Annotated in this window: 55 protein-coding genes (2 of these 55 cut by a window edge); 30 read left to right on the top strand and 25 right to left on the bottom strand. The window is 44.2% G+C overall.

From position 1 onward, the window contains the following. A protein-coding gene (locus OV592_RS14665) for an oxidoreductase family protein (protein WP_406609096.1) crosses the window boundary here: on the bottom strand, positions 1–657 show its 5' portion. The gene continues 342 nt to the left of window position 1, outside the view; the window shows 657 of its 999 coding nt (coding positions 1–657); its start codon is at positions 655–657; the stop codon falls past the left edge of the window. A 272-nt stretch (positions 658–929) separates the two neighbouring features. On the opposite strand from OV592_RS14665, the gene OV592_RS14660 reads away from it, so the two are divergent. Both OV592_RS14660 and OV592_RS14655 read left to right on the top strand, forming a co-directional pair. Beyond that, positions 930–4130, top strand: coding sequence for a diguanylate cyclase (locus tag OV592_RS14660; RefSeq protein WP_406609095.1), 3201 nt, complete (start codon positions 930–932; stop codon positions 4128–4130). 288 nt (positions 4131–4418) lie between these two features. Further along, complete coding sequence (locus tag OV592_RS14655) at positions 4419–5429, top strand: MBL fold metallo-hydrolase (protein ID WP_406609094.1); 1011 nt, start codon at positions 4419–4421, stop codon at positions 5427–5429. A gap of 34 nt (positions 5430–5463) precedes the next feature. On the opposite strand, the gene OV592_RS14650 is transcribed toward OV592_RS14655, so the two are convergent. After that, positions 5464–6843, bottom strand: a complete 1380-nt coding sequence (locus tag OV592_RS14650; protein WP_406609093.1) for a glycosyl hydrolase family 8 — start codon at positions 6841–6843, stop codon at positions 5464–5466. A gap of 395 nt (positions 6844–7238) precedes the next feature. Here OV592_RS14650 and OV592_RS14645 point away from each other — a divergent pair, with 395 nt between their 5' ends. The 3 genes from OV592_RS14645 to OV592_RS14635 all read left to right on the top strand — a co-directional run bounded on the left by OV592_RS14645 (position 7239) and on the right by OV592_RS14635 (position 9153). Then, on the top strand, positions 7239–8114 hold the full coding sequence (locus tag OV592_RS14645; protein WP_406609092.1) for a WYL domain-containing protein: 876 nt from the start codon (positions 7239–7241) through the stop codon (positions 8112–8114). Between the two features lie 8 nt (positions 8115–8122). Continuing rightward, on the top strand, positions 8123–8341 hold the full coding sequence (locus tag OV592_RS14640) for a DUF6500 family protein (RefSeq protein ID WP_016402758.1): 219 nt from the start codon (positions 8123–8125) through the stop codon (positions 8339–8341). Positions 8342–8490: 149 nt separating this feature from the next. After that, positions 8491–9153, top strand: a complete 663-nt coding sequence (locus OV592_RS14635) for a cation transporter (protein ID WP_406609091.1) — start codon at positions 8491–8493, stop codon at positions 9151–9153. Between the two features lie 78 nt (positions 9154–9231). Here the strand turns inward: OV592_RS14635 and OV592_RS14630 are convergent, their stop codons facing one another. Both OV592_RS14630 and OV592_RS14625 read right to left on the bottom strand, forming a co-directional pair. After that, complete coding sequence (locus OV592_RS14630; RefSeq protein WP_016402760.1) at positions 9232–9609, bottom strand: hypothetical protein; 378 nt, start codon at positions 9607–9609, stop codon at positions 9232–9234. Positions 9610–10069: 460 nt separating this feature from the next. Continuing rightward, positions 10070–10957, bottom strand: a complete 888-nt coding sequence (locus OV592_RS14625; RefSeq protein WP_406609090.1) for an NAD(P)-dependent oxidoreductase — start codon at positions 10955–10957, stop codon at positions 10070–10072. Between the two features lie 282 nt (positions 10958–11239). Here OV592_RS14625 and OV592_RS14620 point away from each other — a divergent pair, with 282 nt between their 5' ends. Then, on the top strand, positions 11240–12607 hold the full coding sequence (locus OV592_RS14620; protein WP_406609089.1) for a PLP-dependent aminotransferase family protein: 1368 nt from the start codon (positions 11240–11242) through the stop codon (positions 12605–12607). Position 12608: 1 nt separating this feature from the next. Here OV592_RS14620 and OV592_RS14615 read toward each other — a convergent pair whose 3' ends face one another. Further along, entirely contained in the window at positions 12609–12977 is a 369-nt protein-coding gene (locus tag OV592_RS14615) for a helix-turn-helix domain-containing protein (protein WP_016402764.1), read from the bottom strand. Between the two features lie 157 nt (positions 12978–13134). Here OV592_RS14615 and OV592_RS14610 point away from each other — a divergent pair, with 157 nt between their 5' ends. The 3 genes from OV592_RS14610 to OV592_RS14600 all read left to right on the top strand — a co-directional run bounded on the left by OV592_RS14610 (position 13135) and on the right by OV592_RS14600 (position 15660). Then, positions 13135–13806, top strand: coding sequence for a glutathione S-transferase family protein (locus tag OV592_RS14610; protein WP_406609088.1), 672 nt, complete (start codon positions 13135–13137; stop codon positions 13804–13806). 50 nt (positions 13807–13856) lie between these two features. Beyond that, positions 13857–14945, top strand: coding sequence for an alkene reductase (locus tag OV592_RS14605; protein WP_406609087.1), 1089 nt, complete (start codon positions 13857–13859; stop codon positions 14943–14945). Positions 14946–15117: 172 nt separating this feature from the next. Beyond that, positions 15118–15660 carry an NUDIX hydrolase gene (locus tag OV592_RS14600; RefSeq protein WP_406609086.1) on the top strand — a complete coding sequence of 181 codons (543 nt, stop codon included), beginning with the start codon at positions 15118–15120 and terminating at the stop codon, positions 15658–15660. Here OV592_RS14600 and OV592_RS14595 read toward each other — a convergent pair. Beyond that, complete coding sequence (locus OV592_RS14595; protein WP_406609085.1) at positions 15657–16271, bottom strand: class I SAM-dependent methyltransferase; 615 nt, start codon at positions 16269–16271, stop codon at positions 15657–15659. The genes OV592_RS14600 and OV592_RS14595 overlap by 4 nt on opposite strands. A gap of 106 nt (positions 16272–16377) precedes the next feature. Between OV592_RS14595 and OV592_RS14590 the strand changes: the two genes are divergently transcribed. Further along, complete coding sequence (locus OV592_RS14590) at positions 16378–17262, top strand: LysR family transcriptional regulator (RefSeq protein WP_338621787.1); 885 nt, start codon at positions 16378–16380, stop codon at positions 17260–17262. Here OV592_RS14590 and OV592_RS14585 read toward each other — a convergent pair. The 7 genes from OV592_RS14585 to OV592_RS14555 all read right to left on the bottom strand — a co-directional run bounded on the left by OV592_RS14585 (position 17254) and on the right by OV592_RS14555 (position 22603). Then, positions 17254–17745, bottom strand: coding sequence for an ureidoglycolate lyase (locus OV592_RS14585; RefSeq protein ID WP_406609084.1), 492 nt, complete (start codon positions 17743–17745; stop codon positions 17254–17256). The genes OV592_RS14590 and OV592_RS14585 overlap by 9 nt on opposite strands. A 9-nt stretch (positions 17746–17754) precedes the next feature. Continuing rightward, entirely contained in the window at positions 17755–18762 is a 1008-nt protein-coding gene (gene alc, locus OV592_RS14580; RefSeq protein ID WP_406609083.1) for an allantoicase, read from the bottom strand. Between the two features lie 126 nt (positions 18763–18888). Further along, a complete protein-coding gene (locus tag OV592_RS14575; protein ID WP_016402772.1) occupies positions 18889–19716 on the bottom strand; it encodes a MurR/RpiR family transcriptional regulator in 828 nt (275 codons plus the stop codon). 40 nt (positions 19717–19756) lie between these two features. Beyond that, positions 19757–20485: an amino acid ABC transporter ATP-binding protein gene (locus tag OV592_RS14570; protein ID WP_406609082.1), complete on the bottom strand. Its 729-nt coding sequence runs from the start codon at positions 20483–20485 to the stop codon at positions 19757–19759. Then, complete coding sequence (locus tag OV592_RS14565) at positions 20472–21122, bottom strand: amino acid ABC transporter permease (RefSeq protein WP_221076555.1); 651 nt, start codon at positions 21120–21122, stop codon at positions 20472–20474. The genes OV592_RS14570 and OV592_RS14565 overlap by 14 nt, the downstream gene beginning before the upstream one ends. Before the next feature lie 12 nt (positions 21123–21134). Continuing rightward, the gene (locus tag OV592_RS14560) at positions 21135–21803 is read right to left on the bottom strand and encodes an amino acid ABC transporter permease (RefSeq protein ID WP_016402775.1); all 669 of its coding nucleotides are present in this window, start codon (positions 21801–21803) and stop codon (positions 21135–21137) included. 11 nt (positions 21804–21814) lie between these two features. Beyond that, the gene (locus OV592_RS14555) at positions 21815–22603 is read right to left on the bottom strand and encodes a transporter substrate-binding domain-containing protein (protein ID WP_016402776.1); all 789 of its coding nucleotides are present in this window, start codon (positions 22601–22603) and stop codon (positions 21815–21817) included. Between the two features lie 437 nt (positions 22604–23040). Between OV592_RS14555 and OV592_RS14550 the strand changes: the two genes are divergently transcribed. The 6 genes from OV592_RS14550 (at position 23041) to OV592_RS14525 (ending at position 28371) form a co-directional block, all read left to right on the top strand. Next, complete coding sequence (locus OV592_RS14550) at positions 23041–23739, top strand: spondin domain-containing protein (RefSeq protein WP_152779472.1); 699 nt, start codon at positions 23041–23043, stop codon at positions 23737–23739. Positions 23740–23752: 13 nt separating this feature from the next. Next, positions 23753–24460, top strand: a complete 708-nt coding sequence (locus OV592_RS14545) for a spondin domain-containing protein (protein WP_406609081.1) — start codon at positions 23753–23755, stop codon at positions 24458–24460. Positions 24461–24542: 82 nt separating this feature from the next. Then, the gene (locus OV592_RS14540) at positions 24543–25244 is read left to right on the top strand and encodes a response regulator transcription factor (protein WP_016402779.1); all 702 of its coding nucleotides are present in this window, start codon (positions 24543–24545) and stop codon (positions 25242–25244) included. Beyond that, complete coding sequence (locus OV592_RS14535) at positions 25234–26727, top strand: ATP-binding protein (RefSeq protein ID WP_406609080.1); 1494 nt, start codon at positions 25234–25236, stop codon at positions 26725–26727. The genes OV592_RS14540 and OV592_RS14535 overlap by 11 nt, the downstream gene beginning before the upstream one ends. 236 nt (positions 26728–26963) lie before the next feature. Then, positions 26964–27149 (top strand): hypothetical protein, encoded by a 186-nt coding sequence (locus OV592_RS14530; protein WP_406609079.1) that lies wholly within the window; start codon positions 26964–26966, stop codon positions 27147–27149. 13 nt (positions 27150–27162) lie between these two features. After that, positions 27163–28371, top strand: coding sequence for an MFS transporter (locus OV592_RS14525; RefSeq protein WP_406609078.1), 1209 nt, complete (start codon positions 27163–27165; stop codon positions 28369–28371). 152 nt (positions 28372–28523) lie between these two features. Here the strand turns inward: OV592_RS14525 and OV592_RS14520 are convergent, their stop codons facing one another. After that, entirely contained in the window at positions 28524–29357 is an 834-nt protein-coding gene (locus tag OV592_RS14520; protein ID WP_406609077.1) for a DUF2971 domain-containing protein, read from the bottom strand. 330 nt (positions 29358–29687) lie between these two features. Between OV592_RS14520 and OV592_RS14515 the strand changes: the two genes are divergently transcribed. Continuing rightward, a complete protein-coding gene (locus OV592_RS14515) occupies positions 29688–30215 on the top strand; it encodes a hypothetical protein (protein WP_406609076.1) in 528 nt (175 codons plus the stop codon). Between the two features lie 486 nt (positions 30216–30701). Here OV592_RS14515 and OV592_RS14510 read toward each other — a convergent pair whose 3' ends face one another. Next, entirely contained in the window at positions 30702–32162 is a 1461-nt protein-coding gene (locus OV592_RS14510; RefSeq protein WP_406609075.1) for a polysaccharide lyase family 7 protein, read from the bottom strand. 578 nt (positions 32163–32740) lie between these two features. Here OV592_RS14510 and OV592_RS14505 point away from each other — a divergent pair. From OV592_RS14505 to OV592_RS14495, 3 genes are read left to right on the top strand one after another with little or no spacing between them, the layout of a single operon-like run. Beyond that, a complete protein-coding gene (locus OV592_RS14505; protein WP_338621771.1) occupies positions 32741–33403 on the top strand; it encodes a hypothetical protein in 663 nt (220 codons plus the stop codon). Further along, positions 33375–34115, top strand: coding sequence for a hypothetical protein (locus tag OV592_RS14500; protein WP_338621770.1), 741 nt, complete (start codon positions 33375–33377; stop codon positions 34113–34115). The genes OV592_RS14505 and OV592_RS14500 overlap by 29 nt, the downstream gene beginning before the upstream one ends. 33 nt (positions 34116–34148) lie before the next feature. Then, positions 34149–36098 carry an ATP-dependent DNA helicase RecQ gene (locus tag OV592_RS14495; protein ID WP_406609074.1) on the top strand — a complete coding sequence of 650 codons (1950 nt, stop codon included), beginning with the start codon at positions 34149–34151 and terminating at the stop codon, positions 36096–36098. Between the two features lie 63 nt (positions 36099–36161). On the opposite strand, the gene OV592_RS14490 is transcribed toward OV592_RS14495, so the two are convergent. The 3 genes from OV592_RS14490 to yiaY all read right to left on the bottom strand — a co-directional run bounded on the left by OV592_RS14490 (position 36162) and on the right by yiaY (position 38851). Beyond that, positions 36162–36521 (bottom strand): nuclear transport factor 2 family protein, encoded by a 360-nt coding sequence (locus tag OV592_RS14490; protein ID WP_406609073.1) that lies wholly within the window; start codon positions 36519–36521, stop codon positions 36162–36164. Positions 36522–36653: 132 nt separating this feature from the next. Beyond that, the gene (locus tag OV592_RS14485; protein WP_406609072.1) at positions 36654–37511 is read right to left on the bottom strand and encodes a helix-turn-helix transcriptional regulator; all 858 of its coding nucleotides are present in this window, start codon (positions 37509–37511) and stop codon (positions 36654–36656) included. 191 nt (positions 37512–37702) lie between these two features. Further along, a complete protein-coding gene (gene yiaY, locus OV592_RS14480; RefSeq protein WP_406609071.1) occupies positions 37703–38851 on the bottom strand; it encodes an L-threonine dehydrogenase in 1149 nt (382 codons plus the stop codon). 598 nt (positions 38852–39449) lie between these two features. Here yiaY and OV592_RS14475 point away from each other — a divergent pair. Next, positions 39450–42428 (top strand): carbohydrate-binding protein, encoded by a 2979-nt coding sequence (locus OV592_RS14475; RefSeq protein WP_406609070.1) that lies wholly within the window; start codon positions 39450–39452, stop codon positions 42426–42428. Positions 42429–42481: 53 nt separating this feature from the next. Here the strand turns inward: OV592_RS14475 and OV592_RS14470 are convergent, their stop codons facing one another. After that, on the bottom strand, positions 42482–42892 hold the full coding sequence (locus OV592_RS14470; RefSeq protein WP_246612317.1) for a ribosome recycling factor family protein: 411 nt from the start codon (positions 42890–42892) through the stop codon (positions 42482–42484). Between the two features lie 130 nt (positions 42893–43022). On the opposite strand from OV592_RS14470, the gene OV592_RS14465 reads away from it, so the two are divergent. Further along, complete coding sequence (locus tag OV592_RS14465; RefSeq protein ID WP_152779438.1) at positions 43023–43403, top strand: STAS/SEC14 domain-containing protein; 381 nt, start codon at positions 43023–43025, stop codon at positions 43401–43403. A gap of 59 nt (positions 43404–43462) precedes the next feature. On the opposite strand, the gene OV592_RS14460 is transcribed toward OV592_RS14465, so the two are convergent. The 5 genes from OV592_RS14460 to OV592_RS14440 form a co-directional block, all read right to left on the bottom strand. Then, positions 43463–45460, bottom strand: a complete 1998-nt coding sequence (locus OV592_RS14460; RefSeq protein ID WP_016402799.1) for a BCCT family transporter — start codon at positions 45458–45460, stop codon at positions 43463–43465. Positions 45461–45727: 267 nt separating this feature from the next. Beyond that, complete coding sequence (locus OV592_RS14455; protein ID WP_016402800.1) at positions 45728–46030, bottom strand: AzlD domain-containing protein; 303 nt, start codon at positions 46028–46030, stop codon at positions 45728–45730. Further along, a complete protein-coding gene (locus OV592_RS14450) occupies positions 46027–46749 on the bottom strand; it encodes an AzlC family ABC transporter permease (protein ID WP_338621763.1) in 723 nt (240 codons plus the stop codon). Before OV592_RS14450 ends, OV592_RS14455 begins: the two co-directional genes overlap by 4 nt. Positions 46750–46782: 33 nt before the next feature. Then, entirely contained in the window at positions 46783–47607 is an 825-nt protein-coding gene (locus OV592_RS14445; RefSeq protein WP_406609069.1) for an AraC family transcriptional regulator, read from the bottom strand. A 493-nt stretch (positions 47608–48100) separates the two neighbouring features. After that, a complete protein-coding gene (locus OV592_RS14440; RefSeq protein WP_406609068.1) occupies positions 48101–50506 on the bottom strand; it encodes a M48 family metallopeptidase in 2406 nt (801 codons plus the stop codon). A 250-nt stretch (positions 50507–50756) separates the two neighbouring features. On the opposite strand from OV592_RS14440, the gene OV592_RS14435 reads away from it, so the two are divergent. The 3 genes from OV592_RS14435 to OV592_RS14425 all read left to right on the top strand — a co-directional run bounded on the left by OV592_RS14435 (position 50757) and on the right by OV592_RS14425 (position 52494). Beyond that, positions 50757–51140 carry a VOC family protein gene (locus OV592_RS14435; RefSeq protein WP_016402805.1) on the top strand — a complete coding sequence of 128 codons (384 nt, stop codon included), beginning with the start codon at positions 50757–50759 and terminating at the stop codon, positions 51138–51140. A gap of 87 nt (positions 51141–51227) precedes the next feature. Then, positions 51228–51908 carry a helix-turn-helix transcriptional regulator gene (locus OV592_RS14430; protein WP_406609067.1) on the top strand — a complete coding sequence of 227 codons (681 nt, stop codon included), beginning with the start codon at positions 51228–51230 and terminating at the stop codon, positions 51906–51908. Between the two features lie 160 nt (positions 51909–52068). Further along, the gene (locus tag OV592_RS14425; RefSeq protein ID WP_406609066.1) at positions 52069–52494 is read left to right on the top strand and encodes an N-acetyltransferase; all 426 of its coding nucleotides are present in this window, start codon (positions 52069–52071) and stop codon (positions 52492–52494) included. An 82-nt stretch (positions 52495–52576) separates the two neighbouring features. Here OV592_RS14425 and OV592_RS14420 read toward each other — a convergent pair whose 3' ends face one another. Continuing rightward, on the bottom strand, positions 52577–53146 hold the full coding sequence (locus OV592_RS14420) for a YSC84-related protein (RefSeq protein ID WP_016402808.1): 570 nt from the start codon (positions 53144–53146) through the stop codon (positions 52577–52579). Positions 53147–53312: 166 nt separating this feature from the next. On the opposite strand from OV592_RS14420, the gene OV592_RS14415 reads away from it, so the two are divergent. From OV592_RS14415 to OV592_RS14395, 5 genes are all read left to right on the top strand, one after another. Next, a complete protein-coding gene (locus OV592_RS14415) occupies positions 53313–54308 on the top strand; it encodes an AraC family transcriptional regulator ligand-binding domain-containing protein (protein ID WP_406609065.1) in 996 nt (331 codons plus the stop codon). Positions 54309–54519: 211 nt separating this feature from the next. Continuing rightward, a complete protein-coding gene (locus tag OV592_RS14410; protein WP_016402810.1) occupies positions 54520–55167 on the top strand; it encodes a tetratricopeptide repeat protein in 648 nt (215 codons plus the stop codon). A gap of 185 nt (positions 55168–55352) precedes the next feature. Next, positions 55353–56525 (top strand): glycerophosphodiester phosphodiesterase family protein, encoded by a 1173-nt coding sequence (locus OV592_RS14405; protein WP_406609064.1) that lies wholly within the window; start codon positions 55353–55355, stop codon positions 56523–56525. 201 nt (positions 56526–56726) lie between these two features. After that, complete coding sequence (locus tag OV592_RS14400; RefSeq protein ID WP_406609063.1) at positions 56727–57407, top strand: tetratricopeptide repeat protein; 681 nt, start codon at positions 56727–56729, stop codon at positions 57405–57407. Positions 57408–57567: 160 nt separating this feature from the next. Then, positions 57568–57671: the 5' end (the start) of an alpha/beta fold hydrolase gene (locus OV592_RS14395; protein ID WP_406609062.1), read on the top strand. The gene runs 832 nt beyond the window's last position; the window shows 104 of its 936 coding nt (coding positions 1–104); it begins with the start codon at positions 57568–57570; the stop codon falls past the right edge of the window.

The following is a 57671-nucleotide window of genomic DNA, read 5'->3' as shown; positions in this document are numbered from 1 at the left end:
TTGGGTTAGTGTTTGATTAAAGCAAAAGTTGGCAAGCTTGGCATCGCCATGAATAAGGCAAAAGTAATCGCTTGATTGCAGATGTTGGTCTATTGCCGATGCTGCTTGTTTAAGGGGGGACTCGGCCATAGCGGCGAGTTCGTCGGGGCGAGTCGCTAAGTGCCAATAGCCGCCTTGAGGCCAAAGTGAAGAGGCTGAGCGTTGCATAAAACGGGCATGAAAATAGGCTAACCAACGAATGCAAACTAAAGCTTGCTTGAAGTCTACTTGTTGCCTTACTTCGCTGTAACCCAAGGTATGTAGGTCTTCCAATACAATGCTTTGATGGTCATCATGCTGGCTTGAATCGATAAGTTGGGGCATATAACAGTGCTGGTCACAATCTTGGGCGAACTGTTGGTACCATGCCAATTCAACTTGGTATGAATGAATTTTGCGTTGGTGTGAGAGAGCGGTATTCCATCCTCGCGGATGTTTCGTTTGCTCTGGAAAAGCTATGTTTTTCACTACCAAGCTTGGGCGAATACCATGCTTAAACTTCACTCTAAGTAGTTCGCCATAGCCTCCCCAGAGGGATTGAATAGTTGTTACCTCAGAAATGCTGCCAGCTTGATTTAGTTGCTTAAGTTTTGCTTGTTGTCGTTCAGATAAAGACATTAAAATAGCGCTGTTTGGTATGAATGGTCATGGTACGACAAGCGAGTTGACGTATCGAGTTTTTCACTAAGATTTTTGAGCGAGATAATCTTGCCTAATTACGCTTTGTTAGTATTTATAGTATAAGAATATTGACCAACTTATCAGATTTTGCCTTATCCCTGTTTATTAACAATTTTCCAGCCATTTTATGTGACCATCTTGGCATCGAAATCTAGGCAAATAAATTAGTATATTAGCGGTAAATTTAGCCTAGGAGGGCGATTTCAACCATGCCCCAAATGGACAGTTTTGCGAAGCGTTTGTCGATTGATTGGCAGCGTACTTTAGGGGGAGCAACCAGCTTTAGTTTTTTTCAAAGCTCGGATCCCGACAATTTGGCCCGTTGCACCTCTGATTTTGCAGAACAACAGGGCGCTCCTTTATACATGATAAGCCTCAATAATTTGAGTGCTTACTCCCCTTATAGCTCGCTATTTGCTTTGCTTATCCGCCGTTTTGAGCAATCCAACTTAAGTGCAGAAGAGCTTGCGGCCAGCGTGACCGACTTTGTACCGCTGCAGCAAAATTTATGCGCAATGCTTAAAGGCGAACGTTTTGAACGCAGTGAGCTGGTGTTGGTTGATGATCTTTATTTCGAGCAACAGTCTATTGAAAAAGCGATTATTGCTTTAGTTGCTAAGTTATTTGTAGAGCCCGCTATTGTGGTGGTAAGTGGTTGGCACTTTGCCTCTGCTTCGGCGATTAAAATGCTACAAGCCTTGGTTTCTAGTGAACTTAGTATTCCTGTTTTAGTGCTTACTTCTGTTGATACCCAATATGCTCTGGCTAATCGCCAAGATGATGAAGCCTGGGAAGGCTTCTTAGATTGGCTCGATGACACCACTTTGTTGCATAACGTGCCTACTAGCCAATCACCATTAAAAGTACATTGGCAATATCGAGACTGTGTAAAAAGTGCAGAGTTGTTAGTTGCTGAAAACATAGCATTTATGGCGTGGCCAGAGGCCGAAGTTGCCGCCCGTTTAATGCTAGAAACCACAGATTTAGAAAGCAGTTTAAAAGTAAGGCTACAGTTATTCTTGGCAGAAGCGCTGTTGTATCAAGGCGAATTAAATACGGCGGTAACCGAATTAGAACTTCTTCAAGTTTTCCAAGAGTCTTTAAACAATACTTACGACAAGGTGCGCTTGTTAAATTTGCTCAGCGTTACCTTGGTGCAACAGCAAAGTTTTGAAGAAGCAATGCAATGCTCAGAAGCGGCCTTAGAGCTCGCTGGACAAGCCACTAATGGTCATTTGGTGGCGCAATCCTTGTTCGTAAACTTTTATGCTCACGATAAATCGTCTACACCGCTAAAATTGGCTGAATTTGCCCATTTAGACAGTGAGCTGCAGCAATACAACATGGACTGCTCACGGCTTTATGCCTTGCGTAACTATTACACCTATTTGCGTTTTTACGAAGATTTAGATTCAAGCATTGCTTTAGACTTTACTCAAAAAGCGGTGAAGCTTGCGCGCAGAATTGGTCATCGACAAGGTATTGCAGCTAGTTATCATAGCAAGGGCATTATTTATTCTTATATTAGCCGTTACCACGCCACCTTCCGCTGTTTTGGCATTAGCTCTCGTATTCGAGAAGAGCTTGGTGAAGCCAGTGAGCGGGTACGAATGTATAACGGTACCGGCTACTTTAATACTCTCTTAGAGAAATACCCAGAAGCCCAAGAGCAGTACTTGGCTGCTTACGATATTGCTCGGCATACTGGTGATTACTCAGAGCTGGTTGTGACCTTATATAACTTTGCTTGGTTATATTTTTGCACCCGCGATTACCAACAAGCCTGTGATGTATTGGAGCAATTGGTAAGAATTTGTCGAATTAGACAAATGACTCACTTCCCCTTTAGAAACCTCTACGACGTATTTAGCTTAAAAGGCTTTTGTCATTCTAAACTCGGCGAGCGTGCTCGCGCCCAGCAATGTTTAGAGCGTATGCAAGGTTTGCCTTTTAAGCCCTCTGGTACCGGCGCATTTTTAAAAGCCTTGTTGCAAGGTGCGCTTGAGGTAGTAGATGGTCGCTTAAATAAAGCTGAAGAGATATTTGAAGCAGCGCCAGCTTTACTTGGTGAAGTGGTCGACATGGACAGCCGTTTGTTGCCGCAGTGCAGCACCGAGTTATTAGAAGTGTATAGCCGCCGCGGTAAATGGGAAGCCTGTGATAGCTTGCTAAACCACAGCTTAGCCATGTGTGAAGTGCTTATTTTGCCGCGATTCACCGAGATATTTAATAGTATTAAAAGCATCATTGATAAGCGCCAAATATTTTACGCTAAAGATATTGATAGTTATAAGCTTGCGCCAATTCACCTTAATCTTGATGATTTAGTGCGCAGTGCCAAACAAGACACTCAGCTTCGCCAAGTTCAGCAGCGCTTGCGTGAAATGCAATTGATTAGTCGTATGCAATCGTTGCCTGAGCGATTTGATAGTACCGTAGATTTAGCTGTGGAAAGCTTAAAGTTGGTTTGTGGTAACTTCACTGTACAAGTAGGGATGGTTCACCACTTAGTTAGTGACGAATGGGAAGAATGGGCGCATGTAGGTAAATTGCTAAGCAAAGAGCAAGTTGATCAATACCTAGCGCATGTTAAAGATAACCAGAGTACTTGGATAAACAATAGCTTTAGTTCAAAAGGTGAAGATGGCAAACGCGCCACCTATAACTCGGTTGCCTGCTTACCAATATTTGTAGATGAACATTTATATGGCGCCTTAACCCTTTGTAACTTTAATAGTAATCGTTATTTTGATCGTCAAGACCAAGACACACTTAATTTGATTAGTCGCCAGTTAGGTAGCCAGTTACAGCAGCTTAAGCACCGAGAAAACTTGCTTAAGATGTCTACCACCGACTCGCTTACTGGGCTGCTAAATAGACAAGCATTGTTAGCGCGTTTAGAGCAAGAGCTGGTGATGTTTGAGCAACAAGCCGGCACTTATCACTGTTCCTTGGCCTATATCGATTTAGATAACTTTAAAATTGTAAACGATTTGCTAGGCCATGATGTTGGTGACAAAGTGCTTTCGGCTTTCTCTGCTTTATTAGTGGACACCATGCGCGCTGGCGATATTGTTGCTCGTTGGGGCGGTGATGAGTTTGTCGTGGTTTTCCCCAGTGCCAAACACGACCAAGCAAAGCTCACTGCTGAACGCTTGTTGGCTAATCTACACAAGAAAAATTATTTTAAAGAGCAGTTACGTGCTTGGGCAGAAAAACCAGAGTTGGTGGACAACTTACCCGATCTTAGTTGCTCAATCGGTATTACCGATTGCGGTGGTGTAGAGCACAATGATTTAAACGAGGATTGGTTACTTAAACAAGCTGACCGAGCCCTATATCGCGCGAAAGCAGAGGGCAAAGGGCGGGTGAGTGTTATGAGTTTAAGCAAAGAGTTTGAGCTGGACTAAATAAAACAGTATTGCGAGAAAGCGCTGGTAAACCCCAGCGCTTTTTTATTGCCTAATACCACTCACACCAAATAAGTGGTCAGAAATAACGCAGGAAAAATACTCGAGAATAAGGCAGAGTTTATCGATAAGTAGTTATTCTACAATCAAAAATTTTAACGAAATTATCGAGTATTCTAACCGGATAGAATGAACAGTTACTTGCTACGATTGGTATAACGACTTGCCAAAGCTTGTTGCTAGACACTAGAGTGGACTTTCTTGGAAAAGATTTAAGGGATGTAAAGCGTGAAGTTAATTGTAAAGCTGTTGATTTTGGCCGCTGTGGGCTTAGTCATCGCCTGTAGTTCATCAGATAAAGAATACCAAAATAACCATCTTGAGCCGATCGCTAAAAACCCTTTTAAGTTTCTTTATGTTCGATTTTTTGGTGATACTCGTTGGTCTGATCAAGCGGCCGAAGCTTACCGCGTACCACGCCAAGATGTTGATCTAGAGCTACTTAAAGATGAGCACGCTGGTACAAAGGTGACTTGGTTAGGTCATTCTAGTTTCTTAGTACAACTGCCAGAGTTGACCTTTCTTACAGATCCGGTTTTTAGTGAACGGGTATCGCCTGTGAGTTTTGCCGGGCCAAAACGCTTAGTTCCACTTACCTTTAAACCAGAAGACCTACCCAGTGTCGATTTTGTAGTGATTTCTCATAATCACTATGATCACTTGGATAAAAAAGCCATTGAGCACTTTGGTAATTCAACCCATTACTTTGTGCCAGAAGGATTAGGTGCTTGGTTTGAAAAAATGGATATTAAACCAAGCAATATTACTGAACTGCCTTGGTGGGGCTCGCAGCAAAAAGGCGAGGCCTTAATCACTGCTACGCCTAGCCAACATTGGTCGGCACGTGGCTTGTTTGATCGCAATAAGAGCCACTGGGCGAGTTGGTTGATTGAGTTTAAAGGTAAGCGTTATTGGTTTGCGGGTGATACGGGTTATAACCCCTATGACTTTAAAGAAATAGGTGAGCGAGCGGAAGAAATCGATTTAGCCTTTATTCCTATAGGTGCTTATTCACCTCGTGGCTTCATGAAAGATCAACACGTTAACGTGCCTGAGGCGCTTAAAGTTCACCAAGATGTAAAAGCCAAACTGTCGATTGGTATGCACTGGGGAACTTATCCGCTTACAGCGGAGCCGGTTATGGAGCCTGCCGAGTTGTTAGAAGATTTAACTGCCAAACAAGCCATAACGGCACCGTTTATTACCATGAAAATGGGTGAGACCTTATTATTGGATTAGGGTTATACCGCTAAACTAACCCTAGTACTTAAGCCTAATTTAACGCTGGTTTATAGGTGTTTCCGGTTAGAGTTAGCGCGTATAGAGCCGAAAGTGCCATCCCGTAGTAATCGTTATTGGCATTTTCATAACCGTTAGCCCCAATGTTCCAAGGCAGGCTGCCATTTAAGGTTTCATCAACCCAATGCTCGGTGTAATTGTTAGCATTGTCTGGATACCAGTTATAGAGCATTGCCGCTACTGCAAATCCTCCAGAGAAAGAACGGCCGTTGTAACCAGCAGAGTCACCGGTCGATTGGGAAATATCTGCGTTAATATCGGTAATGTCGCCATTATTGGAGTTGTTTACCAAGTCGTTGATTAAACGACGAGTCCAGTTTTGCGATTCACTGGTTCCATACCAGGCATAGTCCATGGTTACTCGCCAAGGAATGCGAGAGGCATCTGAGCCATAGTTAGTGCTTCTGCCAGTTACCGCGCTTCCATCTAACTTCATCCAATCGGGAACAAAGGTTTTATCACCATTTGGGCCTGCTTTTTGTTTGTCGAGTAACTTGCTGTAAAGATCTCGTGCGGCCGAATTCCAGCGGTCATTGGCATTTTTTACCGAGCTGTCTACCGAAGCCACTTCAGCAAAGTAGCGGAAAAAAGCTGGTATAGAATAAGAAGCATCGATTTCATCTTTACACGGGTCGAAATTTGATTTCTGATAAGGTTTTACCACCCACGTGCCGCCGTCATCGGCGCACCAATGTAACCAGTTATCGTGCAGCTCATTAACTATGTGAATTGCCTCTGCGCGATAATCAATATCTGGGTTGTCCCATTTATCAGCGGCGACAAACAGTGCCATGGCGATATCAATATCACCATCAGTTGCTGGGCCACCACCACCCGCACCAAAACAGGTTTGGTTTTGGCCAACAATGCCATAACAAATTTGGTTGGTTACTGGAGAGGCATTACCCCAAACTAACCAAGGCATTAAATCAGCATTGTTATCATCCAAGGCTTTTCGATAAAATCGGAACAGTTTGTCGAAACGAGTTTTGTCGTCACCGTAGGCCGTAACTAGCATACCGTAACCCATTCCTTCAGAGGCTGTTGCGTAAGCATCTTTACTTACATTGCCGCTACCATCGCGCAGTGCTCCTCCCGAACCCCATTTTACTCGCGCCATATTGGTGCCGGCATCTACGATGTAGTTATCTACAAAGCGGTTATATATGGTGTTTAGCTCTGATGCGTTAATTGCTGTGTTGTTGGGGAGCAAGATACCGCCCCAATATCCAGAGTTCGCTAAATTCTGTTTAGTTAATGCCGCACTGGCCGAAAAACTGGCGCAACTTAACATTAAAGCCGAACTGATTAATGCGCAGCTGAGCAGGGGGCGCGTAGTTGAAAAAACTGTCATTGTTCATCCTTACAATTGATCATTATTATTTTTGTTAGCGCTAACAGTCATAGTTTATATTTTGTGCTGATCAAAAAGTGTTCAGAATGCGCTTTGGTCTTAGTGAATGTGATCTAGATGTGTGACATTGGTTGATAGTAATTTGTTAAGTTGTTGATAAAAAAGGATTGATTTATTTCATGGCGTTTGCTGCTTTTGAGAGGCTGGAAGCTATTTGCTAAAAAATAGCTACTTAGCTTGTGAAAAAAAATAATTGTTCGTTTCGTCTTATAAGGGATTTTTTACTTAAAAATCGGTTTATATCACAGCCATCTTTATACCTAATCATAATGATTGCCTATACCTGAAGTGCTTGTTAGTATTTGTTTTTCAAGATGAACAGAGCGAAGTGAAAAATGGATTTGAACGAACTAAACCATGGACAAAGAAGCCGACTAGCTTTTATTGATTTTAGTCTAGAGTACTTTGGCGAAGTGAGCCGTGCCGACTTAATTAGTAGATTTAAAACAGGCCTTGCGGCTGCAACTCGTGATTTAGCCAGCTATAAGCAACTTGCACCTAACAATGCTTTTTTAGACCATAAGGCGCGCAGGTATTTACGCAGAGATAAATTCTCTCCTTTGTTTTCTCATAATCCAGAAGCGATCTTAACGGGGCTGTCTCATGGCTTTGGTGATGGCTTGTCGTTTCCTCTAGAGCCTAGCGATACCTGCTTTGATGCGGTGAGGTTGGTGCACCCAAAGGCCGATTATATTGCCTCGATTATGCGCGCTATTCATCACCGCGTGCCGCTTAAATGCAGCTACCTGTCTATATCGTCTGGCGAAAGCAGCCGAGAAATAGTGCCTCACAGTTTAGTGAACAATGGTCACCGTTGGCATGTTAGAGCTTTTGACAGGGTAAGTGGGAGCTTTAGAGATTTTGTATGTACTCGCTTTACCCAACTCGAAGTACTCGATCAGTCAATTGCTACCCTAGAAGCTCGTGATTATGACAAACAGTGGAATCACATTGTGGAATTGGAGCTGGTGGCTCATCCAAGTTTGCAGTACCCCCAGGCTATTGAACTTGATTATGCGATGCATGAAGGGGCACTTAAACTTGAAGTACGCGCCGCGCTGGCGGGGTATTTGTTACGCCAATGGAATGTTGATTGTTCAAAACAACACAGTTTGAGTGGTGGTGAATATCAATTAGCCTTAAAAGACAGCAAGGTATTGGCAAATGTACCTGGCTTAAGTATTGCGCCAGGTTGGCAGTCAGAGGATTAACAAGAACGATGAGAGCAAGCTTACGCAGCCATGTTATTAAGATTTGCCAAAGTAAAATTGACGCTAAGGGCAGTAATGTAGGTTTGTCTTTCTATGCGTTTTTTGCCAATAAAAATGATAATCCCGAGCTGCTAATGGAAGCTGCCAGGTGGTGGATTGAAACTCATCAGCTCGATCATTTCGAAAAAGCGCATAAAATTAAAGCTTTAGTTGAGTCTGAGAATTAACGCTCACTTGTAGGCTTGTATTTCGGCTCTCTACTGCTGATTTCGCAGTGGAGACTTCGGCTTGAACGTGGATTATTTAACCACTACAATAGCGAACTTTTATTGTTTGATAGAAGGTTGTGATGCCAAAAGGCGTCATAAGTAGTTAAATGTTTCGCTCCGCTGTGACAGAAAAAACGCTGTTAAGTTTTTCTAGTTTTTCCTCCTTTTTGTTCGCTTTACTCGGTATCAGCCTTGGTTTATGGGCTGGTTCTTTAGTGATTGTATTTGATGGTGCCTATTCATTGGTGAGCCTAGCCTTAACGCTAGTTTCGCTGGGCTCCCTAGCGCTTAGAAAACACCCTGTATTTGAAGAGCAGCCCAATAAAGCATTAATGATAGAGCCGGCGGTTGTAGCCTTCAAAGGCTTGGCTATTAGTGCTATGTGTTTGTTTTCATTTGGGTCTGCGGTTTTAGCTATAGTGAATGGGGGGCGCGATGTGGACACCGGTTTAGCTTTGGTGTTTGGGCTGCTTAATGTTGTTGGTTGTGTCGCGACTTACCTGATACTAACAAAAGCCAGTAAACAGTCTTTGCTATTGGATGCAGAGGCGAAACAATGGTTAATGGACAGTGTGATAAGTGGGGCGGTATTGGTCGGTTTTGTGGTGGCTATGTTATTAAGCAAAAGCGCCTATGCTGCATTTGCTGTTTATGCTGATCCGGCAATGGTGATTATTGCCTCAGCATATTTCGTTTGGGTTCCGCTTAAAATGACCTTACGAGCGCTAAATCAGTTAAACAGTATTAGAAAGCTTGAATTTAGTTATTAGCTGGAAGCGAGCTGTTAATATTTGGCGAACCGAGAGCAAAAAGGCGTAAAGTAAAAACTTACGCCTTTTTTGTTTGGCTTAGTTGCTGTAGCAGCTATCCCAATCGCCGTAGTTCGCGTCACCAGCAAGAACTTGCAACTCAACGTCACCTAGTACTTTAACAATGGCGGCATTGGCCAGCTCAATCACAGCATCTAACTCTGCCTGTTCAGTGAAAAAGTTAATCGCTACATGGTACTGTTCGTTAAAGTAGGCGATAAACAGCTCCCAGCCTTGCTGTTGTTGGGTATTGGCTAGCTCAGCATCTACTTCATCAAATTTTTCAATGTCTGCTACAAAACGGATTTCGGCACAGGTTTGTGCGAAAGGCCCAATCGCCATCTTTTTTAGGTGGCGGGCTTTATGGTGGCTTTTAACTTGTGGTTTGGCTAAATCAGGAACAGAGATAACAGTCATTTTAAGTACCTAGTGGAAATAGTAATTGGATTCAGCTAGGCAACATTTTTATGCCAAGCTGTTTGAGCGCGAGCTTAGTCTAGCTGCCGCATAGGCGCAAGCTAAAGCTGAGAGTCTAGCTATTTTTGTACTAGCATAAATCACTGTACATCAAAGCTTACAGTCAAGTTTTGCCAATTGAGCTTGCTTTGCCTGAGATGGGTTAATATTAGACGGTGCTAGCGAAAAAGTTGTCAGTTTGAGCCGCTGCGCTAGGCAAGACAGATGCAAGCATACTGGTAGCTACCAAACATACTTTTTGGTGTTGTTGCGGGTATGAGTTGTCGCGCTCTTTTTCGTTTTTTTTAACTTCTATTGTTTTTAAGTATTCACGTTCTCGCGTGACTCCCACCTAAGGCCACTGGCCTTAGGTTTTTTTTGTCTGCAGTTTGCTGCTTGATAATAAGCAGCGAAGGGGCAACTAGCGCTGCTCATCATCGAATTGTTTGAACAGTACTGACGTATCGGCGCGAGAATAGCCACGTTGTTGTAACTTGGCGTATTCATTATCAACTTGTTTGGCTAATGGTAAGGCTACGCCCAGTTTGTCGGCTTCATCAAAGCATATTGCTAAGTCTTTTCTCATCCAATCAATGGCAAAACCAAAGTCAAACTTATTGGCGGTCATGCTGCTGGCTCGATTACTCAGTTGCCAGCTTCCTGCTGCGCCATGCTGCAGCACTTCCACTACTTTGTTTATATCTAGCTTAGCGGCTTCTGCCAGTTTTAAGGCCTCGGATAAACCTTGCAAGATTCCAGTGATACAAAGTTGATTAACCATTTTGCAGCGCTGGCCATAGCCTACCGGCCCGATTAAATTAACGGCCTTGGCATAGCAATCAAAAACAGCTGCTACTTTGCTTAAAGTGGATTGCTCTCCGCCTACCATTACTGTTAGGCAGCCGTTAACGGCGCCGGCCTCACCACCAGATACTGGTGCATCAAGAAATTCAAGTTGATGGGCTTTGGCTGCACTCTCTAGCTCACTGGCAATTTCTGCCGAGGCAGTGGTATGGTCAACTAAAATGCTGCCTGGTTTTGCAGCGCCAATAATGCCCTGTTCACCAAGATAAACCTGCTGCAGATCTTGATCGTTGCCTACACAGCTTAAAATAACATCTGCTTGGCTAGCGGCTTCTGCCGGGGTAAATGCTTGTTTACCTTGGTACTTGGCTAGCCACTTTTTTGCGGTGGCATCGGTGCGGTTATAAACCACCACTTGGTAGCCTTGCTGGCTTAAATGACCAGCCATAGGAAAGCCCATTGTTCCTAAGCCTATAAACGCAACGGTAATTGAAGATGATGTCATAACGGTTGTCCTTAACAAGTCAAACTAAGTGCAGCACCCGTGCTGATTCATTAACGATAGTTGCATTGAACTAGTTCATTGGCAAATACTTGAGTGTATATTTAACCACTACCCAATAATTGACTTGTTTTGCTAGTTCAATTGGTTTGCTTAGCTGCTAAAACCGCATGAGGCAGTAAATCATCTAGTTATTCGGTGATACCATTTTGAAAAGTGCTTGTTCTATAAATATCATGCAGATAGCTTATTCTGATAATCGTAAACAAGTGAGAGAGCGTCGATTTGCTAGACACATTACTGCTAGGTTTTAACCCAAAATCTCGACCTCTATATCTTGAGATTGCTCGATGCATCGAGAACGCTATCTTGAAGGGGCAGATAGCCTATCAAGATAAACTGCCATCGCATCGAACCCTCGCCAGCGAAATTGGCAGTAGTGCCGTAACGGTGCGTCAGGCTTACCAAGAATTAGAAAACAAAGCTTTGTTAAGTTCTGGGGTGGGCAAAGGCACCTTTGTTTCTTTTAATGTAAACCTTAGTGCTGGCATTAAAGGGCGTACTCAAAACGAGCTTAACCTTTCCTTGGTAGCGCCATTAAATGGCCCCTTACTTAAACCTTTAAGCGTTCAGCTAAGCGCGCTTGCCAATGCTGATTTAAGTGCCTATTGCGATTATGAGGCAGATGCCGGTAACCCAGAGCAGTTGGCCGTTCTGCATCAATGGCTGAAAACTCAAGGCGTTGATTGCGAACAGAGCCAGGTTATTGTCTGTCATGGTGCGCAGCATGCTTTATTGGTTGCAGTATTGGCATGCACTCAAGTCGGGGATAGGGTTGCAGTAGAAAGCTTGTGTTACCCGGGGATCCTCTCGGTGCTCCGCCAAACTGGCAGAATACCTGTGCCAGTGGCGCTTGATGAACAGGGTTTAGTGCCCAATTCTTTAGAGCGGCTGCATGAGCAACAAACTATAAGGGCGTTAATGCTGGTGGCTTCGTGTCAAAACCCAACTGGAACGGTAATGCCGAATCAGCGACGAGAGCAACTGGCTAAGGTGGTTAAGCGCTGCGCTATTCAAGTGATTGATGACGATATTTATGGCTTTTTGGCTGCAGAAGAGATCAAACCCTTTTATCATTTTTCCCCGCAGCAAAGCATTTATCTAACGAGTTTGTCTAAGTGTGTATCGCCGAGTTTGCGATTAGGGCTGTTGGTGGTGCCCAAATGTAGTCGTGACGATTATATAAATTTGGTGAGAACAACTGTTTGGTTGCCATCGCCCTTACTTATGCAACTAGCTTGTCAGTTAATTAGCAGTGGAGCTGTAGCCAAAATAACCCAATGGCAGAAGCGTCAAGCATTGGCGCGACAGAATTTGGCAAAAACAATGCTCAATGAATTGGAGTTTGTTAATCTGCATTTGGTTGAACATAGTGCTTACCACCTGTGGTTATATCTGCCACAGGGCTGGACCAGCCAAGCCTTTGTAGAGGTAATGCTCGGCCATCATATCCATGTAAGTGGTGAGCAGCATTTTAGCTTCGAGGGTAAACAGCGACCGGCAGTGCGCATTAGCCTCATGGCCACGCAAAGTTTATCCGATCTAAAATATGCGTTGGGTTTAATTCGTGATGTTTTGCTACGGCGAATTTAAGCTACTCGTGGGCCTTTTGATAGGCTTTTCCCCAGTCACAAAGCAAATCTAAGGCCGGATTTAATTGTTCGGCTAAAGCGGTTGGGGTGTACTCAACCCTTGGTGGCACTTCGGCAAATACTTTACGTTCTATTAGCTTATCTTTTTCTAAATCACGCAATTGTTGGGTTAAGGTTTTTTGAGTGATTTTGGGGATCTCTCGTTTTAGTTCACCAAAACGTAGCGTTTTACCACGCAGTTGATACAAGATAATCACCTTCCATTTACCACCAATTACTTCAATGGCGGTCGAAACAGGGCATTCATGCTTTTGCTCTGTCAAAGAAACTTCACAATTTTTTTCTGGGCTAGAAGCCGCTGAATCCAACATTAGGCACCTCGAGGAAACTAAATATCTAATTAGTGCGTACTTGTAGTTCGCTAAAAGCGTTCTTATAGTTACCAAAAGATACTATGTTTCGTTTGGATACAAAAGTTATATCGATTGGCCAAGCGCATATTTGTTAATTTATACAAGGAATCACTCGATGTCAGCCATTTATAAGCCGAACCAAACCATTGAACTGATAAGTTTCAAGCTTTGCCCCTTTGTGCAACGCTCGGTGATTACTTTATTACACAAAGGTATCGAGTTTGAGATTAAGTACATTGATTTGGCGAACAAACCAGACTGGTTTTTGGCGCTATCTCCTTTAGGCAAAGTGCCGGTGCTTAAGTACGGCGACGATGTCTTGTTTGAGTCTGCGGTGATAAACGAATTCTTGGATGAAATTACTGAAGGTTCTTTAATGCCAAGTGACCCTCTACAAAAAGCTAAAGATCGCGCATGGATAGAGTTTTCAAGCCAAGTATTAATGGCGCAGTATCAAACCTCATTAGCCAAAAATCAGGATGACTTTGCTCAAGCAGAAGCCGGGCTAAACGACAAGCTCTCGCGTCTAGAAGCTTTAACCAGTGATAAGGGCTTTTTTAATGGCGAAGACTTAACCTTAATCGACACCGCATTAGCGCCATTGTTTACCCGTTTTGCGGCGATAGAAAGCTTGTTTGAACACGACTTACTTGCAAACTTTCCCAAGCTAAAGGCGCTAGGGCAACGCTTGCTAGCCTTGCCGGAAGTATCGGGCTCGGTAGTTGAGAACTTTAACTCACTGTTTGCCGATTACTTAGGTAATGCCGAGAGTTGGCTTACTAAGTAGCTCGCTAAAACGTTTGTTTATTACTTTTAATGATCTTAAAGGATAAAGATATGTCTCTAAGCCAACTGTTTACACCAATCAAACTGGGCGATATAGAACTGAAACATCGTGTTGTTATGGCGCCGCTTACCCGTTCTCGTTCTGCCCAACCCGGCGACTACCCTCATGAGCTTAACGTGGAATACTATTCACAGCGAGCGAGTGCTGCTCTTATTATTAGTGAAGCTACGCAAGTGTCACCTCAGGCCAAGGGTTATGCTTTTACGCCAGGTATTCATAGCGAGCAACAAATTGCCGGTTGGAAAGCAATTACTGACGCTGTGCACGCTAAGGGCGGAAAAATTGTGCTGCAACTTTGGCATGTTGGCCGTATTTCTCATTCGGTTATCCAAAAAAATGGTGAATTGCCGGTTGCGCCGTCGGCGATAGCCGCAGAAGGACAAGCCTTTACCGAACAAGGATTTTTAGATTTTGAAACGCCACGAGCGCTTGAAGCAGAAGAAATAGCGTCAATAGTTGAGCAGTTTAAACAAGGTGCTATTAACGCTAAAAAGGCCGGATTTGATGGGGTAGAAATTCACGCTGCCAATGGCTATTTACTGGATCAGTTTCTCAAAGACGGAGCCAACCAGCGTGACGACATCTATGGTGGTTCAATAGAAAATCGAGCGCGCTTAAGCTTAGAAGTAACCCAAGCTGTGACCGAAGTATGGGGAGCGGGTAGAGTGGGGATTAGGATCTCGCCAACCGGCACCTTTAACTCGATGTCTGATAGTAATCCTCAAGCTTTGTTCAACTACTTGGTTGAGCAGCTTAGCCCCATGAAGCTTGCTTACCTCCACGTAGTAGAGAATTTTGCTGGAGCAAGCAGCGAAGGTTTCGACTTCACTCAGTTACGCAGCCGCTTTGCGGGTGCATACATGGCAAATGGTGGTTATAGCGCGAACAGTGCTGAACAAGCCATTGAAGAAGACAGTGCAGACCTCGTGTCGTTTGGCTCTCCGTTTATTGCTAACCCTGACTTACCCGAGCGCTTTAAACAAGGTGCCGAGTTGAATGAGTTGGACCAAGACACTTTATATGGTGGTGGAGCGAAAGGTTATACCGATTACCCCTTTCTAATGAGTGTAAGCTCTTAAGTTTTCATTTCTTTGCGAAAAAGCTGAAGCAAGAAATGTTTGTGCAAGTCCACAATTCCCTGTGGTGTTTGGCCTCGCGTGCGAGGCCTTTTTTTATTTATATCTGTAACTCAGTTGCTTGTAACCTGCTTTGTTGCTAAATTCGCCAGCCAATTTTCTACCGTTTGGTGCTATGCGTATATTAAAGTCTACTGTTCACCCTGATCTTGGATCTCTTGATGGCGAGCCTTTAGAGCGGATTGCTGCCAGAGCGATCGTTTTAAAAGGTGACGAGATTTTGCTGATGTATACCGAGCGTTATCATGATTACACCTTGCCTGGCGGCGGTGTTGACCAAGGCGAAAACCTGATTGAAGGCTTAAAGCGGGAGCTGAGTGAAGAAACTGGTGCACAAAATGTGCGCGATATTCAGCCCTTTGGCTGCTATGAAGAATATCGCCCCTGGTATAAAGATGATGCTGATTACATGCATATGCTGTCCTACTGCTATTTGTGCAAAATTGATGATGAACTTGCCGAAAATGCCTTAGAAGACTACGAAATCAGCAATGGAATGAAGCCCGTCTGGTTGAACATTCATAGCGCTATCGCCCATAACCTAGAGACTATCGCCAGTAATCCTAAAGCGGGTATGTCGGTTGAGCGCGAGACCTTTTTACTGCAAAAAGTGGTGGCAGAATGTTTGATAAACTCGCCACTTAAACAGGCGGTTTAAACTCGCGCCACCAAAAATACTGATAGGGCTTTCTCTGGTCGCCACTTGGTGTCGATGCTAAAGCCTTGCTGTTGAATGCTATCCAGCAGCTCTTGCTCGGTAAACACTCTTACTAGAGGCATCAGGCCTAGTGCTTTACCAATTGGGCCAATTAGCTTAAAAAATTTCATTCTGTCGCCTAAACAAGGGGTGCTACTAATTAGTACTCCACCTGGTTTTAGCCAACTTTTTATGGTCGCTATAGCGGTTTCTTTGTCTTCCAATAAGTGAATTAGGTTAAGTGCAAAGACGATGTCTACCGGTTCATCTACCACTAATTCTTCGACCGTTGCTTGCTGAAAACGTAGATTGTCTATTTGCTGTTCTTGGCGTTTTCGCTCTGCAATACCTAACATTGCGGCTGAGATATCGGTGGCTAGAATATGCTTTAGATAAGGGGCGTGTAGTAATGCGGTTGAGCCAGTACCACAGCCTACTTCAATGGCCGTAGCATCTTTAGAAAAGTACTCGCGGCTAAGTGCTAGTTTTTTCTCATAGCTGGGGATATCTGAAATAGCGCGCTTAGCGTAAGAGCTAGCATGTTTGTCCCAAAACTTATTGCGAGTATCCATCAACATTTTCCCTAATGAGTTGCGTTTAGCGCTGATTGAGTGAATAGTAATCATGCTTAAAACAGGTAGCAATAATCAATAATGCATCTTAGGTATACGTATTTGTATGGATAGGCGTTCTATAAATTTTGATTGGAATAGGGCTCGGGCTTTTTTGGTCACCGCTGAAGAAGGCTCTTTATCCGCTGCTGCGCGAGCATTAGCGATGACCCAGCCTACTTTAAGTCGCCAAGTGGCGGCCTTAGAGCAAGAGCTAGGGGTTTCCTTGTTCGAGCGAGTAGGAGGCAGGCTAAGCCTAACCACCAGTGGCGTAGAGTTATTGGCACATGTTCAAGCCATGGGCCAAGCGGCTAATAACTTGTCTTTATCCGCTTCTGGTAGGGCTGAAGCCATTGAAGGTGATGTATGCATTTCGGCTTCGGAGGCCGTGGCAGCTTTTGTTCTGCCGAGTATTGTTGAGAAACTACGATTACACGCCCCGGGTGTGCGGGTAGAGATTATTGCCAGCAATGACTCTAGCGACTTGTTACGCCGAGAGGCAGATATTGCCATTCGGGCATATCAGCCTACCGAATTGGAGTTAATCGCTCGCCGTGTTGCAGATATTGATGTGCATTTATATGCGGCTAAAAGCTACCTAGCAAAGTGGCCACAGCCTCGCACGATTCAAAGTCTTGCTGATGCAAAATTTCTCGCATTTGATAAAAACGATGAGTTGATTAATGAGCTGGCTAAGCTAGGTTTCTCGCTTAAACAAAGTAACTTTCCGGCGGTAGTGAGCAACCATTTAGTGCAGTGGGAGCTGGTGAAACAGGGCGTTGGTATTGGCTTTATGTTAGAGCAAGTAGGTGACAGCGAGCCCTTGGTCGAGCGCGCCTTTCCTTCTCTAGCTGCAATCCCTACACAATCTTGGCTGGTGGTTCATCGAGAGCTAAATACCAGCCGACGACTGCGTATGGTGTATGACTTTTTGGCCGAGCAGCTAAGCTAGCTGTAACTGTATACTTTCACTTAGTTGCTGTTCTACACAATTGGCTTCTTCGCCGCTTCGGTCAATCACCAAAAAGTCACTAGTTTGCTGCAAGCTAATTAAGGGGTGATGCCATACCCCGCTGTGGTAGTTAACACCTTGGTCAGGCTGTGCCCAAAAGGCGCAAATGCTATCCTCATCTAGCTCACCAGGTTTTGCCACCACTACCACGTAGGGGCGTTGGGACAAGGGCATAAATAGCTGGCTGCCATAAGGATGGTGTTCCAGCATATCTATGGCTAATGGCAGCTGAAAGGCTTGACCGCGAAATATCGAGACAATCAGCTTGGCTTGGCTGCCACTGGCTTGTAATTCGGCCAAGTCGTGGAAGCGACTGGTGGTTCCTCCATTGATTGCAAAAGGCGAGACTCTGTCGCAGGCCACCACATCTCCAAAGGGCGCAAAGGCCGCTTGAGTAAGCGGCTGTAAGCTGAGATTTTTCATTGCCATTCCTTAAGCTGATTTACCCCATAAGCGCAGGCGACTGATGCCGCCATCGGGATAAATATTCACTCGAATATGAGTGATGGTGCCAAGCGAGTTTAGCTCGTTAAAGTGATGGTCATTGTCGGCGCTAAGTGACTTAGCGGGCAATAACTCCTGCCAAAACATACTTTGGCTAATCAAACTTAAATCGTTAGGATCTTGAATATTGGCTGCCTGTATCGACAGTTTGTCGGGGAAGTTACCTTTAAAGTGAGTGGTGGCCACTTCAATTTTATCAACCTCGCCAGCTTGGCCCAAAGCAATAATGCACCAATCGTTACCCGGCTCTCGGCGGCGGCGGGTTTCCCAACCATCGCCCATGTTAACGCCTGTGCCTGGCGCAAGCAGATTGCTGGGTGTACCGTAATGCGCATCATTGTATCCAATGACTCTGCCGCCATTTTTAAGGGCAACTAGATCAATGCTTTGCTCACTTGAGTGTTGTGGGATGGGGTGGCCAAATACCCGTAAACGGGCAATGCCACCATCGGGGAAAATATTAATTTTTAGATGACTAATCGGCTGCTCAGTGTCTACTGCAAAAAAGTGGTGGTTATCGGCACTTAAAGCACTGGCAGATAGAATACTGTGCCATTGGGTATCACTTGGTGGTGTATCTTGCTCACAGTAGCAAGCTTCAACACTGGCCGCTGGGGCAAAATTACCGGTAAAAAAGCTTGTGTCTAGTTGCAGTCCTTTAACCTTACCTGCAACCCCTAGTTTTACGATGCACCAGTCGTGGCCTGCATCACGACGGCGGCGGCTTTCCCACCCGTCCATCCATTTGCCGTTATCATCATATTTGTCTGGGTAAAACAGAGCGGGCAAGTGGTTGAGCATGCGCTCGGCTTTGGCAAAAAAATCGTCACTCACAGCGATGATTTGGCTACCTAAACGGTTGTCGGCTAAGTTTACACACTGCTGGCTAAAGGCTGGCGCATCGGTGGCGGCTGGGGCAGTTATAGCTTGGCTCATAGTTATCCTTAAATTTGTTGAGAGAATGCGCTAATTGGCTCATCATCTACTTGTTTGGTTCAATTGTTTCACTGCTGCTTAGTTATTTCCCTTGTTGGGTTCTGTAAGTAACAGTGAGGTAAATGTTTAGTGGTGAGCTTCTAGCTCATCAAGTAATTGATAATTATTGCTGACTTGGTTGCTATGGGTTTGGGCTGAATGCGCTAAGTAATCGTAGACCTTGTTGCTTAAATGGGCGAGCAAGCTCATCGGTGCGGCATAGCTGTCTAAGGCAGAGTGATTGCTCATCGGGCAGACCAATAATTGGCTCACTTGAGTGCGATAGCACTGGCCACTTTGGTCGGTAATTAGCAGGCAATTAAGGTTTTGTAACTGCTCTATAAGTGCCGTAAACAATTTGGGTCTGCGGCGGATACCTATCACTATCACTAAGTCTTTATCGCCAAGTTGCGCGAGTTCTTCACCAATGCTTTGACCCGGAACCGGCAGCAAATACACTTGTTTACGACATTGCATTAATTGCTGGCGAAAGTGCAAAGCCAGTGGATAGCTGTTGCGATAGCCAATAATGGTTATCCGTTTGGCTTGGCTAATTTGCTTCACTAAAGCCTCGCAATCAATCTGTTCTAGCTGCTTAAATACCTGGCTAATTGCTGCTAAATCGCTGTGTTCACTAGTATCGCTCGCTTCACTGGTTAACAGCGGCTGTCCCCATTCGCGCTCTTGGCGAAGCTCGTCACAGACTTGTTGATGATCTTGGTAGCCCAGTTGACGGAAAAAACGGCTCACACTGGCTTTGGAAACTTGGCAAGCGCTAGCGATTTCGGCGGTTGATTGAATCAATACTTTATCGGGATGATGCTGCAAGTAATCTGCAACTACCCGTGCTTTGGCCGAAAGCTGCGGATAGTGTTCAACAATACGTTGGTTAAATGCACAGGCCGATTTTGTCATGATTACTTAAGGTCCTTTTAATTTCATTATTGCTTACAGCTTATAACACTGCAGAAATAAAGCTTTGTAACTCGGTGGTTTGTGGCTGAGCAAACACTTGTTTGCTGTCGCCGGTTTCCCACACCTTTCCTTGGTGCATAAAGACCACTCTATCACCAACGTCACGAGCAAAGTTCATTTCGTGGGTGACTAAAACTAGCGTCATGCCTTCGGCGGCCAGTTGTTCAAGTACTTTGAGTACTTCGCCTACCAGCTCAGGGTCGAGGGCCGAGGTGATTTCGTCACACAGCAATACTTTAGGCGACATAGCCAAAGAGCGAGCAATCGCCACGCGTTGCTGCTGGCCGCCCGACATGCTGGTTGGGTATTGATCAAACTTGTCGGCTAAACCCACTTTTTCCAGCACTTCTTTTGCTAGCTCGCGACATTCTTGCTGGTTTTTACCCAGTACTAACTTGGGCGCTAACATAATGTTTTCGCCAGCGGTCATATGGGGGAAGAGGTTAAAGTTTTGAAACACCATGCCTACACTACGGCTAAGTAGCCTAAGCTGTTTTTCGTCTTCGCTTACCGCTTGTTTATCTACAATAATGGCACCACTTTGAAAGGGTTCTAAACCATTAATGCAACGCAATAGAGTGCTTTTTCCAGAGCCGCTGCGGCCAATAATAGAGATAACTTCGCCAGCCTTTATTTTTAAGTCTATGCCTTTTAGCACATGGTGTTGGCCGTAATACTTATGAATTTGTTCAATACTAACCAGTGACATTGAGCTTCTTCTCCAAATGCTTGCTGTATAAAGACAGCGGGAAACACAATAAAAAGTACAGCGCTGCCACTAAGGCAAACACTTTAAAGGGTTGGAAGGTGGCGTTGTTAAGCATGGTGCCGGCTTTAGTTAACTCTACAAAACCAATAATGGATGTGAGTGCAGTGCCTTTCACCACTTGCACCGAAAAGCCTACGGTAGGAGCAATAGCCACGGTGAGTGCTTGCGGCAAAATAACGTAGCGCATGGTTTGAAAGAAGCTCAAACCCAAGGTGCGAGATGCTTCCCATTGGCCCTTGGGTAAAGATTCAATACAGCCGCGCCAAATCTCACATAGAAAGGCACTGGTGAACAAAGTTAAACCAATGATGGCAGCGCTCCATGCGCTCACATCAATGCCAATTAGTGATAAACCAAAAAAGGTAACAAACAGCTGCATTAACAGCGGCGTGCCTTGAAACAGCTCTACATAGCCTTTAACCAAAGCGCTTAACACCGGGTTTTTGCTTATGCGCATAAAGGTTAGCAGCAGGGCAACCAAGCCTCCGCTGGCAAAGGCAATGAGTGATAACAAGACCGTCCAACGCGCTGCCAGTAGCAGGTTGCGTAAGATGTCCCAATCGGTAAATTGCATCATATTAAACTACTCCTACAATGCAGGGTTTTTGAAAAGGCGACGAGCGGCCAGCTCAAATAGTTGGCGCATGGCAATGGCTAGCAGCAAATAAATCAGTGCGGTGAGCAAGTAAGATTCAAAGCTTAAAAAGTTACGCGACTGAATAAAGTTGGCTGAGAACGTGAGCTCTTCTACTGAGATTTGCGAGACCACCGCCGAGCCCAGCATCACGATAATGCATTGGCTAACTAAGGCCGGATAGATACGTTGAAACGCAGTGGGTAATACGATGCGGCTAAAAATGTGCCAGTGGCTTAGGCCTAAGGTTTTACCCGCTTCCCACTGGCCTTTAGGGGTGGCTTCGATACCTGCACGAATAATTTCGGTGAGGTAGGCGCCTAGGTTAATCACCATGGCCAAACAGCCTGCTTGCCAAGCACTTAGTTTTACCCCCAAGGCTGGCAAGCCAAAAAAGATGAAGAATAACTGCACAATAAACGGTGTATTGCGAATTACTTCTACATAGGCGCTTATGAGCCAGCGCAACCAAGCTTTATTACTTATTTTACCTGCAGCCCCCGCAGTACCGAGTAAGATCCCAGCAAAGGTTGAATACAAGGTGAGCTCGGCAGTGGTGAGTAAGCCCTTGGCAAGCTCAGGCATGTAGGGCAGTAAGCCACTAAAGTCTAGTTGGTAGCTCATGGCGCGCTCCTTTAGTACAACTCTTTAGGTAACGATGTTTTAAACCATGCAAGCGAGAGTTTCTCTAACTCACCACTTTGTTTTGCTTTAGCAATTAGCTCGTTTACTTTGGCAACCAGTGCAGGCTCGCCTTTAAGTACACCTACATAACACGGAGAGTTTTTAAGTAAGAACTTAGTCTCTGGCTTACGGTTTGGAACGCGTTTGGCAATTTCTGTGGCAACTAAATTACCGGTGGCAATAAGCTCTACTTGGCCTGATAAATAAGCTGACAGGGTGGTGTTATTGTCTTCAAAACGTTTAATGGTGGTAGAACTATCCACCAATTTGCTTAGCTCTATGTCTTCAACTGCGCCACGGGTAACACCAACGGTTTTACCTGCCAGTTGCTCCGCAGAATCAACGCTTACCTCTGCGGCGCCAAATACACCAAGGAAAAATGGTGCATATGCATCACTAAAGTCGATGGCTTTTTCACGCTCGGCGTTTTTACCTAGGCTAGAAATAACCAAATCAACCTTGCGGGTTTGTAAGTAGGGAATGCGGTTAGCGCTGGTTACTGGCACTAATTCTAGTTTTACATCCAGTTGCTCTGCTAGGTAGCGAGCCATATCAATGTCGTAACCCATGGGTTGTAAATCACTCCCTACCGAGCCAAACGGAGGGAAATCTTGTGGCACGGCTACTTTTAATACGCCGCGCTCCATTAAAGTAGCTAGTTGGTCGGCATGGCTTACGGTGCTGCTTAGAGCGCAAAGTAAAATGGCTGCGCTAGCAAATAGTTTTTTGAAGGTATACATAAAGCTTCCTTAGCGAGTTTACTTGTTGTGAAACGAATGAATCTTTTATTTACTATTTGCAACGTACGAGCCATTAAGCCGGAAGTGAAGTAAGTATTTGATAACTCCTTTAAATACATGGGGTTATAGGTTTTTGTTTGATGGGGGAGGTGAAGATGCTCTAGCGGATGGTGTTTAATATTTACCCATCTTGGTGCTGTTTGGGATCTGTTTGGTGCATAAATTACTACTAAAGTGGTATTTGTGGGTTTATTTGAAACAAATCGCAAATATTTGTCCAAATATCGTTTTTTAAAACAAATTTTTAAGTTTAACTATTTGTTTTAAATGGGCTTTAATGCCTGTGATAGAAAAGTGATAAGTTCGTGAATTAGTTGGGACATGTGCTTCTTATACTGGATTTGACTGTTAAATAAGGACCGCAAAAGGAGCGAACCATGGATCTCAAGTCATCTCTGTTAGCAATGCCGTTTATTGCTGTAAGTACATTAAGCCAAGCCGCGGTAGTAGACGTTAAAATTACTAACTTAACGCAAGGTATTTACTACACCCCTTTATTAGTAACTGCACATACTTCTGACGCCCACCTATTTGAAGTAGGTTCTGCGGCATCGCCAGCCCTACAGATGATGGCAGAGGGTGGAGACATCTCTGGTTTAGTCACTATTGCCGATGGTATTGGCGCTGTTTCATCAGCCAATCCAGCGGCTGGTTTGTTGGCACCAACCGATTACGTAATGGTGAGTGACCTAGATACTGGCAGCAACACCCATCTGAGTATTGTAGCTATGTTACTGCCAACCAATGATGGTTTTGTAGGTAAAGACAGCTGGGAAATTCCAAGTGAAGCAGGCACTTACACCTTCTACATGAATGGTTACGACGCCGGCACCGAAGCCAACGACGAGATTGTAAACGGCGGTGGAGCTTCTGGTACTCCTGGTATTCCTGCAAATCCTGGCATGAATGGTGGAACTGGCGGCAGTGGCGTAGCTACAGCATCAAGCAATACCAACATTCATATTCACCCTGGTAATGTGGGTGACCAAGATGCAACGGGCGGCATGAGTGACCTAGACAGCCGTATTCACCGCTGGTTAAACCCAGTTGCAAAAGTGGTTGTTACCGTTAAGTAATTAAGGAGGATCTATGGCTATCTCAAGTTTTAGTAAGAGAGCCTTGGCCGTAGCGGTAATGGCGGCAGGACTAAGTGCATGTGGCAGTGATGATGAACAAATCGTTATTCTTCCGCCAGATACGCTAGAGTATGAAGTAACCATTTACAACGACACCTCGGCGCAGCCCTTATCACCAGCTGTAGTGGGTATTCATAGTGCAACCATGAGTTTATGGACATTGGGAACTTCTGCCAGCGTACCCTTAGAAACCATGGCCGAAGGTGGTGATGCCTCTGACATTGCAGCTATGTTTACTGGTGACAATGTAGCAGTAACTGGTGCTGGCGCTATTGGCCCAGGTGCTTATGAAACCTTAATGATAAGTGCTTCTGAGCGCAGCGATATGCAATTATCACTAGCCACTATGATGGTGAATACTAACGATGCATTTACCGGGCTAAATGGTATTGATATTGGTGGCCTAATGGTGGGTGATAGCATGACCTACAGCTTGCCAGCCTATGATGCGGGAACCGAGCAAAACAGCGAAGCGGTGGGAACTATTCCTGGTCCAGCTGATGGTGGTGAAGGGTTTAACGCGGCACGTGATGATGTAATGAATAAAGTTTCGCGTCATCCCGGTCTAGTTACACAAGCCGACGACCCAGCGTCAGTATTGCTGCCAGATCATCGATTGTCTGGCACAGTGGGAAGAGTAGTGATTACTCGTACCAACTAGCGCAGAGAACACTACACCCGTGCTTAGGTGCGGGTGAGTGCCTTATTTATTGTGGTCGTTCATTACAAGGAAAGGAGCCTATATGTCCCCGCGGATCCTGGTCATTGAAGACGACCACGATATTAATAACCTGATCACCATGAATCTAAACGACATGATGTATCAAGTAGAAAGCTGCGAGAATGGCGCGCAAGGTTATGCCAAAGCCAGCAGCGATAACTTCGACTTAATCGTGCTTGATTTAATGCTACCCGGCATGGACGGTTTAGACATTTGTCGGCAACTTCGCGCCCAACAACACAATACGCCAATTTTAATGCTCACCGCACGCGACTCAGAGGCCGATAGGGTAGTGGGTTTAGAAATGGGCGCAGATGACTACCTCACTAAACCTTTTAGCGTACGCGAGTTGCAAGCAAGAGTGAAAGCCATGTTGCGCCGCGTTGATATGCTAGTGCAAAGCCAGCAACAAACTGATGCTACTACTATGCAGTGGAAGGACTTATCCATCGACATTGGTCGTCGCCAAGTATCGGTGCGCAATCAGGCGGTGGAGCTTACCTCTACCGAGTTTGATTTACTGTTGCATCTGGCCAAATCACCGGGTTTAGTATTCAGCCGAGCTCAGCTATTAGACCAAGTTTGGGGCTATAAACACAGCGGCTACGAGCACACCGTAAATTCGCATATTAATCGACTACGCACCAAGTTAGAAAGCGACCCTTCTAATCCTGAATACGTGCTAACTGTGTGGGGAGTAGGGTACAAGTTTAATGATGTTTAGATTTATCAGTTCTTTTTACAGCAAGTTAATGCTGGCCGTGGTGGTGTGTTTTATTTTAGCGGGTGGCTTGTTACTTGGCTTGGCTCATCAAAGCTCGCAGCAGTATCAAAACGAAATTGAACAAAAACTGCATTTACAATTAGCTGAACATTTAGTCTACGAAAGCCAATTATTTAAAGATGGAGAGCTTGATCCGAAAGCGATTAAGCAGGCTTTTCATTCGATGATGATCTTAGGCCCAAGTTTTGAGTTCTACATTCTTGATACCGCTGGCAAGGTGGTGACCTACTCAGCCGATCCCAGCAAAATCAAACGCAGGCAGTTAGATTTAAAGCCAATTCGAGATTTTATCGACGGGTCTAGAGCCATGCCGATTATTGGCGACGACCCCCGTTCTCCCTCAAGAAGTAAGATTTTTTCGGTGGCCGAAATTCGCGAAGGCAATATCTTAAAAGGTTATCTATACATCATCATTGGTGGCGAGATCTACGACAGCGTTGCCGAGCTGCTGCAAAGCAGTCACATTATGAAATTAAGCATGCTGGGGCTTTTGTTCATTTTAGGTTTTAGCTTGTTAGTGGTATTTCTTATCTTCGGTTTACTTACCAAACCACTGCGTCGCCTAGCCAAGGATATTGATCAGTTTCAGCATGTTGGTTTGGAGCAAACTGCCAACATTGCAGGGCATTGGCAAAATAACTCTCACGATGAAGTGCAAAAGCTAGGCGCTGCCTTTAGTGATATGGCCACCACCATTAAGGGCCAATATCAAAAGGTTAAAGACACCGACCAACTGCGCCGAGAGCTTATTTCTTATGTTTCTCACGATCTGAGAACACCGCTAGCATCACTGCAAGGTTACTTAGAAACCTGGCAGTTAAAACACCGTGACTTATCACCAGAAGAAGGTGAGCAGTTAATTAAAGTGGCATTAAGCAGTGCTCGTAAAACCTCTAGCTTAGTGGAGCAGCTATTTGAGCTGGCCCACCTTGATAGCGACCAAGCTACGATTAATGAAGAGTCAGTCGCAATTGCGGAGTTGGCGCAAGATGTAATTCAAAAGCTCGAGTTAGCTGCCCAGAAAAAGCAGGTGGTAATGAGTGTAGAGCCGCAAGACCCATCTTTAGTCGCCTGCGCCGATATTCAACGTATTGAGCGAGTGTTTACCAACTTGTTGGAGAACTCGATCCGTCACTGCAGCGAAGGTGACGAGATTAAAGTAACAATCGACCAAGCAGAGCAGGGCAATAAGTTAGCCATTACCGTAAGTGATACTGGCACTGGGATCCCCAGTGATGATTTACCGCATATCTTCGACGCCCACTATCGGGCAGCCAATCGAGCTAAAGATAAAAACTCGCATGGTGGTTTAGGTTTGGCCATTGCCAAGCGTATTGTTCAATTGCATCGTTCATCAATTAGCGTTGAGTCCACCTTAGGCGAAGGCACCCGTTTTTGTTTTACCCTAGATAAACCTATGTAATTCTGCACTTTTCACTGGGCTAGCGCTTATCGGTGTAGCCCAGTGAAAGTTGATAGTTAGGCGCTGGTTTGTGCAGTTTTTAACTTCTTCTTCTTGTTGCTGCTTCTTGCTCTATACAACTGCTGATTAAGCTATGCGTTCTGTGCATATATTTCCTGAGTTAATTTCATTAGTTTGAGCGATCAGAACTGCGTACACTCCGCGCTTCTTTTGGTTACCTGCAAATAAATTACCCTATGTTTTCGCAATCTATTCTGGCTCAAATGCTGAGAATACTGCTGTTATTAAGCTTAACGTTGCTTGCTGTGCATCACTCGCCAGGCTTATTAAAGCTGTTGGCTGAACAGGCTATGAATAGCGGCTGCCATCAAATTAATGACGATGCATCGCAGCATCACTCTCACCACCATTCTCATCATTAAGTAAGAGGCTTACATGAGTATTTTTCGCTTTCCTGCATTGGTTTGGCTAGGCATTGGCATTTTGGTTATCTCGCTTGGTATTCGCCAGTCCTTTGGTATTTTCATGATGCCGGTATCAGAGCACTTTCAGTTAGGCAGAGAGTTTTTTAGCTTTGCCATTGCCTTGCAAAACTTGCTGTTTGGCATGTTCCAACCTTTTGTGGGAATTGCTGCAGATAAGTGGGGAGCAAAACGAGTGATAGTGCTGGGAGCTGCAGCTTATGCACTGGGTTTATATTTAAGCTCAATCGCCACGCTGCCTAGCATGTTGTATCTATCTTTGGGGGCATTGGTAGGGCTAGGGCTTAGTGCCACGAGCTATGTGATTGTGTTAGGTGCAGTGGCTAAAGTTGTGCCAGCAAAACATGCCGCAAAGGCTTTTGGCTTAACTACCGCGGCAGGCTCCTTTGGTATGTTTGCAATGATTCCAGGTGCGCAACTTATGTTAAGCCAAATGGGCTGGCAGCAAGCCCTGCAAGCTTTTGCTTTGTTATGCGCGTTAATGGTGGCGTTTGCCATGTTTATGAAAACCGCTAAACCTAGCACTGAAGATCAAGCGGTGCTAGATGATAAGCAAACCCTTAAAGAGTCCTTACAAGAGGCGTTTTCTCATAAAGGTTATTGGCTTATTCATGCCGGCTTTTTTGTCTGTGGTTTTCATGTGATGTTTATTGCCACTCACTTGCCTAGTTACCTCGCTGATAAAAACTTAAGTGCCACAACCGGGGCCATGGCTTTGGCCTATGTGGGGATCTTCAATATTTTTGGCTCGTATTTTTGGGGCGTAATGGGCGACAGATTTAGCAAGCGCCATGTTATGTCTGCCTTGTATCTTATGAGAACAGTGGTCATCGCTGGTTTTGTAAGTTTGCCGGTGACCGAAAGCACAGCGGCATTATTTGGTGGCGCTATTGGCTTTTGTTGGTTAGGTACTGTGCCGCTTACCTCTGGTTTGGTTAGGCAAATATTTGGCGCTCGCTACTTATCTACCTTGTATGGCTTGGTATTTTTTACTCATCAAATTGGCAGTTTTTTAGGTGCCTGGGTAGGTGGTCGTATTTACGATTATTACGGCTCTTACGAACCTATATGGTGGTCAACTGTGGCACTAGCTTTTATCGCAGCATTAATTCATTTGCCGATTAATGATAAACCGGTAATGCGTTTGGCAGCTGCGAGTTGATCCTATCAGGGTGATATAGATTTACCTCTTCTTAACACGTCTTTGGACAAAAGTGAGTTACAATCCATGAGCACTATGGCGTTTGGAACTATCTATAGTGTCTCAATAATGCTGCCAGCGCACATATAACAGGTCACATTAGTTGTGTTACTTTATTGGGTTAGCTGTCTGGTTTGTATTACTAAGCTTTCAGGATCGATGTAAGCTTCGTAAACATCCACTTTTGGTAGAGCTGAATGGATGATGAGAAAAAGCGTTTCACGATACTCTGTAGGCATTTTCTCACCTATAATTATCCTCTTTACTGCATCAGGGTTATAGCGGCCTCTCTGCTTCTTTATCCCAAGTCTGCGTTCTGATTCATAGCTCCATTCGTTAGATTTTTGGTGTAAAAAGTTAGCAAGCTTTTCGTCGCTGGGTTTAACCTCAAGTAGGAACTCACTGTAGAACCCAACGCGAGAAAGCTCCCCATATTTTGTTTTTGCATCAATAACATAGTCCTCCCGATTTAGTTCTTTTATGCTATTGATAAGTCTATGGTCCTCAAACTCGACAGCAAAGCCCCTTAAACCATTTGCGTAGTGGCCCCACATTAAGCGCCGCTCAATTGGTTCTCCAAACTCTTTGTCATACACAGTAAAACAACACCATTTTTGGTGACTATATTTGGTATAAGTTTCTTTGTGTTTGTTTCTTAAGAAAGCTAGAGTCTTTTTTTTAAGGCGTTTAAACCGTTCAGGTTGCATGAGGGCAAGTTCTAGCAAGTATTGTTCATAACTAATACTGTTCGCAGACTCACAATTAGTAGATTTTAAGATTTTCACAGCCGTAGATTCATCAACTTCATCAATGTTTTCATAATATAAGGTGGAATTAATATGAGTCTCAAAAGGATCGTTGAAGTCTTCAAGATTGGAAAACCAAAGATAATGGTTTGCCAATGATGACAAGCTGTATTGATTATCCGAAAAAAACCGATATAGCATTCACACATCCTCTCTTATGGCTATTCAGCGATCTTAATACTAAAACAGGAAAGTCTCAAAAGTCTGAATACTCAAGAGAAATATCGTTTAAACGCGACTACAGTTGCTTTGTTCGTTGAGTTCACCGCACTTAACGATGCGGAAGCAACCCTGATTATTTTGGCTGAGGCTATTGTTGGATATATTGAATTAGTGACTTTGCTAATACTGAATGACTTATCGCTATAGAAGTGCAAAACGAAGATTGAGTAGCGAATCAAAACGCACTTTTGCATTCGATTTTTTTATGTGCAAAATGGGTTGTGCATTCAATAAAATACGAGGCTTTTAATGCACAGCACAACTCAACAGTTAGTTAATCTTACTAATATATATCATACGCTAGATTGTTTAACTCAATTTGATCAAGCGCTCAACCGCTACAGTCCCGCATTATTTGGGACTTTTCAACAAGTTCTCTATTCCCAAACTGCAATGCAGCTAGAAGTTCTACAAGCCAGTACTTCTTCTAAACAGAACGCATGCCTTGGTTGGATCCCAAAAAACACAGTCTATACAGGACAAGACCCTGAAGATGTGTGGTTATCTAAATATATTAAAGATCTGCCACCGAGCACCCTTAAAACAGTACAAGAAGAAACCATTGTGCGTGTTTATCTCAACCGTATTTTTGACGAGTTCTCGATGCATACTAAGGAGTCAATGGAAGCAAAAGTCGAAATAATAGATTTACAAAAATTACATGAAAGTATCGAAGACCTGTGTGATAGGTACAGCTTCCCACTAGACGTAAAACCTATGACAAAGGACTCCATATCTTTTCTTTTGGGTACTCTTGAACAATTGGACAAGGGTTAGTTTATCGAGTTCGTCTAATTTTGGTTGCAAGCATTAGGAAAACTTAGCCATTTTACAAGTAAGGAAGTATGCATCTTAAATGCTTGTAACTCATTTTTGGGAAAAACACTTCATACATTCGATAGCCAAGACTGTGCTTTTCAATCCCATCATCTTCGCCGAGTAGCGCAAATAAACAAGGGAGCAGAGTTGAAGTCTGTTTGAGCGTAGCGAGTTACTTCAACTCCCTTGTGAATGCGCAACGGAGGATCTAAGAAGATGCAGGGCGAGTTTTCTTTTTGCTTAGCTAAGCTTTGCTCGTTGAAGCTTAATGACGTTGCCGCAGGCGAAAGCTTTTACTCTATAGCTAACACATAGAAGGGCCTAAGCGAGCTATCCATTACCTTAGCTAAACCTAGTCATCTACAATTTGTTGTTTTTAAAACATAAAAAAGGCCGCTCAATTAGCGGCCTTTGTCTGCTTGTTAGATACCCTGATAGCTCAACTTATGGGTTGTAGTTATCGTGAGTATTGGTCAATTTGTAGAACGTTACTTTTGCGTAGTCGCTATCGTTACTGCTGTTGTCTTGCAGGTAGATACCGGCTTTAAAGTACATGTAGTTGCTGGAATCATCGTAACCGCTGCCAGACATGTTGATAGTTTTGCTGGCTAGCTGGCTGCCATTTTGGCTGATCTTGGCAGTAAGTGAGTCACCATTCACCGTAATGGTATAAGAGAACTCTTCGTTCAAGGCGATACCGTTTGATGGGTTAGAAGTGCTGTTTAAATCACCGTTTGAACTCACCATGCTGCCTAGTAGGTTGTACCAGGTTTCGTTACCACCGTCTGATTTCGACGTTTCGTGGGCAAAGTAAATAGCACCATTACTGTTACCCGGTAGTTTGTGGTAGTAAAGGCGGATAGGTTCGTTCCCCTCTGCATGAATTTGCCCAATTACAATTCGGCCCACTTGCTCATTGTTTGAGCTTGTTGTGGTTACGTGATTTACTGCAAGGGTGGCGTCTAGTACACCGTCGATGCCGCCAAAGGCGCTTTGGCTGCTGCTTGGTATGCTTGAGAATGCCCAGTTGTTGTCTTTACCGCTAGTTGAATACGAGGTATCTCCGCGGCGCAGCATTTCGCGTAATTCGGTGCGGACATATTTGGTACCACTAGAGGTTGTTACCCCTTTAACTGGCGTGTAAAACACCATACCGCCGTCGCTACCGGTGTAAAAGTAGCTATCTTCGTAACTTGCCGCTAGCTCTACTTCTTTAATTGAAGTGGCGTAACCGTCGCCTTCATCTACTGGAATGCTTAGGTACCAGTCCAATAGATCAAAATTGCCAGAAGGTGCTTTAGACGCATCTAGATTGTGGTCACCGCCGCCGCTACCGCCACCTGAACCGCCGCCAGATGTATCATCGGTTCTGGTTAGCTCCCATTGCTGGTTAATGTTGCCGCTGCTTGATGTCCAAAGGTAGAGTGATTGGCGCAGTGCGGCGCCGCCATTACCATCGATAGAAAAGCCTGGTGCATTGCGTTTTTCAAAACGGTAGATCTCGGTGCCACTGGTTACTTTAACTTTCTTCCAGTGTTGGTCGTAGTTGCTGGAATCACATACCTCTAAGGTAACGGCTTGACGCTTAGCACCACCCGTTCCACCATCCCAACAAAGGCTAGTACCCTCTTTTTTGTAAGAGTAGTAACCACTTCCATGACTAATTTGCACCCAGTTTTGATTTACATTGGTGGTTTTGGTTGTCCATAGGTAAAGCTGCTGTCCTTCAACAGCACCGCCGTTACCATCAATTGAGTAGCCCGTTTCCATCTTTTGCATGTTGAAAGTTGCAGCAGTCGCCAACGAAGAAGATAGCGCTAGAACAACAAAGCAAAGTGATTTTTTTAGTGCTTTACCATTAACGAGTGTCTTGTTCGAATCAGTGCATTTATCAATAGGTTTCATTACTCATTTCCTTATTTGTAAAACCTTGTTGCTTATTGTGAAGTTACATTAAGGCAGACTAAGACGAGCGGGTTTATCCTTAGTTGCCCAGCCTTCTGCAGGCCACGGCTTACCAACTGCTTAAAAGTAAATGGCCAACAGCGTTCATAAACGTGATAATTTGTTTATGAAATTTGATGTTAGCTTTGTTGATGATGAAAAAATCAGCGATGCACTGCAATAATGTGTTTTTATAATACAATTGTTGTTATTTTGTGAACTAGTCATACAAATATGAAATTAAATGTTGCTTTGATTGTTTTTTAAGCTAAAGCAAGGTTTACCAGTTTTAGCCTTATTTGGTGGGTTTTTAGCCTTTTTAAGCTGGATTACTGGTTATTTTTGAATTGAAGACACTTTTGTCACTTATACAAAAACTTAAAATTGTATGATTTATATGGGCTTTAAGTTTGTTGAATGCTGGTCAATATGCTTAGCGGGTAATAAATAAGTTACTTTGTTGTATGTAACTTAAATGAGTTACATTTTACAAAGTAACTTATTTGGGTTACTTTGTTCTCAATGAAGAGGATAATACTATGCAGCAGGTAGCCGTTCTTACTGGGGACTTAGTTGGCTCTAGTGAGTTAAACAGCCAAGATTTTGCAAAAATTTTGCAGCGATTAAGTGCTAGTTTGGCTTTAGCCAGCGAACGCTACCAATGTCGCTACGAAATTTTTCGCGGTGATGCTTTTCAGCTGGTGCTAAATGATCCACGCCAAGCATTAGAATGTGCCTTAGCAATTCGTTTAGATTTAAAAGCCTCTGGCGATAAACACTTAGCCTTTGATGCACGTATTGGGATCGGTATTGGCGAGATAGATCCTTTGGCGGAGTTTGTGTCACGCTCAAATGGCGAAGCCTTTGTATTATCTGGGCGCGGACTAGATAGTCTTAAACGTCACTATTTGGGAATATTTAGCAACGACACTAAGTTTACGCAACGTATTGAATTGCTCACTAAATTTGCCGATCATCAAGTGCAAGAGCTTACCATTAAACAAGCGCAAGCCTTGTCGTTATACTGGCAGCTCACTGAGCCAAGCCACGCAGCACTGGCGGCGCAACTTAATAGTTCGCGGGTTAATGCCACTAAGTTGCTCAATCAGTCTCAGTACCAATTGCTAGAAGAATATAAACTGTTTTTTATCCAACTTATGGAAGAGTTTTATTATGGAAACACTGGCGCAATTCGCTCTTAGTATTGGCTTAGCTTATCTGTTGTTAGAGTTTTATTGTTTACCAAACTCTTGGCTCGAGGCCATTCAGCAAAGCAAGTTTGCAGCTGGTGGTTTGTATTTTCGCGCGCTGCTTATCACGGTGTTGTTTGCAGGCATAAGCATGTTGTTTGTATCAGCACTTGGCCCTTTGTTAGCAGCTATAGCGGCATTGTTTATCGCCAGTGTATTAATTGCTGGGGTAAGTGCTTACTTGCCCGATAGAAGCCGTTATTACCTTGGCCAGCAACTAGCCCAGCTTGCAGTATTGTTGCTATTGGTTGTGGAGCTAAGCCAAGCCTGGCCGCTAGTGAGTGTGCTCTTCGAGCAAGCGATGCAGGCCAAAGTATTAGTAATTATTTTTGCTTATTTACTTATTTGGGGACCATGTTCAAAGGTGCTTGGTTTAATCTTGCAGCGCTGGAGCCCACTTACTGAACAGCCAAAGCAAAATTTACCCATGGCTGGGCAGGCGATTGGCATGGTAGAGCGTAGCTTGGTGCTTACTTGTGTATTGCTCAATCAATTTGCCGCAATTGGCTTTATTGTTACCGCCAAATCTATTTTTCGTTTTGGCGACCTAAAAGATCATAGCGACCGAAAACTTACCGAATATGTAATGCTGGGTACTTTGCTTAGTGTTGCCGCCAGCGTGTTTATTGGCTTGGCTGCACATGCCTTATATCACGCCCTGTAGTTTAATTTATTTAACCACTAAGAGCTTACCTACATGCCTCAAGATTTATCTGCTCAGTTAAAACAACATTTTGGATTTGACGGTTTTCGCCAAGGGCAAGCACCGGTGGTTGAGCGCTTATTGGCTCAGCGTTCTTGTTTAGCGATTTTCCCCACAGGGTCGGGTAAATCGCTATGTTATCAATTTACCGCCTTGCAACTGCCGCATCTTACTTTGGTGGTGTCTCCGTTATTGGCTTTGATTAAAGATCAGCTGGCTTTTTTACAGGCTAAAGGCATTGCTGCAGCCAGTTTAGATTCCACCTTAACTGCGGAACAAAGTAAGCAGGTAATGAGTGAGGTGCGCAGCGGCAAAACTAAAATATTAATGGTCTCGGTAGAGCGTTTTAAGAACGAGCGTTTTCGTCAGTTTATTGAATCGGTAGCTGTGTCTATGTTGGTGGTAGACGAGGCACACTGTATCTCTGAATGGGGGCATAACTTTCGCCCCGACTACTTAAAGCTGCCGCAATACCGAAAGGAACTCAATATTCCTTTGGTATTGTTACTAACCGCTACCGCGACCAAAAAAGTTAAGCTAGACATGGCCGCGCGCTTTGCTATAGCAGAAGAAGACATCGTGCAAACAGGTTTTTATCGAAACAATTTAGATCTTAGTGTGCAAGCCTGCAGTAGCAACGATAAACAGCAACAGCTATTAGCGTTTATTCGCCAACAAACGGGTGCTGGCATCGTTTACGTTACCTTGCAAAACAGCGCTGAACAGGTGGCAAGCTTTTTACAGCAACAAGGCATAAACGCGGTTGCCTATCATGCCGGTTTTGCCAATGAGCAACGCCAGCAAACACAAGATGATTTTATGGCGGGCAAAGTACAGGTGGTGGTGGCCACCATAGCTTTTGGTATGGGGGTTGATAAAAGCGACATTCGTTTTGTAGTGCATTTTGATTTGCCTAAATCAATAGAAAACTACAGCCAAGAAATTGGCCGAGCAGGGCGCGATGGCCAGCTCTCGCACTGTTTAACTTTGGCGAATTTGGACGGTTTAACCACGGTCGAGAACTTTGTATACGGCGATACGCCTGAGCAAAGTGGCATAGAAGCCTTGTTGGCAAACATTCAGGCTGAATCTCAAGGCGAGCAATGGGAAGTGCAAATCAACAGCCTGTCTAGCCTTACTAATATTCGCCAACTGCCACTTAAAACGCTATTGGTGCAATTAGAGATTCAAGGTCTTATTAAGCCTTTATATGCCTATTATGCTGATTTTAAGTACAAGTTCTTAGTAGACAAAAGCGCAGTGCTAGCTCGCTTTTCTGGCGAACGCTTACAGTTTATTGAAGCGATTTTTGCTCATACCCAAATGAAAAAAATATGGGGTAGCCTTAACTTTGATGGCCTGTATCAGCAGTATCAAGCAGAGCGCTCCAGAGTAGTGGCCGCGCTAGAGTATTTGGCAGAGCAGGGCCTAATCGAGTTAGAAACCAAGAAGATTACCGAGGTATATCAAGTAAACGCAGCGGGTTTGGCCGACCCTCAACTTGCCAGCCGTTTAAGCCAGTACTTCAATGATACGCAAACTAAAGAGATTAAGCGGATTGCCCAATTGGTTCGTTTCTTTGAATTAGATTCTTGCTTAAGTTACCAGTTGGCGCGTTACTTTGATGACCACAACGCGCCTGCACAATGTTGCCATTGTAGTGTATGCCGCGGGCAAGTGGCTAAGTTGAGTTATTCAGCGCCGCTTAAGCAGCTAGACGATGCTCAAGTGTTTAATTACTTACAAGAGCTTAAACAACATTTAAGTGCCAGCCAACAAGCGCTGCTTAGCCCCATAATGGCCTGTCGATTTTTAACTGGGGTGACTAGTCCGTGGTCTACAAAATTTAAACTTCGCCAGCTAGCTGGGTTTGCCTGCTGTGAAAAACAGCCATACGCAAATACCTTGCAGCAAGTAGAGAGTTTATGGGAGCAGCTTGGTTAATAAGCTTGCTTAACAGCGGGGCGCTAAGACAAAGATGGGGCTTTAGCTCGAGGCGTTTTAGCGTTACTCACTAGGAATAGGAAGCTTATGAGCTTTAAGAAAACTAAGCTTATCCCAGTAACCGCGTTGTAACACGATTAAGCCGTTTTCAAATTGAAAGAAGCCGCATCCTCGTAAACCAATAGGATCTTTCCATTCCAGTATTGCCCACTCACCATCTTGGAATATGTTTTCTACAATACAGACCATTTCAGCATTAGAAAACTCGTTGCTAAACATTTGTTTAATGGCTGCTTTTCCAACAACGGGTTGATTCGCTACTTGATGGTTTACCGCGTTTTCGCTGTAAAACTCGGCAATTTTATCTGCATCTCCTTGGTTAAAGACATCTACCCATTGTTGAACGATTTGTTTTGGTTGCATTGCTATCTCTTTGTTGAAGTTAACAGGGATTAAATATGTTTTATCTAATGGTTAATTGCAATGGAAGTTAGCTTCTAGGCCGGTGCGCTTGGCTAACCCTCTACATTCAAGCTCTAATATTCAGCAGAGTGCTTAATGGTGGTCTCTCCCTATCAATTGGTATTGTTTAGGGGTCATACCATATTCTTTTTTAAACAGGCGGATGAAGTGAGAAATGTTGTCGTATCCTGTTTCAAAAGCAGTATCTGTAACCGACATGTTCTTAAGGTGAAGCTTGGATCTTTTTAGTCGCAGCTTAGTCATATACTCCTTCGGAGTATAGTTTGTCGTTTGCTTAAATTTTTGACTGAAGTTAGACAAAGACATTCCTACTTCTTCGGCCACCTGTGACACAGATATGCCGGCGTTCTCATTAGAGCCAAAGATACGAATAGCGATATTTATTGGATGATTTTTGTGGTGCTGAATAATCTCGTTACAGCTTTCAAGTTTCATCAACTCGTAGACCATTTCCTGGCAGGTTAGGTCGATAAGAAAGCGCATGTTCTTATCTTGATCCTGCAAAATCTCTTGAATTCGCTGGTGCAGTACCGCTGTTCTTTCTGAGTAAGCGCTAAGTGCAAAGGTTGAATCACTAAATTGTTGGGGAGGATCTAGTTGCAGGTTGTCAGCGACTCTTTGGCCCACATAGTCAATGATTTGATCGCCAAACTCGTATACCAATGCTTTAGTCGATTCTGGCATTGTCATGTGCACGCTAGCGTGCGGAGGAATGAGGATAAACTGGTCTTTTGTGTAAACAAAATTCTCTGATTGGTTCACACTCACCTTTTTCTCTCCGTCTAAAATTGTACACAAACGGGGCGCATCGTAAGAGCGGTACTGGTCAGAAAAGTGTTTGGGCAAGGCATAAAACAACATGTTTAGGCTATCTGTTGAGAGCGCATATTCGTGTTCGGCGATCCGACTAAAATTGTTGATTCTGTGCATAGTTCGCGTCTGCCTCGGTTAATAGAGTACGAAATATATACCGATCGTTGAATTGGCTTTTTGATCCTAGCCAGATTGCGGGCGTAAAGTAGCAGTATGGGGTGGGGGATTAACCTAAAAAGGCGGCGAAGTTACCAAGAAATTCGCCGCTTATTGTTTTGGTGATGCCTAAGCATCAAGCTAATTTTGCGTTACATTGCTGAAGCAAGAATCTCTACGATTTCACTATGGCTAGCTTGTTTAGGGTTAGTGAAACCACAAGCATCATTGAGTGCGTTCTCAGCCAGTACTTTAAAGTCATCAGCTTTAACGCCTAAACCTTCAAGCCCTGCTGGTATATTTACGTCTTTTGATAGTTGACGAATCGCTTCAAGCCCTGCTTCTGCAGCTTGCTCGGCACTTAGCTCAGCGATGTCTACACCCATTGCTTTGGCTACGTCGGCAAGGCGCTCTGGTACTACTTGCGCGTTATATTGCTGAACATGTGGCAATAAAATAGCGTTACATACACCATGTGGCAGGTCGTAAAAACCACCTAGTTGGTGAGCAATAGCGTGTACATAGCCTAGAGAAGCATTGTTAAATGCCATGCCAGCCATAAATTGCGCATAGGCCATGTTGTCACGTGCCGATAGATCACTACCGTTTGCAACTGCAGTACGTAGGTTAGCTTGAATCATTTCAATGGCTTTAATGGCAACTGCGTCAGTTACCGGAGTCGCAGCAGTTGAAACATAGGCTTCAATGGCGTGGGTTAGGGCATCCATACCTGTTGCAGCTGTTAAAGAAGCGGGTTTAGCTAACATTAATTCTGGGTCATTTACCGAGAGTAACGGGGTTACGTTTTTGTCAACGATGGCCATTTTAATGTAGCGGGCTTCATCGGTAATGATACAAAAACGCGTCATCTCTGAAGCGGTGCCCGCTGTAGTATTGATCGCAATCAGCGGAAGCTGCGGTTTTTCTGATTGGTCTACGCCTTCGTAGTCTTTGATTTCGCCGCCGTTAGCCGCAAGCAGTGCAATGCCTTTTGCACAATCGTGTGGAGAACCACCGCCAAGAGAGATAACGCAGTCGCAATTGGCTTGTTTTAGTAGCGCTAAACCTTCATTAACGTTGGTAATTGTTGGGTTTGGCTTGGTTTGATCGTAAACCACTGCAGAAACGCCAGCCTCAGCAAGCATGGTTTCTACTTTGCCTACAATGCCTATCTTATTAAGAACTTCATCGGTAACAATTAACGCACTCTTAAAACCAGATGCTTCAATATTAACAACAGCTTCAGAAAGGCAGCCTGCACCCATTAGGTTTATTGCTGGAATATAGAAAGTACTTGGCATGATATAGCTCCACAAAAGTTATTGGATTGTTTTATGATCTTCTGGAAATGGATGCTAACAACAGGCCGAATTTGCAACTAGCTCAGCTTTTAAAAAAGTAGCTCGTTTTTTAGTAATGGCTTTGAGTGCAGGTTTGCGAGCAACAAAACCTTTGTAAAATGTGATGGGCGTCTTCACTTAGGGTTTTGTATGCTCAGTAGCGACTCTTCATATTTTCATCATATATATACTGCTAATTTAATAATATATTTGAATTTTTATTCTATTGAATCTTATTAATATTTTTGTTCATAAAATAAATAATTGTTGGTAAAAAGGTCATTGCTGGTGATTTGATATCGCTTTCAAGTGGTGTTTATTAAGCTCAGCGTAAAATAAAAATAACATAGTAACGGGTCAACTAGCTTTTCAATCTGGGTGGGTATTCACCAAGCTTGCATAGTTCTTCCTAAATACATCGTTCTTCGGTGGCTACCTATTGAGCTACCGGTTTAGTGCTAACTGATCTCACTTTCGGGTGAGCTAATCGGTGCTGCGTAAGTGTGCACTATTCATTTATACCGCAGAAAAGAAGCGGTGATATTTAAGGACGAAAATCATGTCTACACAATGGCCTAAGTCGCCAATTGCATTGGCTATGTCGAGCGCGCTAGCGCTGGCTTTTAGCAGTGCACCGGTACAGGCAATTTATACACCTTGGGAAGGCTCTTTCCATCAATACCCCGATAGCTACTATGATGTTGATGGCCAGCTAGTAGAAGAAGCTTATGAAGAACCCGAACAAGTGCCAGGGAACGGCCTATCGCCTTGGGATCCAGCTGATGCAATTAAGCGCACCAGCCCAGAACATCAAAACTACCCTTTATCTGATTTAGCTAACCAAGGTGGCTGGACGATGGTTGAAGAACTCAGTGATGAGTTTGATAGCCCGCAGTTCAATGAATACAACTTAATGGGGAAAGAAAATGGCAAATGGTTACCTAACAACCATATTTGGGGAGGCCGAGCGCCTGCTGTTTTTGCTCCTAAAAATGTGAAGCAAGAAGGCGGTAAACTGCACCTAAGTATTGCCAATGATGAGTCTTATACTCCGCATGGATTTTGGAACGAATGGTACTACGGCTGGACTTCGGCCAGCGTTCAAAACGTAAACCCTATTCGTTATGGCTACTTTGAAGTTAAATCTAAAGTGGGCATTGGCTCTAGTGGCTTTTGGTTATATGCCGAAACCTTGGAAGATAAAGAGTATCTATCTCAGTTTAATGAGCCCGGACATGTAAAAAGCAAGCTTGAGCTAGATGTTTACGAGCAGTCGGGTCGTCGCTCAGAGTGGGCACCTTACTACAACATGAACTCTTGGGTATTTATTCACCAGGGCGAAGAAATGTCTTACGTGAATGAAGAAGGTAACGAGTACACCGCTTATCAAAACGGTGGTCACTGGAAAGCCGACATTGATTTTGCGGACGATTTCCATGTGTACGGTTTTTACTGGGGGCCTGAAGAAATTATTTGGTACTTTGACGGTAAACCGATCCGTTCAATGAAAAACCGTTACTACCACACGCCACTATATTTGCTGTTAGATACCGAAACCATGCCCGATTGGTTTGGCATGCCTAGTGCAAATGAGCTCGATTTTGCTCACCAAATTGAGTACGTGAGGGTATGGACCAACGATGAAACAGAGCAAAACTGGCGCGGTCGTTACTTTATGGATCCAACCATTAAAACCGGTGATGGCCTAAATGGTAAACCCGGTGAAAACCGAGTTGCAGCCGAATATGGCGGCACTGAAGCTTATCGTGAGAAGTGGGGGAATCCGGTTAGTGGCTCACCTGAAGTGGTAACGCTGCAAGGTATCGCAGCTAAGCAAAGCCATATCGAGATTCAAAGCGATATTCCTTATGTATTGGTGCCACAGTTTACCCCAAGCAACGTTACCGACAAGCAAATGAATTGGCTGTCTAGCGACCCTAGTATTGCTGATATCAACCGCTCAGGCATGGTTAGTGCGAAAGCTGCGGGCAGTGTAACCTTCACGGGTTCACATGCAGATCTTCCTAATCAAACCATTAGTGTTACCGCAGATATTCTGCAAATTGGTAAGCGTTTTGACTTAGAGCTGGTTAACTATGGCGCTACTGGTAAAGAAGGGGACGAAGTAGAGAACGATAACGTTTATGGCTGGGGTGTTGGTAATGGTGTTGTTACCTTTAATACCCGCGGCGATTATGGCGACTTCTTTGATGTAGACTTTGGCAGTGGTGGCACTTACATGGCAGGTATTTCTGCCGGTACTGACATCGCCAGCGGCATCGGCGCTACCATATTTATTGATGGTGTTGAGGTGCTAAGTGGTGATATTGCTTCCTCTGGAAATTGGAACGTTAATAAACGAACCGATTTAGCTGGGTCTTTCGAAGTAGAGCCTGGTACGCATAGCGTGCGGATTATGAGCTCGGGCAGCTCAGGTTGGCAGTGGAATGGTGCGCGCGCCCACTTTGTTCAAGTATTAGAAGGCGATGTTGATCCCGGCGACGGCGTTACAGACCCAGGTGACGGTGGCACTGACCCAGGTGACGGCGGCACCGATCCAGGTGACGGCGGCACAGACCCAGGTGACGGCGGCACAGACCCAGGCGACGGTGGTACTGATCCAGGTGATGGTGGTACAGACCCAGGTGATGGTGGCACAGACCCAGGTGATGGCGGTACCGATCCTGGTGATGGCAGCACCGACCCAACAGCTGTAACGCTACAAGCTCAAAGCTTTGTTGCTACTGGCGGGGCAAATGGTGGTTTTGAAGTTTATGATATTGCCGGTGGGCAAGGCATTAACTTTAACCAAACCGGTGATTATGCCGATTACACAGTAAATCTTGCAGCAGGTAGCTATAGCGTAAGTTTGTACGCCGCTACACCGATGAATGATGCTGGCGTAGAGCTAATACTAAATGGCGAGTCTATAGCGGTAAGCAGCATTAGCCCAACCGGTGGATGGGATAATTTCCAAAGCCGAGTGATTACCGCCAACTTAGTGGTAGCCACTGGTGGTGAGCAAGCCTTACGCTTAATCAGTGTGGGGGCAGATAATGCTTGGCAATGGAATGCCGACAAGCTGGTATTTACCCCTAATTCCGATAACGGTGCCACTAATCCAGACCCTACACCCGGTGAAGTAGTTATTTCTGTTGAAGCCGAAAGCTTTGCAGATACTGGCGGTAGCTACGATGGCTTTCAGGTATATGCTATTAACGGTGGTTCGGCAATTAACTTTAATCAGGCCGGAGATTATGCCGATTATCTGGTAACTATTGAGCAAGCTGGTACTTATAGCATGAGCATCGAAGCGGGTACTAACTTAGCGAATACTGGCATAGAGGTATGGGTGGATGGTGAGTCACAAGCCAGCTCAGCCATTACCAATACCGGTTCTTGGGATGTATTTGCGAGTAACTTGGTGAGCAACAACATTAGCTTGAGTGAAGGCCAACACACTATTCGCATTATGGGAGTAGGAGAAGCAGGTTCTTGGCAGTGGAATGCTGATAAATTCACCTTAACCAAGCAATAATCTGGTTAGCTTAAACCTTAAAAAGCCACGGCGTTATGCTGTGGCTTTGTTATTTATAGCTCTGCATCAAAACGGGCAAGTCGGGCTTCGGCTAATGAACAATCGGTTTGCTCAAGTAGCTCCGCCAAGGTGATATTAGGCTTTTCTTTTATTAATCGGGCGAGACGTTCGCTTTTAGGTTCTAACTGCTCTTGGTAGGCAGCTAAACGTAGCTCAAGCTTAGTGAGCAAATAAGCAAAATTGTCACTTTCTAGGTTTTTAATACGTGTTGATAAAGCACTAAGGGCAGAAGCTTCGCCGATTAGTTGCCAGTTTCTAGAGCGGCGAATTCGTTTTAACTGGCAAGCCGATTCCAATGCCAGCTGTTTAGCTTGTTTGGTATTGTCACCACCAATGCGATGAATCAGCGAAGGCAGAGCTACAGTGATTGCGAAGTCTTTGTTTTTCATAGGCGAATTTTGCATTCAAAGCTATCTAAATACAATCGCCAAGTGAAGCGCTGCTTATTGGCCCTAAAACTGATCATATAGGCTTGAGAGTGGGCAAATCTCAACCATACTGGTAAGGCAAGTTTGGACTAACAAGGAACTCAATATGACGATTCGCAGACACGGCATTACCGTGGGCATCGAGCGTGTAGAAACGCGCTTATTAGTCTCGTTTAAAGCCTGCGGTACACTCACTCATCAAGATTATCAAACCATTACACCGATCCTCGAGTCAGCCTTAGCAGAGGTTGAACATCCGCAAATACGCGCTTTTTTTGATGCTAGCGAGCTAGAGGGTTGGGAGCTTAGGGCGGCGTGGGATGACTTAAAACTCGGCTTAAAACACGGTCAGGATTTTGAAAGAGTGGCTATTTTAGGCCATCAACAGTGGTTAGAGTGGGCTTCCAAAGTGGGTAATTGGTTTATTGCGGGTGAAGTACAGGTATTTGAAGACGAGCAAAGCGCGTTGGTTTGGTTAGAAAGCTAAACACGCTAGGCTAACAGCCAGAGTATAGCTCTGGCTGTTAGGTTTATAGGCTTAAGCGATTAGGTGTTTTGCTGTTGTGCCTGTTGCATAGGGCTAGCCTCTTCTTCCAATATTTCTGAACTGGCTAAGTATAAGAAATGTAAGTGGCGCTCATATTGGCTAATTACATCGGCAATGATTTGGTCTTCGGTATAGCCAAACACATCGTATTGCTGGCCGCCTTGCAATAAAAATACCTCAGCTCGGTAATAGTTGTTGTGTTGTTCGTCGGCATAACTTGGCATCACAAAGTGACGTAAACGGATCCCGTAAGCGAAGTTTTCAGCTTCTTCTTTGTAAATCGTTAGCCTAATTTTGTCACTGTCTTCTATCAGTTTGGCGCTTAAGCCATTGGCTGAGAATTGCTCTACTAATTGAGTGAGTGCTGGGCGAGCTACTTGGCTTAAAAAGCTTTCAGCTTCTGGCTTTAAAGGGTGAACCAGCAAAGCATCTAAGCGCTCTTTCCAAGATATGTTGGCTTTAGAAAACTGCACCGAGGTATTGTGAGTTTGCACGCTGTTTTGCAGCATGTAGTCGTGTTTAAGCGCTTTAAACAAACCATAACAAAAGCAAAGCAATACAAACATAAACGGAAAAGCAGAAGCAATGGTTAAGGTCTGTAGTGCCGATAAGCCACCTGCAAACAATAATGCAGCGGCGATAAAACCAATCATTGAGGTCCAAAAAATACGTTGCCACAAGGGGGTATTGCTCTCGCCGCCGGCAGTGATGGTATCAATAACCAAAGCACCAGAATCGGCAGAGGTAATGAAAAATGTGGTAATCAGTAGTGCTGCTATCAGTGATAGTACCGACGACAAAGGCAGTTGCTCAAAGAATACAAAAATTGCCGTTGCTACATCGTTATTAACAGCCACGGCTAGTGAGCTCATAGCATCACCCGCAATCATGTGTATTGCGGTGTTGCCAAAAATGGTCATCCATAGGAAGGTAAAGCCAGCAGGAATAAACAATACGCCAACAATAAACTCACGGATCGAACGACCCCGCGATACACGGGCAATAAAGGTGCCCACAAATGGCGACCAAGACACCCACCATCCCCAGTAGAGTAAGGTCCAACCGCCAATCCAATCTTCTTTTCTATCGTAGGCGTAAAGGTTAAAGGTGCTACTTACCAACTCGCTCATGTAGGTGCCGGTATTTTGCACATAGGATTGCAGTAATAACTCAGTTGGGCCAAATAGCAATACGGCTACCATTAGCACTAAAGCCAAAATTACATTTAGGTTTGAAAGGCGCTTAATGCCGCCGTTTAAACCAAGTACCACCGATACTGTAGCAAGTGCAATAACAATCACCACAAGGGCTAGCTGAATCCACTCAGTTTGTGGCAAGCCAAATAAGTAATGAAGGCCCGCGTTAAGTTGCTGTACCCCAAAACCTAGTGAAGTAGCCACGCCAAATATGGTTCCCACTACTGCAAAGGTGTCGGTGGCATGGCCAATAGGGCCATGGATCTTGTCACCAATTAAGGGGTAAAGAGCAGAGCGTGGTAGCAAGGGCAATTTGTGGCGATAGCTAAAGTAAGCTAGCGATAGCGCAACTACTGCATATACTCCCCACGCGTGTAAGCCCCAATGGAAAAAGCTAATACGCATGGCATCTTTGGCGGCTTCTATGCTCATGGCATCACCTAAAGGCGGTGACATGTAGTGCATAACTGGCTCGGCTACGCCAAAGAACATTAAGCCAATTCCCATACCGGCAGAAAACAGCATGGAAAACCACGATAAGTTGCTGTAATCGGGTTCTGAATGGTCAGGCCCAAGTTTAATATCGCCTAAGCGACTTACCATCACACACACTACAAATATTAGGAATATGGCGACTGATAGCACGTAAATCCAACTCACATTGGTGCTAAGCCAAGTTTGTATTTGGTTAAAGTTGCTTGCAGAAATATCTGGAAACATTGCTGAAAATAGTGCGATGGACAAGGCTATAACTAAAGAAGAATAAAAAACAGGAGGGTTTATCTTGCTAGTGATATTCATAAAAACTCTGTGTTAGTTCGCGTGTTCAGCCCAACTGACGCGCGATGACTGCTTAGTCATTGCAAGGTGTTAGCCTGCAAATGTGTAAGCTGGGCATGTTACAAACCATGCCAAGTAAACAGCCAAAAAAGCACCTTGGTATTTAGCCACAGCAAAACACCAAACTTACATGTGCGTTGGAGGCCAGCACACTAACACAGTGTTGCTATATTATGCTTTGATCTACCTCCTTGTAGATATCTTAAAGTGTTTACCACTAGCTAATGATTAATGAATAAAGAAAAATACTGCCATGCTCACCACTGTAGTTATTAGTGCATTGCGGGTGAAGTAGGCTAATAGTGCAGCTAGCAGGGCGGCGAGCAGATAGGGATTGTCTAAGGATAATGCCAATTGTTGATCGCGAACAAATACGATCGGAGCAAATATGGCCGTTAGCACTGCAGGGGCTGAGTAGCTTAAAAACTGCAACGTTGTCTTGTTCAACCTAAGCGGAATTTTTGGCTCTAAGAACAGGTAACGGCTGGCAAACACAATTGCGGCCATGGCTAAAATAGTAAACCAAATCATTGCTCTTCTCCGCGCCACTTAGCGTAAGCTGTGGCTAAACCCATAGCCAGCAGAGCCGAAATGAGCAGGCCTCCAGGCACTGCATAAAGTTCACACGCTACCGAACTGACTAAAGCGATAAGCACACACAGTAAGCCCGAGCCATGTTTTATGTTTGGCACCACAATGGCGATAAAGGTAGCGGCAATGGCGAAATCTAGCCCCCAGCTGTCTAGGTTTTCGATATTTGCGCCAGCCACAATGCCCACCGCAGAAGCGATGTTCCAACCAAGGTAAAAACTTAAGCCGCCCCCTAATGCGTACCAGCGATCAAAGCGTTCTGCTTTGTCTTGATTGGCAATGGCAAACAATTCATCGGTAAGCAAATAGCCCAGTAACAGGCGCCACTTTAGCGGTAAACCGCTAATTTTGGGGCGCATAGCCATGCTGTACAGAAAATGGCGCGAAGTAATTAGCATGGTGGTAACCAGCATACTTAACAGGCCAGCTCCCAGCTTAAACATGCCGGTAGCTACCAATTGGGCTGAACCCGCGAATAAAATGGCCGACATAGCTTGGCTTTGCAAAGGGCTAAGGCCTGCCTCCATTGCATAAGAGCCCGCTAATATTCCCCAAGGCACAACGGCTATGGTGAGCGGTAATACCGCTAAGGTGCCTTTGGCAAATGCGGTGAGTTTATTAGACCAAGTTAGATGGTTTATATAGTCTGTACTGTTCACAATTTTCCTTGAGAGGGTAAAAGGCAGGCTTAGCTAAGCTGCAAGTTCCTTGGCATAACGGCCAGGAGAAACACCCAAAGCGCGTTTAAAGTGGCGGCTAAAATGGCTTTGATCATGAAAGCCACAATCTAAGGCGACATCCAATTGCTTGTTACCTTGGCGCAACAGTTGTTTGGCTAAGCGTAATCTCGCTTGAATTTGGTAAGCATGTGGCGGAAGACCGTAGCGCTTTACAAACTGCTTCACTAAATAACAAGGGCTTAAATTGACTAACTTAGCCAATTCGCTGAGAGAGACATTGGCTTGTGGTTGCTCATCCAAAAACTGCTTCACTAAACTAAGGTGATTGCGCTCATTAAAGGCAGAAGTGGTTGTTGGTCGAGTTTTAGCGTGCCGAGTCATTAACAAACTCAAGCTCGCGTACACCATACTCTCACGTTGTAAACGATTGTTAGAGTTAGCCAGTAATGCAAGGGTAGCGCGTAAAGAGCCAGCAACCACCGAGTCTTGCACCACTGCTTGGCTAAAATAGGGAGCGCCTTGTTGCTTAATGCCTAGAGCTTGGCTGAGTTGTTCAAATTGTTCAGGAGTGGGGTACATGGCCTGATAGGACCAGCCTCCTTCCGAGGCCGAGCAGCCAGTATGTACTTCATCGGCGTTCACCAAAATAATACTGTCTTGCGGGGCTATATGGTTGCCACCGGTGCGGTAAAACTGTTGCGCGCCGCTTTCAATCACACCAATGGTGTAGCCTTCGTGACTATGTCGCGAAAAGTTTTGCTGTTGATAGCGGGCATTCAGTATTTCTATACCGCCTAACTCGTCGGCAAGCTGATAACGTGCTTGTTCTTTTGTCATTGGCTTGCCTCCTTACTGGCCTGAAGAATACCAATCGTACCAAGTAACTGATCATTCTAACTGGTTAAAATGCTCGATAACTGCGTTAGAATTTTTGATTGTAGAATAACTACTTATCGAAAAATCCTGCCTTATTCTCGAGCATTTTTCCTGCGCTATTTCTGATCACTTACTTAGTGTGATTGGTATAAGCTGTCATCATAGCGCAGATTTAGCAGAAGGTTTTGTACAAAATTGTTCGCTTTGGGCTTAATTTGCTGAGTTAGTGCTAGGGCCTGTTGATCTTTGGTGTTGAAATTTTATCTGAACCCTTCGGGCAGCATTTCTTAGCCATTTATTCAGCGTTAGCGAGTGATTATTAAGCCCACTTAACTTCACACTCACTGCCTTGCCTAAATGGCTAATAAATTGCTGTAAAAACCATCAGCAAAGATCAACAGGCCCTAGTTACTCTGCTGGTGGTGGAAAACTGTGCTCTGAACGAGATAATGGTTTAAACCAAAGCGAGCTCATCGGCGGGTTCACTTATTGCTTGAGTATCTATACTGCTCTCAACCTCCATACATAGTTGGCTAAGTTCGGCGCATAACCAATAGTGCTTGTATTTTGCTGCCTTATAACTCTGTTCACAAATAAACATATATTGCGAGGGTTGAATAGTGGGGGAGAAGTCCAGTACGCCGCCATTCCAGCCTTCGATAAACTCAGCCAAGTTAGGGTATTTAGGATCCGGCAGGCTAATGTTTTTTGCTTCAATGGCTAAACGTTTAGTTTCTAAGGCGCACAAGTTTGTTTGCGCTAATAGTCGAGAATGAATTTTTGATTGCCATTCATCGTCTAGGTTGATTAGCGTATCGAGGATAAAGTGAAAACGCTCTAAGTTATTGATAATAGGCTCCAGCTTAGCCATGCCTTGCAGGGCGTTTAATAAGCTATCTAGCCGGGCACTTTGTTGGCTCGACATCAACGAACGACACAGCATAATGCGGTGATGTAACAGCTTATCAAAGGGTTTAAATTCATTTTGATGTTGCTTTATTGCCGCCGTAGATTCGGTGATTAAATTACCAACATCAACTCGATTACTCGCAGGCAGGTCAAACTCTTCCGGTGCTATATTTAAGTTAGCTTCATAATAAAGCTTTACTAAAGAGGCGACACGCAAGGTGTCTAGCTGCTTAAAGTAGAGCTGTTCTTGCTGCTTAAGCGGGATATGTTGAGTGTTAATCTGCGCGATGCAATCGCTTAAACCGCTGGGTTTATTGTCCACAAGGTTGGAGAGATGGAAAAAGCGTCCGCTGTAGATCTCTCCAAAAAACTGCTTTAGGTACTCGGCAGTTTGTTGTTTTTGTTGTTCATTCTCAATTAGGCTGTCGTTGCTCACCGTAAATTTACTGGGCTGTTTTATGCCTTGCTGAGTATAGAAAAAAGCACTTACCGACTCGCTTAAGGTGTCAATATCACCAATTAGTAAAGCTGCAGGTAATTCAGATTTAAAAATACCTTGGTCGCCTCGTGAAGTAACAAAAGCAATACGATCTTTATCTGCAGGGTGACTATCCCTGGTTGAGCTGTCTGTGTGCTGCATTTGCTGTTCTATTTTGCTCATCTGCGCTTTGCTGGTTTGCTTGGCTAAATTAGCAATCGCCAACGGTATATTCGCCAGTAGTTTGTTGTCATTCCAGGCTAGTTTATTGATGTCTGCTACTTTTTGCGCGGCTAAGGCCAGCTTACGCAGTTCAATGGCTGTGTTCTCAAACTGATCGCTACCCACAAAGCGGCTTTCGTAGCTGTCGGCGTTAAACTCCATTGCGCGAGACATATAATGAGTTAGCTTAAAGTTGAGATTAAACAAACCTTTAAAAATGAATCGAGTAAAGCCTATAGAAAGTTGAGCGGCAATAATTGCGATATTCATAACAAAGGGCATGTGTTCTTGTTTAGCCCAGTTTTGCAGGCGTAAATCCCATTCGTCGGGCTGGTAGGCTCGGCTATAAAACCAATGGTTAACGGTTTGCACAATATAGCGGGTTTGCATCGCCTGGGTTTGAGCAAAATGGCCAAACTCGTGCGCCAAAATGCCACTTAACTGGCGCATATTCATGCCGGTTAGTAAGGGCATGCCAATGGTTAGGCGTAACTCGCCTTTACGCAGGCTAAGCCAGCCGTTTAGGCCTCCGGCAGAGGCATTTACTTGGGTGTCTAAGCAAATTTCTGTTGGGCGCGGAACCGCTAGTTTGTCGCACATTACATCAACTAGATTGAATAATGCCGGGGCTCTTTTGGCTTGTAGGCGATATAGTTTGGGTTGCTGGTAAGTGGCAAATAAAGGCTTAAGCAAAAACAGAAACAGCACAATAACAATAAAATAAGGAACAACGAGGAGAAATTGCTTAGCAATGCCTCCAGAAAAATCACCGATATTTTCAACTAACACCGAGAAGTAAAATACCGAAAAACTGATTAAACCTACTAACATCAGCAAGTAAATAAGCGGAGCAATTAGGCTAATAAGTAGCGTGCATATCATGCCAATTCTGTACTCTCGGCTTACGCTAGAGCGAGGGAACTCTCCACTAAGCAGTTTAATAAAGTCAGCTTTTAGTTTAGGCGCACTATTTTGTCGAGCTTTGCTATGAGAGGCAGTAGGTGCAGCGCTGTTTGTTTCAAGCACTGCCATTTCTCTAAGCTCTACTCGTAGGCCATGCTCGCTAAATACTGCGGCAAGGCTTTTTGCCAAACTTAGTGAAAGGCTCTCTTTAAGGACATGTCCTTCAACCAAGTATTTTTGAGCTGTAGCGGGTGTGATATCTAAGGCTTTACACAGACTATGTACCACATGGTTATCGCGATTATTTCCATTTTGAGCGCCTAAACTCACTAACTCATATTTAGCCACTCACATTTCCTTGTGCTTATAGTGATAAATTTGTCGCCAGAATTTTTGCAAATAAGCTAATCAGATTCAATAGCTTGGCTTTAGGGTATAAGAGCTAATTGCAAACTATTCGAGCTAGCGCAGAATACTGGTCACAAAATAAAAACGCTGCTACTGAAACCCTACTGACAGGTAGTTGTCAGTAGGGGGGGGCTATAGTTATCTCACTGGCTGGCCATGGGGGCTAGCCGGTAACAGCAAGGAGATAGTTATGTTAGCAGTTGCACCTTTAGTATGGGCAGAGATCGCCGTTGCCAATATGGACCGCGCGTTAGCGTTTTACGCCGAGCACTTTGATCTAACCTTTCGCCGCGAGAATATGGGCGATATGGATATGGCCATTTTAGAAACCGAAGATCCAGAGGCTGCTAGTTTTGGTTTATGTCAGCATGAAATGATGAAGCCAAGCATGGATGGCAGCACCGTTTATCTGCATTTGAGCGAAAAACTTAGCCCATTGGTGGACAAAATTACTCAATCGGGCGTGCAAATCTTAATGCCTGTTACTGCCATTCAAGATGGCGAGCATGGTTACTTCGCCTTATTTGTGGATAGTGAAGGTAATAAAATAGGTCTGTGGTCTAAGTTCCAGTAATATCGACGTTGTTATGCAAGCAAATTTAGCTAGCTCAGCCTTTAAAGCTGGGCTAGTGTTTGCTCTGCACTTTGGCAGGGATGATTTATGAGACGGGCAGACAGACTTTTTCAGATAGTACAAATTCTGCGTATGCGGCGACTCACCACTGCCCAAGATTTAGCCGACCGTTTAGAAGTGTCCACTCGCACCATCTACCGTGACATACAAGATCTTTGTTTAAGTGGCATTCCCATTGAAGGAGAAGCTGGCGTAGGCTATTTGTTGCGCCAAGAAGTTAGCGTACCACCGCTAATGTTTAATGAAGCGGAGCTAGAGGCCATTCAAATTGGTATGCGTATGGTGCAAACCTGGGCAGGCAAAGAACTGTCTTCGGCTGCCAAGCAAGCAATGATTAAAGTAGAAGCGGTATTGCCACAACGCCTACAAGCCTATCAATCTTTAATGTTTGCCCCCGATTTTTACATCGACAGCGACCAATTCAAATACTTAGACCCTTTGCGTATTGCTTCGCAACAGCGTGAATACCTAGAGATTTGCTACCAAGATGCCAAGGCTGACTGCACCAAACGAGAAATTCGCCCACTGGCCATTTATTTTTGGCGAGGCACCTGGACCTTACTAGCGTGGTGCGAATTACGTGACGATTTTCGTAGCTTTCGGGTTGACCGAATTACCGAATTACATCATCAAGAACGGGTGTTTAGCCATAGCCCCGGAAAAGAGCTAGATGACTTTGTAGAGAAAATGGAGCAAGAAGGGCACTAAGTTTATGCCTTATTGTTTATTGGTTTCTTGATATTTCAGAGCTCGAGTCAGATTTTTCGCAGCTAGCTTAACCTTCATCAAACTATCATTTAGCTGACATGCCCTTTCTCTGTTTGTTTGCGGTATCATTGTTTAACTTGTCACTAATATCGCATTCACAATGATCCGACCTTATCAATCAGGTGATACTGAAACAGTATTGAATATATGGCTGGCCGCTTCGATAAAAGCGCACGATTTTGTAGATGCCAGTTTTTGGCATTCGCAAGTAGATAATATGCGTAATCTCTATCTGCCTAATGCCGAGACTTATGTATATCAGCAAGACAACCAAGTACTTGGGTTTTATGCGCTTGATGAAAAACATATAGCGGCTATTTTTGTGGCACCCGATTCACAAGGGCAGGGTATTGGAAAACAACTAATAGCTCATGCCAAGCAACAGCGCAGTGTTTTAACTTTGTCGGTGTATAAGCAAAACACCGCTAGTTATCAGTTCTATTTGTCTCAGGGTTTTAGTTTAGTTAAAGAGCAAACAGACCCACATACTGGTTTGCCAGAATACACCATGAGTACCGGTATCTAGAGCTGCAGAAAGTAAAAGGCAGAAAGCAAAAAGCTTGGCCAATTGAGCCAAGCTTTTTTGTTATTTGCTTACTTAGTTAAGTCTAGCTTTGGTTCAAGTCTTTATCTTTCCAAAACTTGGTGCCTTTTACGGTCGCTTCTAACGATAAGCCAGCTTCGGTCATTTGATAGATATCTACGTCACCGATAGCACCTTCGCCTTCTGCAGAGCCGCCTTTATCGCCAGCTTTAGCAGATGCGTCTGCTTGAGCGCCAAACAACCAGCCAGACTCAACAAATTTGTCATAAGACTCGCGAGTATTAAACACCATTAAGGCTCTAAAATCTTTAACACCAGCACCAAAGCCTACACCCGCTTCACCCATGTTCATATAAGTGCGCTTGCCAGTTGCATTATCGATGGCAACACCATGGCCGCCGCCTGCAGAGATAACAAATAAGTTGATACCGGCATTGCTAAATACTGCGTAACCTACTGCGCCGTTGATTTTGCCGGCAATGTCGCTATTTTCTTTTTTAAAGTCTACCAAGGTTTCTTGAACCATTTGGTCTGATTCTGCACGTTCTTCTGCTGCGCTTTTACTAAATGCAGGCATGCTAATAGTCATGTTTAATAGTGCGATGGCGAAAATAGCTTTAAGTGATTTTGTCATTATTGATCCTAAATATGTGCTGGGTATGGCCAGCAAAAATTAACAATCTGAAATACAACTCGGCCTTTCAACTTGCTGCTATTTTAATCAAACCTTGGCAGTAAATTGACATTTTGCGAACAAGTGCAAAAATGATGATTATGGTTCATAGGGAAGTGGCGGCGAGATGCAGGAATATCAATTTCAGTTACCAGCCTTAAAGTGGGTTGTAGACATATTGGATCAGCAAGGTTTAGACAGGCACCGACTGTTAGCCGCTGCAGATATCTCGCCGAGTTTATTGCGTCAAACCAGCGGCTTAATTAGCCAGCTTAAAGTGGCAAAATTAATGACAGCTGCAGACCGCGCTAGTCAACAGCCTTTGGCCAGCGCACGTTGTGGCTTGTCGATGCCTTTGCGTAAGCAAGGAGTATTAGCCATTGCGGTTCAAAGCATGCCTAATCTAGAAGCGATGATCCAAATGTTGAAGGCATTCTTGAATGCTCAGTCGAGCGGAACTAATTTAGATTTAGTGAAGGAAGGGGACTTAGTTCGAGCCGAATTTAGTTTACGTTTTGCTGATCAACTTAATTGTGATTCGTTGCATAGGGCGATGCTGTGTAACTTGTTTAAAACCTTCCAAACATTGTTTGGAGAGTCGTGGCGAGCGACCGAAGTATGGTTAATGCATAGTTTTAGTCATACTAAAGAGCTATCCCAACTTCTTAATTGCCCGGTAAAAGACAATAAAGCGATTAATGCCATTGTGTTTGAACAGCGTTGGGCCCACGTTACTGGCGCGCAAGTTTACCCTGCAGAAGCACTGCGTAAACAAAGTAGCGAAACCTTACAGCGGCTTGAAAACTTGGATGATCTTATTTATCAGATTTTGCCGCCATTAATCTACGATGGAAACACCAGTATTGAGCATGTAGCGGAGTTATTTGGAGTGCATGTTCGAGTGTTGCAAAAGCGCTTAAAAGCCAAAGGAACTAGCTATTCAACCTTGTTAGAAGACGCCAGAAAAACCATGGCAGTGGACTTTTTAGTTGATAGCCAGCTATCAATTGCAGATATCTCTTTGCAACTGGGTTTTAAAGAACCGGCCATTTTTATCCGCAGCTTTAAAAAGTGGTTCAAGCAAACGCCACTGCAATGGCGTAAATCGGCGAAAGGCTATTAATAAATCTATTTCCTTTATTATTGTATTTCATAATTACTGATTTGGTGACTCAAATTGGTGATTATTGCTTCATTATGGTGTGATTTGGAATTTAGATTCTGTCATTACTTTGAAATATATGGTTTTTATATTTGGCATACAAAATGCGACATAGATCACAAGGGAGTGGGTTTAACTCCTAAGTTGTCGTAATAAGCCAAGGATGAAAATCATGAAAAAATTACTTATTTGGTGTGTGGCTGGGCTAAGCCTAGCTTTGAGTAATAGCTTTGTGGCTTCTGCAAAGCCAAACGCTACTAATGAAGATCAGCGTTTAAGTGCTTGGTGCACCCAGCTTAAAAAACAACAGAGCTGTTATAACTTACACCAGCAGTTAGCAGAGCAAGGCAGACCAGAGTCGGCTTATTGGATAGGTAAAGCTAGTGCAAGAGGCATGTTTGAAGCAGCCGATTTAACTAAGGCACTTGGTTATTATCAAGTGGCCAGCCAAGAAATGCACCCAGCAGCCAGCCGTGAATTGGGTTTGCTCTACTACCATGGAATAAGTGGTGAGCGAGATTTCGCAAAAGCGCAGCGCTTATTTGAACAGGCTATCGAGCAGGGTAACCCACAAGCTATTTGGGCACTGGCCCGTATGTACCATTACGGTCGTGGAGTTGAGCAAAACTATAACAAAGCCTTTGAACTGTTTAGTTTGGCTGCTGATAAAGGCTCTAAACCTGCTGCTAGTACTTTGGCTTACTACTATAAAGTAGGCTTGGCCACCGAGCCCAACCCGCGCTTAGCCAGTTATTGGCGCAACAAAGCTAATGATAAAAAATTAGTGACCTGGAATCGAAGCATTCCTGATTATCGCTAGAATCAACTAAAATCAACTAAAATCAACAAAGCCAGCATAGTTATTGCTGGCTTTGTTGCTTTTACAAGCCGTTCATCTTTGTGACATAAATCTAACATCAATTTTTCATCACTTTGTCACCCGATGAATCTTTACTGGTTAGCTCTTAAATCGATGTTATTCACCAACAATAAGGACGTTAACCAATGAAATTCTCTCAGCTAGGGCTATTTCTCTGCCCACTTGTACTATTAAGCGCCTGTAGCGACGACGACAATCCTATCCAAGCGGCCAACACTGGGGCTATATCAAAAGTGCAATTAGGGCCCCGTCCAGCTTTCTTGGTTGATCAGCTCGCCGACGGAGAGCTAAAAACAAGCTTGCAAGCGTGTGTAGATGACATGACAACTTACAGCGTAAGTGACTTCTCTATTGGTCACCGTGGCGCGCCACTGATGTTCCCAGAGCATACCAAAGAAAGCTATATGGCTGCCGCGCGTATGGGAGCCGGTGTGCTTGAGTGTGATGTAGCCTTTACTAAAGATGGCGAACTAGTTTGTCGCCACTCACATGCTGATTTACACACCACCACCAACGTACTGGCTGTGCCAGAGTTAGCTGCTAAATGTTCAGTTCCCTTCACTCCGGCAGACACTGCCAATGGCGTAGAGGCCACTGCCGAGTGTCGTACTTCAGACTTTACCTTGGCTGAATATAAAAGCCTAACCGGTAAAATGGACGCGGCTAATAAACAAGCAACCACAGTTGAAGAATACATGGACGCAACGCCAAGTTTCCGTACCGATCTTTACGCTGAGGTTGGCACATTAATGTCGCATAAAGAGAGTATTGCCTTGTTTAAGGAGCTAGGCGTAAAAATGACGCCAGAGCTTAAAACACCAGCCGCGCAAGACCTAGCAGCAGCAGGGATTACCCAGCAAGAATTTGCCCAAAAAATGATTGATGAATACATTGAGGCAGGCATTGAGCCTAGCGAGGTTTATGCTCAATCTTTCTCAATTGACGATGTTGAATACTGGATTGCCAACACCCCAGAGTTTGGGGAGCAAGCCGTTTACCTTATTTACTTGCTTGATGGTGTGCCTAGCCCAACAGAAATTGCCGCTAAAAACATCAATATTGTTGCGCCCATTTATACTGCGCTTGTTGAAGAGCAAGATGGAGCTGTAGTTGCTACCGACTATGCCAAGCAGCTAAAAGAAGCGGGTTTAGATTTAATTACTTGGACCATCGAGCGCAAGTACACCTCAATGCATGAGTTTGAAGTACTTAATGTACTTAAAAAAGATCTTGAGTTAGTTGGCGTATTTTCTGATTGGCCAGCCACAGTGACTTTCTTCGATAATTGCATAAAATAGTCACTATATTCATCGAACTGTTGCTGTTAATGCGTATTAGCAGCAACTTTGTGATCGCAATAGCACTTTTTTCTGTATTTCTCCTGCAATTGATTAATCGCAACAAAATAATTATTCACTATTTTCTTCGAGCGATTGTGTGGTAGCGTTGCTGCCGCTGCCTTCTTTGGTCATTAGGCAGTGGTCAACAAAGGAATAATAATGAAAAAATCAGTTTATTGTTTAGCAAGTTGTATTGCCGCCGCGTTTATCGTTGGCTGTAGCAGCAACAATCAAACTAGTACTAGTGAAACACCCGCTGCAGTTGTATGTAGCGGCGTGTGTGGCGAGCAAGAGTTTACTCGTGCTCAGCAACTACACCACGGTGACGGCGTAGAGCAAAACTACGATGCAGCCTTGGTAGAATATTTAAAAGCTGCCAAAGCAGGCAATGTAGCTGCTATGACGCAAGCTGCAGTGTTATACCAAGAGGGCTTAACTAGCCAAGGCAGTAAGCCTGAGCTGGCGGTTGAGTGGCTAATGGTTGCTGCTAAGCAGCAAGATGCAGAAGCGCAATTTCTGTTAGCAGAAAACTTTTGGAATGGCGTAGGCACCGAGCAAGATTTTGGCAAAGCCGAGTTTTGGTATAACCAAGCTGCATTAAACAAACACCAAGAAGCTGCTTACCTATTAGGTTTGTATTACTTCGAAGGCGAAAACATGGATGAAGATCCAGAGCAAGCCTATGTGTGGATGTCGATTGCTGCACTGCTAGGCCATGGTAATGCACCTGGCGATCGCGACTTCTTAATCGGCGAAGAGCTAGACATGACGCAGAAAAAAGCGGCTTGGAAAGAAGTAGATCGTTTAATTAAAGAAATGGGCATCGAGGTGCCTTGGTAGGCGTAATACGCTACTAAATCTTAGATGAACTTACTGTCATCACAATAATAATGAGTTGGTATTGATTGAAGGTTAAGTCGGTCAAATATTCGTCAATACTAACTCCTTTTTACAGTGCTTTATTGTATAGTTGAACTACCCCTTAAGTGGAGGAATGACGATGCTATATTTAATAGAGTTTTTGTTATTTTTACTGCTAGTGGCAGCCCTTGCCTTACCCTTTTATCGCAATCAAGAAGTGTTTGAAATTGCCGATATTGACGC

It is taken from the genome of Agarivorans sp. JK6, from assembly GCF_045277145.1.
Classification (GTDB): domain Bacteria; phylum Pseudomonadota; class Gammaproteobacteria; order Enterobacterales; family Celerinatantimonadaceae; genus Agarivorans; species Agarivorans albus.
Note: the sequence above shows the minus strand (reverse complement) of the source record. Positions and strands in the feature narration are given on the sequence as shown.

Coding starts and splice junctions, on each gene's coding strand:
- OV592_RS14660 (WP_406609095.1), top strand. CDS start 930: ATGCCCCAAATGGACAGTTTTGCGAAGCGTTTGTCGATTGATTGGCAG.
- OV592_RS14650 (WP_406609093.1), bottom strand. CDS start 6,843: ATGACAGTTTTTTCAACTACGCGCCCCCTGCTCAGCTGCGCATTAATC.
- OV592_RS14645 (WP_406609092.1), top strand. CDS start 7,239: ATGGATTTGAACGAACTAAACCATGGACAAAGAAGCCGACTAGCTTTT.
- OV592_RS14640 (WP_016402758.1), top strand. CDS start 8,123: ATGAGAGCAAGCTTACGCAGCCATGTTATTAAGATTTGCCAAAGTAAA.
- OV592_RS14635 (WP_406609091.1), top strand. CDS start 8,491: ATGTTTCGCTCCGCTGTGACAGAAAAAACGCTGTTAAGTTTTTCTAGT.
- OV592_RS14630 (WP_016402760.1), bottom strand. CDS start 9,609: ATGACTGTTATCTCTGTTCCTGATTTAGCCAAACCACAAGTTAAAAGC.
- OV592_RS14625 (WP_406609090.1), bottom strand. CDS start 10,957: ATGACATCATCTTCAATTACCGTTGCGTTTATAGGCTTAGGAACAATG.
- OV592_RS14615 (WP_016402764.1), bottom strand. CDS start 12,977: ATGTTGGATTCAGCGGCTTCTAGCCCAGAAAAAAATTGTGAAGTTTCT.
- OV592_RS14610 (WP_406609088.1), top strand. CDS start 13,135: ATGTCAGCCATTTATAAGCCGAACCAAACCATTGAACTGATAAGTTTC.
- OV592_RS14605 (WP_406609087.1), top strand. CDS start 13,857: ATGTCTCTAAGCCAACTGTTTACACCAATCAAACTGGGCGATATAGAA.
- OV592_RS14600 (WP_406609086.1), top strand. CDS start 15,118: ATGCGTATATTAAAGTCTACTGTTCACCCTGATCTTGGATCTCTTGAT.
- OV592_RS14595 (WP_406609085.1), bottom strand. CDS start 16,271: ATGGATACTCGCAATAAGTTTTGGGACAAACATGCTAGCTCTTACGCT.
- OV592_RS14590 (WP_338621787.1), top strand. CDS start 16,378: ATGGATAGGCGTTCTATAAATTTTGATTGGAATAGGGCTCGGGCTTTT.
- OV592_RS14585 (WP_406609084.1), bottom strand. CDS start 17,745: ATGAAAAATCTCAGCTTACAGCCGCTTACTCAAGCGGCCTTTGCGCCC.
- alc (WP_406609083.1), bottom strand. CDS start 18,762: ATGAGCCAAGCTATAACTGCCCCAGCCGCCACCGATGCGCCAGCCTTT.
- OV592_RS14575 (WP_016402772.1), bottom strand. CDS start 19,716: ATGACAAAATCGGCCTGTGCATTTAACCAACGTATTGTTGAACACTAT.
- OV592_RS14570 (WP_406609082.1), bottom strand. CDS start 20,485: ATGTCACTGGTTAGTATTGAACAAATTCATAAGTATTACGGCCAACAC.
- OV592_RS14565 (WP_221076555.1), bottom strand. CDS start 21,122: ATGATGCAATTTACCGATTGGGACATCTTACGCAACCTGCTACTGGCA.
- OV592_RS14560 (WP_016402775.1), bottom strand. CDS start 21,803: ATGAGCTACCAACTAGACTTTAGTGGCTTACTGCCCTACATGCCTGAG.
- OV592_RS14555 (WP_016402776.1), bottom strand. CDS start 22,603: ATGTATACCTTCAAAAAACTATTTGCTAGCGCAGCCATTTTACTTTGC.
- OV592_RS14550 (WP_152779472.1), top strand. CDS start 23,041: ATGGATCTCAAGTCATCTCTGTTAGCAATGCCGTTTATTGCTGTAAGT.
- OV592_RS14545 (WP_406609081.1), top strand. CDS start 23,753: ATGGCTATCTCAAGTTTTAGTAAGAGAGCCTTGGCCGTAGCGGTAATG.
- OV592_RS14540 (WP_016402779.1), top strand. CDS start 24,543: ATGTCCCCGCGGATCCTGGTCATTGAAGACGACCACGATATTAATAAC.
- OV592_RS14535 (WP_406609080.1), top strand. CDS start 25,234: ATGATGTTTAGATTTATCAGTTCTTTTTACAGCAAGTTAATGCTGGCC.
- OV592_RS14530 (WP_406609079.1), top strand. CDS start 26,964: ATGTTTTCGCAATCTATTCTGGCTCAAATGCTGAGAATACTGCTGTTA.
- OV592_RS14525 (WP_406609078.1), top strand. CDS start 27,163: ATGAGTATTTTTCGCTTTCCTGCATTGGTTTGGCTAGGCATTGGCATT.
- OV592_RS14520 (WP_406609077.1), bottom strand. CDS start 29,357: ATGCTATATCGGTTTTTTTCGGATAATCAATACAGCTTGTCATCATTG.
- OV592_RS14515 (WP_406609076.1), top strand. CDS start 29,688: ATGCACAGCACAACTCAACAGTTAGTTAATCTTACTAATATATATCAT.
- OV592_RS14510 (WP_406609075.1), bottom strand. CDS start 32,162: ATGAAACCTATTGATAAATGCACTGATTCGAACAAGACACTCGTTAAT.
- OV592_RS14505 (WP_338621771.1), top strand. CDS start 32,741: ATGCAGCAGGTAGCCGTTCTTACTGGGGACTTAGTTGGCTCTAGTGAG.
- OV592_RS14500 (WP_338621770.1), top strand. CDS start 33,375: ATGGAAACACTGGCGCAATTCGCTCTTAGTATTGGCTTAGCTTATCTG.
- OV592_RS14495 (WP_406609074.1), top strand. CDS start 34,149: ATGCCTCAAGATTTATCTGCTCAGTTAAAACAACATTTTGGATTTGAC.
- OV592_RS14490 (WP_406609073.1), bottom strand. CDS start 36,521: ATGCAACCAAAACAAATCGTTCAACAATGGGTAGATGTCTTTAACCAA.
- OV592_RS14485 (WP_406609072.1), bottom strand. CDS start 37,511: ATGCACAGAATCAACAATTTTAGTCGGATCGCCGAACACGAATATGCG.
- yiaY (WP_406609071.1), bottom strand. CDS start 38,851: ATGCCAAGTACTTTCTATATTCCAGCAATAAACCTAATGGGTGCAGGC.
- OV592_RS14475 (WP_406609070.1), top strand. CDS start 39,450: ATGTCTACACAATGGCCTAAGTCGCCAATTGCATTGGCTATGTCGAGC.
- OV592_RS14470 (WP_246612317.1), bottom strand. CDS start 42,892: ATGCAAAATTCGCCTATGAAAAACAAAGACTTCGCAATCACTGTAGCT.
- OV592_RS14465 (WP_152779438.1), top strand. CDS start 43,023: ATGACGATTCGCAGACACGGCATTACCGTGGGCATCGAGCGTGTAGAA.
- OV592_RS14460 (WP_016402799.1), bottom strand. CDS start 45,460: ATGAATATCACTAGCAAGATAAACCCTCCTGTTTTTTATTCTTCTTTA.
- OV592_RS14455 (WP_016402800.1), bottom strand. CDS start 46,030: ATGATTTGGTTTACTATTTTAGCCATGGCCGCAATTGTGTTTGCCAGC.
- OV592_RS14445 (WP_406609069.1), bottom strand. CDS start 47,607: ATGACAAAAGAACAAGCACGTTATCAGCTTGCCGACGAGTTAGGCGGT.
- OV592_RS14435 (WP_016402805.1), top strand. CDS start 50,757: ATGTTAGCAGTTGCACCTTTAGTATGGGCAGAGATCGCCGTTGCCAAT.
- OV592_RS14430 (WP_406609067.1), top strand. CDS start 51,228: ATGAGACGGGCAGACAGACTTTTTCAGATAGTACAAATTCTGCGTATG.
- OV592_RS14425 (WP_406609066.1), top strand. CDS start 52,069: ATGATCCGACCTTATCAATCAGGTGATACTGAAACAGTATTGAATATA.
- OV592_RS14420 (WP_016402808.1), bottom strand. CDS start 53,146: ATGACAAAATCACTTAAAGCTATTTTCGCCATCGCACTATTAAACATG.
- OV592_RS14415 (WP_406609065.1), top strand. CDS start 53,313: ATGCAGGAATATCAATTTCAGTTACCAGCCTTAAAGTGGGTTGTAGAC.
- OV592_RS14410 (WP_016402810.1), top strand. CDS start 54,520: ATGAAAAAATTACTTATTTGGTGTGTGGCTGGGCTAAGCCTAGCTTTG.
- OV592_RS14405 (WP_406609064.1), top strand. CDS start 55,353: ATGAAATTCTCTCAGCTAGGGCTATTTCTCTGCCCACTTGTACTATTA.
- OV592_RS14400 (WP_406609063.1), top strand. CDS start 56,727: ATGAAAAAATCAGTTTATTGTTTAGCAAGTTGTATTGCCGCCGCGTTT.